This is a genomic window from Pandoraea iniqua, assembly GCF_902459685.1.
GTDB lineage: Bacteria > Pseudomonadota > Gammaproteobacteria > Burkholderiales > Burkholderiaceae > Pandoraea > Pandoraea iniqua.
The window spans coordinates 574,261-631,309 of the sequence record NZ_CABPSF010000003.1; the positions used below are offsets into that span (position 1 = coordinate 574,261).

The following is a 57,049-nucleotide window of genomic DNA, read 5'->3' on the forward strand; positions in this document are numbered from 1 at the left end:
ATCGCACACGGTGATCTTTTAAGACGACGCGCTTGACGTCATCCGCGCGCTGCGTATAAAGTCACCGCATGACGAATTTCAGCGCCCTTCTCTCGTACGCAGTAAGCGTTGCCGCCACGCGGCAGCCGGGCGCGTTCGTCAAAGCTAAAAAACAGTCGCTCAACTGACCGGAGCGTGCTGTTCCGTCAGTTGAGCGACGGAATAGCCACGTGGACCCGGCAGTCCCGCCCGCGCCTCTGCGCACCTCGCCCGCCTGCCCTGTAGTTCCCCACGCGTCTCGCGATTCACGTCGTCCTGCTGAACGGTTTGCCGTACAGGTCATCACACGTTTGTCGTTTTGGAACTGACTGGAGACACTCATGCAGGACACGCCGTCACACACATCGCACGCCGCTACCGGGTCGGCTTCAAATCCGGCTTCACATTCAGCCTCGCCATCCAAGGCACAACTCGCGTCACGCGGCCAAGCGCCGGCGTTTCGCGGGATCTGGGTGCCGCTCGTCACGCCTTTTCTGCCCGGTAGCACGAACACCTCGGACGCCCCGGTCGACCACGCCGCGCTGCGCCGATTGGTCGCCCACTATCGCCGCTCGGGGATTGCCGGTCTGGTGATCTGCGGCACGACCGGCGAAGCGGCTGCGCTTGACGACGCCGAGCAACTCACCGTGTTCGACACCGTGCTGGCCGAGGCGGGCGATTTGCCGGTGATCGCCGGATTGGCGGGCAATCACATGGGGCACACGCTGGCACGGCTCGATGCGTTCAATGCGCTGCCGCTCGCGGGTGTGCTGACGCCTGCGCCGTATTACATCCGGCCGTCACAGGCGGGGCTCATCGACTGGTTCCATACGCTGGCTGACCGCTCGCGTGCGCCGCTCGTGCTCTACGACATTCCGTATCGCACCGGCTCCACGCTGACGCTCGACACCCTGCTGACGCTGGCCGGCCATAGCAACATTCGCGGGATCAAGGACTGCGGCGGCAATGCCACCACGACGCAGGCCCTGATCGCAGACGGACGTTTGTCGGTACTCGCGGGCGAAGATCATCAACTGCTCTCGACCCTGACGATGGGAGGACATGGCGCGATCATCGCGTCGTCGCATTGCCGTCCGTCGCATTTCGTCGCGCTATATCGTGCCGTGCAGGCGCAGCAACTCGACGTGGCACGGGTGCTGTTTCACGCCTTGATGCCGGTGGTGCGGCTGCTCTTTGCCGAGGCGAATCCCGGTCCGGTGAAGGCGTGGCTGGCGCGCGAGGGCTTGCTGGCCGACGTACTGCGTGCGCCGATGACCAGCGCGTCGCCCGCGCTGGCACAGCAGTTGGTGGATGCCATCGCGGCCGTCGATGCGCAGTTTGGGGCAAACGCCGCGAATGCAGCATGACGGCGGGAGCGTGACGGCGGATTGGACGGCTTGATGACGGCGGCTGGCAGGCTTACGAGCCGACCGCCTGCCCGGCCATCGACTTCACCGGCGTGCTCGTGCCCCACTGCACCACGAGCATGCCGGCGACGATCAACGCAACGCCAGCGATGCGGGCGAGATTGGCGGGTTTCTGCGCCAACCCCATCAGTCCGAAGTGATCGATGACGAGCGACGCGACCACCTGCCCCGCCACCACACAGACGATGAAATTTGCCGCGCCGAGGCGCGGTGTCAGGATCAGTGCTGCCGTGATGTAAGCCACCCCGGCAATGCCGCCGATCCACAGCCACCACGGGCCGCCGGCCGCCTTGCCGAGATCCGGCGCGCCGGCGCGCATGCCGATCAAAACCGGCAGGATGACGATCAGGCTGACCAGCAAAGATGCCACTGTGGCCCACAGCGGATGACCCAGCGCGCGGCCGAGCGCTGCATTGCTGCCTGCCTGAAACGGCACGACGGCACCTGCCAGCATGGCCACAACCAGCGGCAACAACACCGCAGGCGAGAACGAAGTAGCGAAGGATGCGTTCATGAAGTGACCTCCTTTGGCGTAAATCATGACTTGCCTTGAGGGTGCATCATCCATTCCAATAATGGAAATTCGAAATTCGTACGCTAACTATTCGTCACATGGATAGCCAATGGATGATTTGCGCAGAATCGACCTCAACCTGCTGTTGACGCTGCATGCGTTGCTCGCGGAGCGCCACGTGTCGCGCGCTGCGGTTCGGCTGCATCGCAGCCAGCCTGCGGTCAGCCATGCGCTCGGGCAGTTGCGCGTGATCTTCGACGATCCGCTGCTGGTTCGGCGTGACGGCGCCCTTGCCCTGACTGCCCGCGCGCAGGAATTGCAACGGCCGCTCGACGATGCGCTCGCCCAGTTGCAGGGGTTGCTGCATGCGCCTGCGTTCGACGCCCGGCGCGCACGCCGCACGTTCCGCCTTGCGTTGTCGGATTACGGGGCCCGGGTGGCTCTCCCGGCATTGACGCGATGCCTGCGGGCGCAGGCACCGGGGGTGGATCTGGCGATTTCGCAGACAAGCCGCGAGGCGATGGTGACGCAGTTGCTCGATGGCGAAATCGATCTGGCGCTCGGGGTTTTTCACGATCTGCCGGACGAGTTGCAGGCGCAGACGCTGTTCGACGAATCGTTCGTCTGCGTGGCCGATCGGACCACCCTGCCGGCGCGTGGCGCACTCACGCTTGACGCGTGGCTGGCGCGGCCGCATGTGCTCGTGGCGATGCGTCCGGACACTGCCAACGAAATCGATCTGGCGCTCGCCGATCAGGGGCAGACGCGCCGCGTCGCCGTCGCGATGCCGCATTGGAGCGTTGCCACCGAGTTGATCGCCGGTACCGATCTCGTGCTCACCGTCGCCGAGCGCGCGGTCGCGCATCTGCGCCACGACCGGCAGTTGCGGCGCTTCCCGCCGCCGTTTCCGATTCCGGCCTTCGCGTTTCAGGCCGTCTGGCACACGCGGCGTGATGTCGACCCCGCGCATCGCTGGCTGCGTGATCAGATCGCCGTTGTTTGTGCCGACGACGCCTGATCGACCTATCCGTGCCGTCAGGCTTGTGCTGTCAGCGCGGTCACGAGGTCGAGAAACGCCCGTGTTTTGGCAGGCGGATGATGTCGCGACGGATGGTAGGCGTACAGCGGAAACCGCTCGTCCGGCCAGTCAGGAAACAGGTCGACCAGTTCGCCGCTCTCAAGCCAAACGTCGGTACCGAACCCCATGACCTGTGCAATGCCATAACCGGCAAGACACGCGCTCAGCAACGTACCGGCGTCGTTGACGACGAGTCGGCCGTGCGTGGGGACCGTCAGCCGTTTGCGCTTGCGATGAAATTCCCACGGAAATGGCCGACCGGTTTGCGGGTCACGAAATTCGATACACGTGTGCGCCTCGCCCGAGAGATCTTCCGGCTTGAGCGGACGGCCGCAACGCTTCAGATAGCTCGGTGCGGCCACCGTTCGAATCGGCGTATCGAGCAGCTTGCGCGCCACGAGCGTCGAATCGGGCGGCACACCGAAACGCACGGCCAGATCGAAGCCGTCGGCGATCAGATCGCCGAGACTGTCGCGCGTGATCAGTTCAAGGCGAAGCGCTTCGTGCTGCGCGAGGAACGCTTCAAGGCTCGGCCCAAGGATCAGCCGCGAGAAGAACGGGTCGATGTTCACGCGCAGTCGCCCGCGCACGGCAGTGGCCCCGCCCGACGCGGTCGCTGCCGCATCCTCCAGCCCTGCCAGCAACGGCGTGACCTGCGCGTAGAAGCGCCGCCCTTCATCCGTCAACGACACCACCCGCGTCGTTCGATCGAACAACCGGATGCCCAGCCGCGCTTCGAGTCGGGCTACCGCGCGACTGACGCCGGGCTGGGACATATCGAGGCGTTCGCCGGCGGCAGCAAAGCTCCCCGCCTCCACGATCGCTACGAACACGCTCATGCCGTTGAGCATTCGCTCGTCGAATCCTGTCATGGGGTCGCGCCTCCGCCTGCCGTGTTTTATGCCACTTTGGCATGAATTAAATGACACTCATGTTATCGCGAAATGTGACGCAGATACCGACAATGGCGTCCAACGCGGTGTGGACCGCAGTGTTCAGAGGATTTGAGATGTACGCCATTACAGGAATTACCGGACAAGTCGGCGGCGCGCTCGCCGAAACGTTGCTGGCCCAAGGCGAGGCGGTGCGTGCCGTGGTGCGCAATGCCGCCAAGGGTGCGGCGTGGCAGGCGCGCGGTTGCGATGTGGCACTGGCCGACATGACGGACGCCGACGCGCTCACCCGTGCCTTCACCGGTGCCGAGGCGGTGTTCGTGCTGCTCCCGCCGACCTTCGATCCGTCACCCGACTTTGCCGAGTCACGTGCTGTCATCAAGGCGGTATCGGAGGCGCTGCAAGCGGCGCGCCCGGCCCGTGTCGTCTGCCTTTCGACCGTGGGTGCGCAAGCCACTCAAACCAGCCTGCTCTCCCAGTTGTCGGCATTGGAGCAACACCTCGGTGCGCTGCCGTTGCCGATCACGTTCCTGCGTGCGGCATGGTTCATGGAGAACGCCGCGTGGGATGTCGCACGCGCCCGCACTGACGGCGTGCTGGAGAGCTATCTCACGCCGCTGGATCGCGCGATCCCGATGGTGGCGACCGCCGACGTCGGCAGCACGGCCGCTCACCTGCTGCGCGAGTCGTGGGAGGGCAAAAGCGTGATCGAGCTGACAGGCCCGGCACTGGTATCGCCGGCGCTACTGGCCGACGCGCTGGGTCGTGCACTTGGGCGATCGATCGAAGCCAGTGAAGTGCCGCGTGCCGAATGGGAAGCCCGTTTCAAGGCGCAAGGCATGCACAACCCGATTCCGCGCATGCAAATGCTCGACGGCTTCAACGCGGGCTGGCTCAGCTTCGAAGGCACGCCGCGTCAAGGCACCACAACCCTTGCCGATGTGGTGAATTCGCTGGTGACTTGCCACTGAGTTGCCATTTCGCTGACACTGAGGGCACTGCAACGCCGCGCGGGACCACGGTTCAAACAATGGTGGCCCGCGCGGTGTGCGCTCAGGGAGCTGACGATATGGCAAACGGCAAGCACCGCAAAAAGCACAGTTGGGCCACGCCGGACGAGCGGCTGGCGCGTCTGACCAGCGAACGGGCGCGCAAGATGGCGCGCTCACCTCACGCTTATGTCCGTGGCAGCACGATCCGGTTTTATGAATGGCTGAGCAACGCGGACGTCAATTTGCCGCAGGGACCCGCCATCTGGATCTGCGGTGACTGCCACACCGGCAATCTCGGGCCGCTGGCCAACGCGCGCGGTCATGTCGAAGTCCATATTCGCGATCTCGATCAGACCGTCATCGGCAACCCGGTTCACGATCTCGTGCGGCTGGCGTTATCGCTGGCGAGCGCCGCACGCGGCTCGTCGCTCTCCGGCCTCACTGTCATCCATATGCTCGAAGCGCTCACGCACGGCTACGAGTCGGCGTTCGAACGCGGCGATGCTCCGGATGAGGAGAGCGCGAACGGGCGCAAGCGCAACGGGAAGCGCGGCAGCAAAGCGAGTAGCAAGTCTGCCAAGGGAAAGAAGAACGGCGCCGACGACGACTACGAACGCCCGAAAGTGGTCGATTTGATCTTGCGGCAGGCGACCAAGCGCTCGTGGAAACATCTGGCGCTGGAGCGCATCGAGGATATCCGTCCGACGATTCCGCTCGGCCGGCGCTTCTGGCCACTGAGCAAGACTGAGAAGAACGAGATCGACGGGCTCTTTCAGCGGGAAACCATTGCGCGTCTCGCGACCGATTTGCGCGGGCGCCCAGACGATGGCCATGTCGAAGTGCTCGACGCTGCGTATTGGGTCAAGGGGTGTAGTTCGCTGGGACGGCTGCGCTATGCGGTGCTGCTGGATGTGGACGGCGGTGTCGTGCAAGGCGACGACCTCTGCCTGATGGATCTGAAGGAAGGTGTGAAAGCCGCCGCACCGCGCTACCCCGGTGTTCGTATGCCGCGCGACAACGCCGAGCGGGTCGTCAAAGGGGCGCAGCATCTTTCACCATTTCTCGGTGACCGGATGCGCGCAGCACGCATGATGGATCGCTCGATCATCATTCGCGAGTTGCTGCCGCAGGATCTCAAGCTCAGCATTGAAACGCTCACCGTCAACGACGCTGCCGAGATTGCGTACTACCTCGCGCACGTGGTCGGACAAGCGCACGCGCGGCAAATGGACGATGCCACCTGCCGCTCGTGGCTCACTGAACTGCAACGCAACCGCTCGAAGTCTATCGACGCGCCCGTATGGCTTTGGAACAGCGTCGTGCAACTGATGAGCGAGCACGAGGCGGCCTATCTCGAACACTGCAAGCGGGTAATTTCAGGCGAGACCTGAAACGTCACCGCTCGCAGCGATACGGATCAGAACATCGGGTTGCCGCTGACTGTCTTGGCGGGCACTTGCTGCGACACGTCCCAGTGTTCGACGATCTTGCCCTTATCGAGCCGGAAGATGTCGACGATGGCAATCGGCGCGTCGCCCGGATGCGGCACCTTGCGCACGTGAAGAATCACGTAATCCCCATCGGCGAAGGCGCGCACGATATCGCTGTGCGAATCCGGCTGGTTCTTGCGCAGGAAGTCGAGGAACTTGCCAAAGCCTTCCACGCCGTCGGCCGCGTTCGGATTGTGCTGGATGTACTGCGTGCCCAGATACTGGCGCGCTGCCGCGAAGTCCTTGCGATTCAGGCCGGCCTCGTAGAACGCGAGGACGGCCTGTTTGTTGGCGGCCATCTGGGCAGCGGACACCGTGGGTACGGGCGTAGCCGACGGGTTGAGACCTTCTGCACCGGCCGCCGACAACGCGGCACCGGGCACGGGCGGCATGCCCTCTGCGGCGTGGGTGACAGGCGTCAGAACGACGGCGGCAGTGGCGAGCAACGAAGCGACAATGGTTTTCATGATGTCGTGTGTGGCGTAGGACGTCAGGGGTGTCGTGATGTCAGGGGTAAAAGAAGCGAACGGAATCGGGTTTGGCTGACACGGCTTGGCGCAGCCGCGTCAGCTCAACAGCTCGTAGGGGCCGCCACGCGCGAGTGCGCGCTGATAGGCCTCACGTGAGTGAATGCGTTTGAGAAAGTCGTCGATAGCGAGCCAACGGCCCTTGGCATCGCCGCGCGCGGCTGCGGCTTCCAGCGGAAAACTCATCTGGACATCGGCGGCACTGAAGCTGTCGCCGACAAACCACCCCGTCTTCGCCAGTTCGTCGTTCACATAGCCGAAGTGCAGTGCCAATTGCGGATCGACAAAGCTCGACTGCAACGTGCCGCTGATCTTGCGGGCGATGGGACGGACGAAAAACGGCATGGGCGCGCTTGCGATGCGCAACGCCACGAGCTTGAGCAGCAAGGGCGGCATGGCGGAGCCTTCGGCGTAGTGCAGCCAGTAGGTCCAGCGCAGGCGTTCGGGGGTATCGCGCGGTGGGGCCAATCGCCCTTCTCCGTAACGATCGACCAGATACTCGATGATGGCGCCCGACTCGGCCAGCGTCAGATCGCCGTCGGTCAGGACCGGCGACTTCCCGAGCGGGTGAACCTGCCGAAGCTCCGGTGGCGCAAGCATTGTGTTGGGGTCGCGGGCGTAGTGGCGCAGTTCGTAAGGCAGGCCAAGCTCTTCGAGCAACCAGAGCACGCGTTGCGAGCGGGAGTTGTTCAGGTGATGGACAGTGATCATACGTTCGGACTCCGGCGGTTGATCCGAACGCCATTGTCGCCGTATTGGCGGATTTAGGGGTAATCTTGCCCATCTGATCGGTTGCCGGGCGAGTCAGCCGTGCGGAACACGGCAAAATGCTCTAAACGCTTTAACCGCTCTATTAGCAATATTCGCCCCGTTCACCCGCTTCCAAGTCACTACCAAACCGTCATCCCACCCTGCTCATGGACAGAATCGATGCGATGAAGGTCTTCGTCGCCACGCTCGACGAAGGCAGCCTTGCCGGTGCCGCCCGCCGCCTCGGGCGCTCGGCCGCCGCTGTGAGCCGCGCCATCGCGTATCTTGAAGCCCATACCGGCACGGCCCTGTTACATCGCACCACGCGCACCATCCGGCTGAGCGCCGCCGGTGAGCGCTACGCCGCCGCTTGCCGCCGCATTCTGCTCGATCTGGACGAAGCCGACGTGCTCGCTGCCGGTGAACGTTCCGCCCCGCGCGGCTTGCTGACCGTTGCGTCGCCCTTGGCCGCCGGCGAGACGCTGATGCGGGAGATCGTCGATGCCTTCATCGAGCGGTACCCGGCCGTAACGGTGCGGCTTGCGTTGAGCGACGTTCCGGTCAGCTTGATTGATGAGGGAATCGACGTGGCACTGCGGGTTGCGCATTTGCCCGACTCATCGCTCGTCGCGACTCAGGTTGGCGAAGTCCGACGGGTGATTGCGGCGTCGCCGGACTATCTTGCGTCGCACGCGCCTATTGAGACCCCCGCCGATCTGTCGAAACATCAGATCGTGTCGATGACTTACTTCGGCATCGACTCGTGGCGTTTTCCGGCGAGCGGGCGGGCGTCGGTGCCGCAGGTGGTGCAGTTCACGCCGAGACTGATCGTCAATTCGATTCGTGCGGCGATTGCGTCGGCGGTGGCCGGCCACGGTGTGGCGCGGATGCTGACTTATCACATGGTCGACGAGATCGAACGCGGCACGTTGCAGATCGTGTTGCGCGAGTATGAACATCCGCCGATGCCCGTGCACGTCATCACGCCGCAGGGGCGCCTAGCCGTCCCTAAAGTGCGCGCTTTTGTCGACTTTGCCGTGCCGCGCCTGCGCAAGCATTTCGTGCGCGTGCACAAGGTCGCGGAGAAAGCGTAACGGCGATTCGTACGCCGCGCGGAAGAATGACTTCCGGGGCGCGGCCATTCTCCGTCGGGCGCGCGGCACCTACACTGACTCCATCGCTTTTGCGCGTGGTCCGGCATGGGATATGAGCCACGCGCGCCCCGGAGTTCACATGCAAAACGCAACGCTTGGCGGCACGTCAGCCGCCCCCTTCAATGCGTGGCGTGCCACGCTGTCTGCCGCTAGCGCCAGTCTGATCGGCATCGGTTTCGCCCGCTTCGCATACACCGCCCTGCTTCCTGCGATTATTGGCGCGCACTGGTTTGCTGCGTCGACGGCCGCGTACCTTGGCGCGGCCAATCTCGGCGGCTATCTCGCGGGGGCGCTCGGTGCACGGGCGCTTGCGCGCTACGCGTCGACCGTCACGATCCTGCGCGCGATGATGCTGCTGACCGCTGTCGCGTTTCTCGCGTGTGCGTGGCCGCTGTCGTTTCTGTGGTTCTTCTCATGGCGCTTCGCTTCGGGGTTCTCAGGCGGCGTGCTGATGGTGCTTGCCGCACCGACGGTCTTGGGCCATGTGCCGCCGTCGCGGCGCGGCATCGTGAGCGGCGCGATCTTTGCGGGCATTGGGCTGGGGATTGCGGCGTCGGGCACGCTGGTGCCGCTGCTGCTGCGCCAAGGTCTTTCGCAGACGTGGATCGGGTTGGGTATCGTCTCGCTCGCACTTTCGGTCGTGGGATGGCGCGGATGGCCGTCGGGAACGCCTGCTGTTGCGGTCGCTGCCAATGCGCATGCGCACCGTCGGCCTGCTAGTTCATTGACACTGCGCGCGCTGTATCTGGAATACGCGCTGAATGCCGTAGTGTTGGTGCCGCACATGATTTTTCTTGTGGATTACGTGGCACGGGGTCTTGGCAAGGGGCTGGATGCCGGGGCGCATTTCTGGGTGCTGTACGGGCTGGGCGCAATCCTTGGACCGATTTTTGCGGGGCATCTGGCTGACAGGATTGGGTTCGGGCGAGCGCTGCGGGTCGCGTATGTTTCGCAGATTGTTGCGGTGCTGTTGCCGGTGTTGGGGCTTGGGTTGCCGGGGTTGATTGTGTCGAGTCTGGTGATGGGCGCATTCACACCGGGCATCGTGCCGCTGGTGCTTGGCCGCGTGAATGAGTTGCTGGTGCACCACCCTTCCGCGCAAAAGGGCGCGTGGAGTACAGCTACAACGAGCTTCGCAACGTTGCAGGCCGCGGCCGCTTACGGGATGTCGTTTCTGTTTGCTGCAACGCAGGGCAACTACGCGGTGTTGTTCGTCGTGGGGAGTGCGGCGATGACGGTGGCGCTGGTGGTTAATTTAGCGGCTGCGCGGCGGGATGGGGGTGGTGAGTGACGTTGATTACAACTGAGTGCGAATGGTCGAATCAACAGCCGTTCCGATTCAATGTGGATGTCATCCGGGTGTAGCGGCATGTTCCCCTCTGGTCGAGTACTGGTGTCGTCGGATCGTCGACGAGCCGCATCGCTTTGTTACCGGAATGCCTGCCGGATTCCCAGCGCGATCATGAGCCCTCCACACGTGAGGTCAATCCATGCCTTCGCGCGGCGATACGCCGTCGCAATCGCCGCGTGCGATAACACGAGCGCGACGGCGCCGTACCAGCACGTCGCTGAAACACCGACCGTCACCAGCATTGCGAAGAACGTCTGCGTGGAAACGTGGGCGGGCACCGCCGAAGAGAACACCGCCGCATAAAATGCGATGGACTTCGGGTTCGCGATATTTGTCGCGACACCTTGCAGGAACGCACCGCGAAACCGAGGCATCTTCGGTGGGTGACGTGCTTCCGAGGGGGTTCCCCGCGCCGACACAACGAGCCGCAGCCCGAACCAGATCAGATAGGCCGCGCCAACAAGCCTGACGCCGACAGCGAGCCACGGGAACATCGCGAACACAACGCCGATGCCAAGGATGGCGCATGTCGCCCAGAACAGATTCACCGTCACGATTCCGGCGACAAGCGCGAGCGCATCAGCGCGTTTGCCGGTTACCGCCTTGTGCGTGATTGCGACAAAGTTCGGCCCGGGGATGACGGCGCTAGCCGCATAGACAGAAAAGACTGTCGCAATAACAGACCAATCAACCATTTGTCGCCTCAGTGGTTTGTGGTTGTACAAAACGCGGTGCTGCTTCCTCAGCCCGTATTCTGCGTCAATTCACAACTGGCCGCTCTTCGCCGATCTTTTAGCGCAAGCCCCTCATCACCCCCCACTCGGATCGATCACTCAAGCTCGCTCACGGCAAGGTCGAAACCTTCGTCGAGCCATCCGGTAACACCACCGATCATCACCTTCACTGGCCGTCCCAACTGCGCCAGCCGAATGGCGCCTCGCGTTGCGCCATTGCAGTGCGGTCCGGCGCAGTAGGTGACGAAGAGTGTGTCGTGCGAATAATCGGCGAGCTTCGACTCGATGATCTTGCCGTGCATTAAGTTCACGGCGCCAGGAACGTGGCCACGAGCAAACAGCGCCGGACTTCGAACGTCGAGCAACACGAAGCCGGGTGATCCGCTGGCCAGTGCACTGGCAACATCGGAGCAATCGGTTTCAAATTGCAGTGACGCGCGAAAGTGGGCAAGTGCCGCGGTGCTCTCGGCGGCGGGGATGGCAGTAACGGCGTTATTTTCGCTGAGGGTAGACATAAGTTTGCTCGAAGGAAAGTGCGGTACGCGTGATGCCCGGGTAGCGCGATTCGGGAACCCTCATTTTGCTGTTGCACCGTCAAGCCGATAAGTGTCGCAAATGACAATATCCGGTAACATTACGCCATGGAAAATCGTCTCGTCGTTGCGTTGGCTTATGACCGGCTCTGTACTTTCGAATTTGGCTGCGTCACCGAATTGTTCGCACTGGAGCGCCCCGAACTCGGCGTCGACTGGTACCGCTTCAGCGTTTGCGCTATCGAGCCCGGACCGCTGCGTGCGGCCGGCGGCATCACCATTACTGCGCCCTACGCGCTCAAGCGACTCGACAGTGCTAACACGATCGTGGTGCCCGGTTGGCGCGACCCGGACGAAGTGCCGCCTGAGGCGCTGCTGAAGAAGATTCGCGCAGCCCATCGGCGTGGCGCACGTCTTTGCTCGATCTGTTCGGGGGTATTTGTATTGGCGGCGGCTGGGGTGCTCGACGGCAAGACGGTGACGACCCACTGGCGCTACGCCGAGAAACTACAGCAGCGCTACCCGAAGGTGCGCGTGCAGTCAGAGGCGCTGTATGTCGACGAAGGTCAGATCATTACGTCGGCGGGATCAGCGGCGGGTCTCGACATGCTCCTCCATCTGGTACGACGGGATTACGGAAGCGCAGTAGCCAATCGTGTTGCCCAGCGGCTTGTGGTACCCCCGCACCGCGAGGGCGGTCAGGCACAGTTTGTGCCGCGACCAATGCCGCGCGACGAAAGCGGTCGTCTGGCGAAGTTGATCGACTGGGCACGCCAACACCCAGCCTTACCGCACACCCTGCGCTCGCTTGCCGAACGTGCGGCGATGAGTCCACGAACCTTGCAGCGGCATTTTCAGGACGCTACCGGCATGGCGCCCTACGAATGGCTGACGCACGAGCGCGTGGCAGTGGCGCGAGAGTTACTCGAAGCGCAACCGTCCATGCCGATGCTGCGCGTCGCCGAGTTGGCAGGCTTTGGGTCGGAAGAATCGATGCGCAGACACTTCAGACGTATCGCCCATACGAGTCCGGCCGCCTATCGGGAGAAGTTTGGTCATGACGCGCGGACGCGGAAGGTTTGACGGGTAAAGGCGTACGTTGTCCGGCGTGCGATTCGGAAAGGTGGCCACCGTTCGTTAAGGGTCGCTTTAGACCCATTGCAGCCATTGGTCATAAAGCGGAAAGCCGATGATGCCCCGTGATGTTAGACGCCACTCGGTTCCCAGTTTTGTTGGTATGGGTCTATCCCGAGTAACCGTAGCCTTTTCTGCATGCCGATGATGCATTGATATTGGCCAGCCTTACCGCTCTTCAACATCACGAATTCTTCAGCGGAAATCTCGTCCTCGCGCCACGCAATCTGGTTTGCACCGGCGTCATAGCGCACAAAGTAGCGAGCTTCTCGTTCGACCACCTCAAGTCCTTCGTGCTGTATGTTTCCGAAGACGCGAGTTTCCATGATGTTTATGGGTGAGTGACTATTCATGGCTGATCTCCGCCGGTCGCAATGGCCCGCTTGCGACCTGTTGCGGACTTTCAATAAGGCCTTCGGTTGCCCCTTCTTCAACCCCAGGTTATGGCGCTGTTGAGAGCGGACTCAAGATCCACAAGTGGCATTCGTGTAGCAGGACTCATCGTCGCAAGTTGCTTGGCACAGTCGATATCGACACTCAGTTGTTCTGGTCGATGATTTCCCGGCAACTTCCTGACGGCCAGATAAACCGTGTTCTCGCTAAGCCAAACGCTCTTGTCCATTGACCAAGATTTGTCTTCAAACGAAAGTATGTACAGATGTCGCTCTGCATCCCAAATGCTCGGGCTGTACACCCAAAGCGAATGCTTAGCCTCCCAGACCTCAGCCTGTACTTGAAAGCGTCGGCTTGGTGAATTAGAGATTATTTCCACGTATTTTGCCTGTTAGTTAGATCCGCTCTTGGCCGATTTCCGCCGGTCGCGACGGACCTAACAAGAACCCGATGACCGATCCTCTGAGACGCGCTTCGTCTCATCCAAGCTCCTGACTTCGAGACAGGACTTTAGATAACCGTGCTCTCATAGGTTCTGCCGCGTGAATATCTCAGGCTCGTCGAGATGGAAGCGTGGTTTTGGGGTTTCGCCGGACCTTGACAATCGGCGCACTGAGATACGTGGTTTGCCGGACTCCTCCACGTCCACGCAAAGAAGATCGGCTCCAATCAGGGTTCCTGTCGCATAGCCTTGAATCTGCCCCTGTTCGACACCGATTCTTACGGTTTCCAGAATACTTTTTCCCGAGCGCCCTTTGACAAGATGAATCTCACCGTTGGCGCCGGCCACCCATGTTCGGGTCACGCTGAACGGTTCGGGCACAAGCGCGTCCATCTGCCGCATAGCATAGAGCCAAAGCTTGCGCTGGACATCACCGAGATCCTTCTCTCCGCCCTCATAGGGGAAGGGAGAGACGACGACGTCCTTAAACAAGTCAATATCGCCGAACGCTCTTTTTTCGGCCTCGACCACATACTTGAGACGCGTCATGCGACTCGGCCAAACTAGTCCCTCGGCCTCCTGTATTACGTGAGCACCGCGCGTGCTATCGCCGCTCAGATAGGCTTCATGTGACATCTTCAACAGTTCATGAAAAACGCCGATAAGTCGAGGCTTCCCGAGCTTTTTCTCCGCAAAGTGGGCTCCTGCTCGAAGACTTGTGAACTCTTCTTCCAGTCGCTGAGCCTGACTGCGCGGCGGAGTATCCCAATCGTATTCAGGGAATTGATCCGGCGCGCAGAGAATGATGACCGACCAGCTATCGTGGTATTGCCCCAACGACTCGAATGTGCGAATTTTCATGGGTGCAAGTTTGAAATGCATACGGAACTGCACTCTAACATCGACGTCCGCTTATGGCCGATCGCCGTCGCTCATACCAATCAACCTCCGCCCTAATCCGCCGTCGATAAGCGCCGAAGCTCGCGCTCCATCCAGTCAACGAAGCTCAATAGGTTGGCGTTGAAAGTTGTCGCCGAAGCTTGCGGTGCTCTTGCCTGCGTCAGAAAAAAACCAAGCTTGTCAGCCATTTCCGGGTACCCCGCAGAGAACCGACTGGCGTGCGCTTCGAGCGTGAGGGGCCAAGACGAATCCGAGGCAGCCCTAAGAATATTGGTAGAACGAATCAGCTTCCTTGCAGCCTCTTTCATGAGGCGATGTGCCGTGGCGGGATCACTGGCGCTGGCGATGCGGTGAGCGTAATCGTTCAGCACGTGAACGTAGTCGCCACTAACGCCTTCCGCAATAGCTCGCGAGGGGGTAAAAGCCTCGAATCGCTGGGAAAGGTCATTTCCATGAACGCATCGGCACTCATGCTTCAACCAATATCCCCAACTGTATAAATTGGCCGGATTCAACACGTCCGCGCGTACCCCAATGTCGAAGTCGATTTTTGCGACCTCACGGTGGCGCGCTTCAAGATCCCGGCGCAGTGCCTCGATACGCTCGCGCTCCTGCGCTGATGGTTGGCGCGAAAGCACAAGGGTCAGGTCCAGATCCGACTGCCCCGGTACTGCGCAGCCACGTGCGACGCTGCCGTAGAGATATAAACCATCCAGCAGGTCATCCAGTGCTGATGGCATAGATTCACAAGCATCCGCGACAAGGGCTTCGAACGCCGGTTGAATCGGACTATCGCCAAGCACTCCGATTGTCAGTACGGGATGAGCGTCTTTCACGTTTTCCATTTGTATCGATCAACACCTTAGGTACAGAAAACCTACTCGCGCCGAAACCGGAGAATCCCCCTTCCAATGGGATTTCCTTCTACCATCGGGTTCGGCATCCACGCCGTCCAAACTTCGAGCGTATCGCCAGTGAGCTTGTACAAGCGTTCCTGCTCGGTGCCGTTCCACGCCTCATTCCAAGATGCGTCAATCTTCGTGATGAACCTGTCCGCTTCCAGCCGATATCGCCCGGTATAGGCCATCGCGGTAAGGAAGAGCCCAGCCAGTTTCTCATTGGACGTGCCCGGCTCCCGCGAGTTTGCCGTGATCAGCACCATCATTCGCCCATCGGTACCGAACATTAAGTACCCATTCGGATCGGCGCCCCACGGTTGAGCGCGCGCTTTTGAATCTTGTAGTTCAGTTTCAAATGAAACCAACTGCCAAGAGCCGTGAAGCTTGGTGTCGAACGCAGACATATTCCCTCCCATAGTCACTCGCTCAATTTACTCACCCGTCGAACGTTGGGCAAGTTGCCACGCGAATCGGTAATCTATAGGCCTTCAACGAGCGATAAAGCCCCCGCAGTCTGCTTCCAAAGAAGCGAATCACACCATGACAGAGCCTCGTCTGACATTCCTCGACCAGAATGATTGGGAGCATTGGCTGGCGCAAAACGGCGACACCTCGTCGGGAATATGGCTGCGCTTCGCCAAAAAGGGCGCCGGCCGCCCTACCGTGACTTACGAACAGGCGCTCGAAAGCGCCCTTTGTCATGGCTGGATCGACGGTCAAAAGCAGTCGGAAAGTGATGAATATTGGCTGCAACGCTTCACTCGACGCACGCCAAAAAGCATCTGGTCGAAGATCAACACAGCCCGGGCCGAAACGCTGATTGCCGCAGGCAAAATGCTTCCTGCCGGCATGCGCGAAATCGAGAAGGCCAAAGCGGATGGCCGCTGGGAGGCTGCCTATACGTCGGCCCGAAACTCAGTGGTGCCGGACGACTTGCAAGCCGCACTGGATGCCAACCCCAAGGCCAGCGCGTGCTTTGCGACGCTGAGCGGCCAAAATCGCTACGCCATTCTGTTCCGGATACAGAGCGTCAAAAAACCCGCAACACGCGCACGCAAGATCGAAGAGTTCATCGGGATGCTGAGTCGCGGCGAAACCATTCATCCGTAAGTCAGAATCTCAGTCACCGCGTTTATTTACCGCGTTCATTCGCCGCGTTTATTCTTCTAAACAACGCTCACCGCCACGCCGCACTCAACATCACGCCTCCCGACACCACCAACATCGTGTCCAGCAACCGTTGAAACACCTGCGGCGGCAACCCCAGCACGAACCGCTTGCCCAGCAGCGTCCCAGCCATCAGCGCCATGCCGACGATCAGTCCGTTGGCCCACGCCTGTGGCGGCAGCGCGCCAAGGTCGGAGAACATCAGCACCTTCGCCACGTAAATCAACATCGAACTGGCGGCCTCCGAGCCTAGAAACCCTCCCCCCGACAAGCCATACGCCGCAAACGCCGGCACACTCAATGGCCCCGTAGAAAGCACGATACCGGTGAGAAAGCCAATGACCGCGCCCACCACGGCCAACTGCCAGACGCCCAGCCTGAACTGCCGCCGACGCAGCCAATGCCGCACGGGCACCATCGCAATGAAGAACGTGCCGAGCGCGATATCGACAGCCGTGGCCGGCAAACTCCAGAGGGTGCGCGCCCCCAATGCCGCCGCCGGTGCCCCCGGCAGGGAATAGGCCAGCACAGCGCGCCAGTCGATCTCCCGCCACCAAGCCAGCACCTTCGAAACATTGCCGATAATCGCCGCCACGGCCATGATCGGCACGGCCTGCTTCGGGCCGTACGTGTACACCAGCACCGGCAGCAACATCATCGACGAACCCGTGCCCACTACCCCGCTCACCGCCCCCGCTAAGGTGCCGACCAGCGCCACCATCACCATGCCCCACGCGTGTCCTGCCACGAGTCCTTCGAACATGCCCGCTGCCATCCGTGTGTTGTTGTCCGCAATCCGGTAACGATAAAGCATGATGATTCGTCACACTATCGACAAAATTACAGCATTTCCGTGATAAAAAGTCACAGTTCGGCCCGATGGCTGCCCATTCTGTGAGCTCACGATGTCTCGCCGCCAATTGCCCCCGTTGAATGCTCTGCGCGTTTTCGAAACCGCCGCCCGCGCGCCCAGTCTGAGTGCGGCCGCGCAGGAGCTGTCGATCACGCACGGCGCCGTGAGTCGTCAGATTGCCCTGCTCGAAGACTGGCTCGGTCAGCAGTTATTTGTTCGGCAAGGCCAGCGCAACGTCGCCACCGATCACGCCCGTGCTTTCGCCGCTGAAATCAGCGCAGCGTTCGACCGTATCGGCGACGCCGCGCTGCGCTTCGGCAAGGCACCGCAGACCCGTACCGTTCGTGTGAATGCGCAGACGACGCTCGCAATGCATTGGCTGATGGCGCGGCTGCCCGCCTTTCATGCCGCACACCCCGACGTGCAAATCGTCGTGACGACGTCGAGCAGTGCCGATCCGGCGTTCCGGGGCGGTTTCGACGTGGCCATCCGGCGTGATCCACCACCGGGGGCTGAGTGGCAGCCTTACGAGAAAACACCGTTGTTCACCGAGCGCGCAAGTGTCGTCGCGTCGCCGTCGCTATTGCAGACGCAGCCGCTTCGACGGCTGAAGGATCTCGCGAAGCACGCATTCGTCGCCACGCAGACGCGGGTCGGGGCTTGGGAGGATTGGTTGAATGCGGCGGGTGTGCCGGAGGTGCGTCCGGTGCGCTTTCATCGCTTCGATCACTACCACGTGAGCTTGCAGGCAGTTTTCGACGGACTGGGTATCGGCATCGGTTGCACCCCGACACTCGACCGGGAACTGGCCAGCGGCCGGCTCGTCATGCCGTTTCCGGAGATTCAGGCGGGAGGCGCAACCTACGTCACGCTCGTGCCGCGCGATGCCGATAAGTCACGGCCGTTGCACGACTTTCTCGCGTGGGTTCATGAGGCCGCCGCAGGACAATCAACGGCGTGAGCCATCCGCGCTCGCAACCTTACGTTCCATCCCCTTCACGCCATTTGCCGGGCGATACCCCGAAGGCGCGCCGGAAATATCGGGTGAAGTGAGACAAGTCGTTAAACCCCTGCGCGAGCGCGACCTCCGTTGCGGAAGCCCCGTTACGCAGCGCCGGTAACGCGCGCGCGACACGCAGTTGATTGCGCCAAGCATGCGGTGCCAACCCCGTTTCCCGCGAAAACAGACGCGCCGCGTGAAACGGTGAAAGCTCCACCGCCTCAGCGAGTGTGGTCAACGTCAGCGGTTCCGTCAGGTCAGCCGACAGCCGTGCCTTCATGGTCTCGACACGCACGGCGTCACGATGAACCGGCAGGGTCGGGATGCGCAACTGCGCATGACGCGACAACATCATCGACACCGCATCGACCAGCGCATGTTCGGCGGCCAGCGGATCGGCCTGCGCCTCCAGCAGACGATGCGCCGCCAGCAAGCGCTGCATGGCCTGCGCATCACGCACGACGTTCTCCCCGAACCACGGCAGCGCCTCGTCAGGCGAAGCCAGCCCGGCCACCGGACTCGCCAGTTGCTGCTGCACGCCCTTCACGAAGCCAACCGGCAGATAGAACACTCGATAACGCCAGCCGAAGTCAGTCTCCCGCGCGCCGGTATGCACTTCGCCCGGGTGAATGATCGCCACCGAGCCGGCATCGGCCACGTGCTCGCCGCCCAGATAGTCGTAGCGCTCCGCGCCCGCCACAATGCACGCGAACGTGTACGCATCGTGCCAATGCGGCGCGAAGGTGTGGTCGTTGTACTCGGCCGTCACCATATCGCCATCGGGCACGAGCGACGAGCGCCAGTACACCGGGGCATTGCGAAATGGCTTGGTGGGCCGGGAGGGCGGAACGGAACGGAAATCCATCCCGCTACTTTACACCGGAGCGCGTCGACCTCGCCGGTATGACCCCGTCGCCATCGGCGGCTCAGAACGGGCAAATAACACCGCCGGATTGCCTGCCCCAACAGGCCGCCCGGTCAGACGTCAGCCCACATCCGCAGCAGGTTGTGATAACTGCCCGTCAGTTGCACGAGCGAATCGCCATCAGCGCCCTGCTGGGTGAGCCGCTGGATCGCGATGTCCATGTCGAACAACACGCTGCGTTGCGCGTCCTCCCGGATCAGGCTCTCGATCCAGAAGAACGACGCGAGCCGCACCCCTCGTGTCACCGGATTGACCTTGTGCACACTCGTCCCCGGATACAGCACCATGTGGCCCGCCGGCAGCTTGACGGCGCGCTCGCCGAAGCTGTCTCGCACCACCAACTCGCCACCATCGTAGCTATCCGGTTCCGCCAAAAACAGCGTCGCCGACAGATCGGTGCGCACGCGCTCGCGCACGCCCTTGATGCCGCGCACGGCGTTGTCGACGTGATACCCGAACGCCTCGCCGCCTTCGTACCGATTAAACAGCGGCGGATAGATGCGGCGTGGCAACGCCGCCGACATGAACACCGCGTCCTGACTCAGGCGGCGCAGTATCTCCTCGCCGATACGCCGCGCCCACGGGTCGTCTTCGGCCAGTTGGCGGTTTTCCTTCGCCTGCGCCGACTGCATGCCGGCCGTGGCCTTGCCGTCCACCCACGACTGCGCCTGCAATTGCTCGCACAACTGGCGCGCTTCGTCACGGCTGAAAACGCCGGGAATCTCGATCATCATGTTGCTGCTCTCCTGCAATCCCACGCGATGGCCCCCGCCGCCAGGCAAGCGCCATCGCACTCACTACGTGGTCAAAACACGCTCAAAACGCAATATCCGCGCTCACCGTCACGGTGCGCCCTGCCCCGGGTACGCCGTAAAGCTGGAAGCCGTCGAGCGACGCCCCGATGCGCGAGAAGTAGAACTTGTTGAACACGTTGTCGAGATTCACGTTGACGTGCACGTGACGGTTCACGCGATAGCGCGCCGCCAAGTTGTGCACCCAATAGCTCGGCGCCTTCTCGCCATCCTTCACGTAGATGGCATACACGCCCGATGGGCCCTGCGCGTAGCTGCTGTTGTTGTTCTGACCGCCCACGTAAGCGTTGTCGGTGTAACGGCGACGGCCCACGTACTGCACGCCATAGCTCAGCGACAGATCCGGCGTGACTTTGTATGAAGTCCACAGCGAACCGCTCCAGTCGGGCACGTTGGCCGCTTCCGCGCCCTCGTTAGCGCCCTTGGTGATGCGGCTCCACATGCGCGTCACGCCCGCAAATACGGACCACTTGTCCGTGATGTTGCCCTGCATGCCGAGTTCGATCCCGTCGACACGCTTAGCCGGCAATGCGCGCACCGGCGACGTGTCGTCGCTCGTGTATTCCCACGAATTGCTCAACTCCGTGCGGAACAGCGCCGCCGTCACGCCCAGCGCACCACCCGCCAGATCCCACTTCGTCCCCAACTCATAGGTCTGCGACGTGGCCGGCGTGTAGTTGTTGGTCGTGGCCGTCCCGTAAATCAGGTTGTTCGTGCTCGCGCCGATGGCCGTGGGCTGGGTGGCGCGGCTGTACGACACGTAGATGCTGCCCGGCTCCACCGGCTTGTAAACCAACCCGGCACGCCCGCTCCATGCGCCGTCAGTGCTCGACGTGGTAGCGCCACCGCTCGCCGCCGTGGTTTCGGCCCGCCAACGGTCGTAGCGCAGCGAGGTCAGCACCTGCCAATGTTTCGATAACGTGATGGTGTCGCTCGCAAACAGGGCGGCGTCGTTCACGACCGAGCGCGATTGGTTGGTGCCTTCCATCGACCACGTGCCGGCAAATGCGTTGGACGGGTTCGCCAGATTGAAGAACATGTCGCCCGCGGGCACGTAGGCCGCGCGCGGCAGCCCGCCGTAAGTCTCGCGATAGAACTCGAAGCCAGTCACGACGTCATGTTTGAACGGCCCCGTGTACGCCGTGAAACGCAGATCGGTCTGATTGTCGAGAATTTGATACCGCGTGGAATTGCCGAAGTTGCTGCCGCGCAAAATGCCGTAGCCCGGCGACGTCAGCCCGTAGTTGGTATAGGCGTTGACCCCGCCGATGTTCGACAACGGGCCTGCGCCGCTATACCCGAGCGTGGCGCAGCGCGTGCCCGTGCAGGTCTTGCTGCCATCGGCATTGGCCGCGAAGAATCGGGCGGGCGAAAGCACCGAGAAGTTGTCGGTCTGCTGCCAGCGCAACTGACTGCGCACGCGCGTGGTGTCGTTGAAGTCGTGCTCGACGCGTCCCGACAGCGACGTACTTTCCGTTTGCTGCGTGTAGATGCCGGCGGCACCGTACCAGTTGCTGGTTTTCACCCCCGGCATGACCTGCCCGCCCGTGCCGCGCTGAATCGGCAAGCCGGTGTCGGGCACGTTGTTGTCTTTCTGATGGAATACGTCGAGGAACACGCGGGTGCTCGTGCCCAGCCCCAGACCCAGCGACGCGGCGAGGCCGTAGCGGTCGTTGTTCACCTCATCGCGCCCGGCCACGCCGTTGTGATGCGACATCAGGTTCAGGCGCAACGCCGTCGAGTCGCCCAACTGCTGGTTCAGATCCGCCGTCATGCGGCGGTAGCTGTCGCTGCCCAACCCGAACGACGAGCGGTAGAAACTACCCAGTTCGGCCTCTTTCGTCACGAGATTCACCGAGCCGCCCAGCGCCGCCACACCCGACTCCACCGAGCCGGTGCCTTTGTAGACTTCCACCCGGTCGATGTCGAAGGTGTCGTTGCGACTCGATAGCCCTGCGTCGCGCACGCCGTCGATGGTGATGCTCTGCTCTCCCGAAAAACCGCGAATCGAGAACAGATCGCCCCAGCCCAGATTGCCCTCGCCCGACATGAAGGTGATGCCGGGCACGTTCTTGAGAATGTCTTGCAGCGACTGCGCGTTCTGCTCGTCGAGCACGGCCTTCGGCACGACGGTGATGCTTTGTGGAATATCGCGCAGCGGTGCGGTGTACTTCGACGACGAGACGGATTCGGCCTTGTAAGGGGCATCGACGGTCGCAGTGACCGACGTAGCGGGCAACATGACGCCGCCGACGGCCGCCGGCAGAGTGGCAGCAGGCGCAGCAGGTGCCGACGTGCTGGCGTTGCTACCGGCCTGCGGCGTCTGCGACGCTGGCGATGTTTGTGCGGCAGCATGGAGCGACGCGACAGCGAGTGCCGCTGCCAGTGTTAGTCGCGTGTTCAGACGGGAATTCGACGGGTTCAGGTACTTCATCTGGTGTTGTGCGTTATGAGATGAACAGGCAAAAAGCGTCCCCGCCCGCGAGGGGCGCGTATCGGGAATCGTGAATCGCGCCTCAAGCGGGTTTCTGACCTCTTGGGTCAACGTTGGACAGACAGGAAAGACCGACGCGGCCGGCGTGGCGCTATGGCTGGGCAGGCTTGAGCCGGACACACCGGTGCGAGAGACCGGTGGGCCGCGTCGGGGTCACGGACGCGCGTCTAGACCGGAGTCACGACGTCGTCCACGATCAGTTGCGGCAAACCGCGCGAGCAGCGCTCCACGCGCGCCTGCACGTCGAACACTTGTGCGATGGCCTCGGCAGTGACGACATCGCCGACGTCCCCGGCCGCGACCACACGCCCCTCGCGCAGCAACACGGCGGCATGCGCGTGGCGCATCGCAATCGACAAGTCATGCATGACCACGACGGTCACCATGCGGCGTGCCGCTGTCTCCCGCGCGATCAATCGCATGACCTGAAACTGGTGATGCAGATCGAGCGCCGAGAGCGGTTCATCCAGCAGCAAGATGCGCGGCGCGCGAATGAGCGCTTGCGCCAACCCGACCAATTGCCGCTGACCGCCGGAGAGTTCGTCGAGAAAGCGCATCGCGAGCGCTTCCACACCGAGTTGGGTGAGCAATGTCATGACGACGGCCGGGGTGGGCGCCATCGCACTCGTGGATTCGCGCGACGCATGACGCGCGCCATGCCCCGCCGCGAGTACCGATTCGAGCACCCGCAGGTGCACACCAGCGGGCAATGCCTGCGGCAGATAAACCACATCGCGCGCCGGGGCGCGGCCGGTACATCGATGCAATACCTCATTGCCGAAAGTCACCTCGCCACGACCGGAGACAAGCCCCGCCAGCGTGCGCAACAGCGTCGACTTGCCTGAACCGTTGGGGCCTAGCAATGCCGTGACCGACCCTGCTGCCAGCGCAGGCAGCGACACGCCGTGCAGGATGTGACGGCGGCCAATCGACACGTCGATATCGCGCGCCGACAACGCAAGAGACTGCGCGCTCGCGTTCATAACGACCTCCCGCTGGCGCGCACCACAATCACGAGGAAGAACGGAATACCCACCAGCGCCGTGACGATGCCGACCGGGATAATCACGCCCGGCAACAGCGTTTTCGACGCAATCGACGCGAGCGACATCACCAGTGCGCCGACGATCACGCAACCCGGCAGGTAGAAGCGATGATCTTCACCGAACAGCCCCCGCGCGATATGCGGCGCCACGAGGCCGACGAAGCCGATGGTGCCGACGAACGAGACCGTCAATGCCGAGAGCAGCGACACGCGCATGAGCGTCATGAGCCGCAGACGCCCCACACGAATGCCGAAACTCGCTGCGCGCTCTTCGCCCAGTCGCAACGCCGTCATGGCCCACGATTGACGCCACGCGAACACGGCCATGATCGCGAGCACGGCGGCAAGCACCCGCACCTGCGTCCAGTCGCTGCGCGTGAGGCTGCCCAGCGTCCAGAACACGAGGCCCTGCAACGCGTCTTCAGTCGCCACGAACTGCATGAGCGACACCAGCGCATGGAACACGAACACGAGCGCAATGCCCATGAGCACTACGCCGGACGTCGGCAGTCCGCGCCAGCGCGCGACACCGTCGAGAATCAACGCCGACGCCAGCGCAAACAGAAACGCGTTGACCGGCACGACCCAGCTATCCGGCACGCCGGGCACATGCAGATTCAGCACGATGGCCAGCGCCGCACCGAACGCGGCTGCCGCCGACACGCCCAGCGTGTACGGGCTCGCGAGCGGGTTGTCGAGAATGGTCTGCATCTCGCCCCCCGCCAGCCCCAGCGAACCGCCGACGAGTACGGCCATCAGCGCGTAGGGCAAACGGATTTGCCAGACGATCACCTGCGCATCGGGGCTCGCCGTCGCAGGTGCGACAAGCGTGCGCCAAAGATCGCGCCAGCCCAGCGCCGACGGCCCGTGCGTGAAGTCCATCGCCAGCGCCAACACGATCAATCCCGCCAGTGCAACCAGCCACAGCGCGCGGCGCAGATTGAGCTGGCGATAGCCGCTTGCGATACGGGCTTGCAGCGCGTCTTCCGCGGCCAGCTTCGCCGAGGTTGCGGGCACAGGCGCCACGTTCATCTCATTCGCCACGTTGGACATCTCTCCGGCCAGACTCACGGCTTGTCTCCGTCGACCCAGTACGTGCCGTGATACGGCACCGCCAGAAAGCGCTGATGAATCTCGGTGAATGTGGCGTTGGCGTCGATCTGCGGGAAACGTCCCGGGTAGAACCAGTTGAGCATCGCCTCTACGGCCACGATGTTGTAGGGCGAATCGTAGAAGTTGTGCCAGAGGCCATGCGTGCGGCCTTCACGCACCGCCTTGATCGATGCGATGCCCGGCGTCTTCACGAACGCGTCGAGCGATGCCCGGGCGTCGGCCGCCGTCGTCTCGGCCCCGACGTGAATGCGCAGCTGGCTCGCATTGCCGCGCGTGCCCGTCCCGATGTAGACGTCAGGCTGGGCCGCCAGTACGTGTTCCAAGTTGAGGTCGCCGATCACGCCCGGCAGGAGATCGCCGGCAATGTTCTTGCCGCCGGCGGCATCGACGAATTCGCCGATATTGCCGCGGCCGACCGTATGACAGCAGCCGGGCCATACACCCGCGAGCATCTGCACGAATACCTTCGGGCGCGCGCTGTCCGGAATGGTCGCCACCGCGTCACGCACGGCTTTCAGATGCGATTGGTACAGCGAGATGTACGCCTCGGCCTGCGCTTCGCGCTGCATCGCCTTGCCCATCAGGCGCAGGCTCGGGACGGTGTCTTCGAGCGGCTGCTGACGGAAATCCACGAAGATGACCGGCACCCCGGCGGCGGCGAACTCTTTCACCAGCGCGTTGTGACGCCCGGGGCCATGGCCGCCGATGCTGAAGATCGCCAGATCGGGTTTGAGGGCCAGCGCCTTTTCCGCACTGACGGTCGCCTCGGACGACTGGCCGATCTTCGGGATCGTGTCGATCTGCGGGAACACTTTCTCGTACTGCTGCCACGTCTGCGGGTCGAGCGACTGCAACTCCCCCTGCCAGCCGACAATGCGCGCCAACGGCTGCTTGCCTTCGAGCAGCGCCACGGCATAGAGCAAACGTCCTTCGCCCAGCAGAATGCGGTTGACGTGGTCGGGCAGCGTGACCTGACGCCCCGCCATGTCGGTCACGGTCTCGCCAGCCTGCGCGGGGGACGCAATGACCATCGCAGCAAATGCCGTGACAAGTGACGTGGCAAGCGCAATCGTCGCAGCGCGCAACGAACGCATGAACTCAAGGGAAAACTTCGGCATAACGGTGACACCCGGCGTTGAATTAATAACAATTCTCATTTCCATTAAAATGTAGCGCCGGGGTGTGTTGGCTTCGTGTTGACGGGATGTCGTTATGTATTGGTTTGTATTGAGATGTATCGATGTGTGGGCGGTGCGCGCAAGGACGGCGCGCGCCGGTAGACTGCCATTCTTTGCCGTATCGCCGTGATGCCCTCCGCCCTTCCGCCCAGCGCGACGTCGCGCCCTGCCGCCCGCGCCACCCACTCCCGTTTGCTGGTCGTTGACGACGATCCGCAGATTCGCGATCTGCTTTCCGATTACCTGCGTGACGCGGGCCTCGACGTGCTCACCGCGGCCGATGGTCAACAAATGTGGGCACAGCTGTCGCAGACGAGTGTCGACGTGGTCGTGCTCGATCTGATGCTGCCCGGTGAAGACGGCCTGTCGCTGTGCCGCCAATTGCACGCGCGCGGCGATGTCTCGGTGATCATGCTCACGTCGCGCGGCACCCTGCTCGACCGCATCGTCGGCCTCGAAGTCGGTGCCGACGACTACCTGCCCAAACCCTTCGACCCGCGCGAATTGCTCGCGCGCGTAAAAGCCATCCTGCGGCGAGGGCCGCGCTTGCCTGCGGGCGGCACGGGACACGTGCCGGCGTTGCCGCAAGCCTCGGCGAGCCGCGCAAGCCCCGAGCAGACACCCGTTGGCGCGCCCGCCACGCCCACACCATCGCGCGCGCAAGCCGCGTTCTTCGATTTCGACGGCTGGCGCCTCGATACGCTCGCGCGCCAGCTCATCTCGCCCGAGGGCCGCGTGATTACGTTAGGCGGTTCGGATTACCGCACGTTGCAGGCACTCGTGATGCATCCGCATCGCCCGCTCTCGCGCGACTTTCTGCTCGATTGCGCCTTCGGACGGCACGGCGCTGCCAACGACCGCGCCATCGATGTCTGCATCAGCCGCCTGCGCGCGCATCTCGATACCCGCGCGCGGCCTTCGCCGCTGATTCGCACGGTGCGTAACGAGGGCTACATGCTCGCGGCAGACGTGGTGAGTGCCAGTGTCTGACTTGCCGCACAAGACGTCTGCCGTGCGCGACACGCCTGCCTCTGGCCGCGCAGGCCGCTATGTCCGCTGGCTCGGCTGGCCACGCACACTCTCGGGCCGGCTCGCGCTGATTCTGGTGGTCGGCATGCTCGCCACGCAGTTGGTGACGGGCACGGTCTGGTTCGACGCCCGCTATGGCCGCGTGGCCGAAGTGCCGGTACGGACCGGCGGCGCGCGCATCGCCGATGCGGTCAAACTGTTCGACGTGGTGCCGGTGACCGAGCGTGCCGCGCTGATGGCGCGTCTGCGCGCAGCGGGTATCGATGTGCGCCCCATCGATGCGCCTGCGCCTGCACACGCCATGGAGCACTTTTCGGATGACTTATTCGACGGTGTGCTACGAGCGCAACTCGGCCCCGATCACCCGTTCGTTGCCCGCCCCGTCGTGCTCTACGACGACGCCAGCGAACCACTCACACTCGCCACCCTGCTGCGCGCGCACGCCCCCACCGCGCATCTCGCAGCCGACGTGAAACTTCGCGACGGCCAGTGGTTGTCGGTTGCCGTCGTGGCCGGACAAGCCGGGCTCGATCTGCGCCCCGGTGCCGCGTTTGCCGATTACTTCGTGCGCATTTATCTGATGCGCATTCTTGCGGTGGTGCTCATCGCCGTGGTCGCGGTGCGGATTGCTCTGCGGCCGCTCGCGCGCTTGTCGGCCGCCGCCGACCGGCTTGGCCGGGATATTCACAGTCCGCCGCTCGACGAGACCGGCCCCGCCGAAGTGCAACGCGCGGCGCAAACATTCAATGCGATGCAACGCAGCCTGATCGATGCCATGCAGGCACGTACGGCGTTTCTGGCATCGGTGTCACACGATCTGCGCTCGCCGCTCACGCGACTGCGGCTGCGCGCGGAAACGCTTGCCGAACCGAAGCAGCGCGAACGCTTTCGTCACGATCTGATGGAGATGGAAGCGATGATTGCCGCGTCGCTCGATCACGTGCGTGGCGTGCCGAGTGGCGAAGCGTTACGCGACGTCGATATCGACGCACTCCTTCGCGCCGTCGCCGAAGATGCCCGCGAGACGGGTGGCGATGTGCGCGTGCGCGAGCAAAGCACGGCCGGTGGCGCGGGACTAGTGCGCGGGTATCCGCGCACGCTGCGACGTTGCTTACAGAATCTGGTCGATAACGCCGTGCGATATGCCGGCGGCTGCCGGCTCTCGGCCAATCTGTCACCGCAAGGCACGCATCTGGAAATCGTTGTCGATGACCGGGGACCCGGCATTCCGGAGGCAGCGCTGGCCGCAGCGGTTGAGCCGTTTGTCCGGACCGGGGCGGCGCGTCGTGACATACCGGCCGCCGACGCCGCAACGCTCACACCCGACATGCAGGAAATTTCGGAAGGCGTCGACGGCGTGGGCCTCGGGCTGGCCATCGCCCGCACCATTGCGCAAGCCCACGACGGCACGCTCATGCTCTCCAACCGTCCCGGCGGCGGACTGCGCGCCGTGTTGAGTCTGCCGATCGACGGACCTGATGCAGGCTGATCCGCCGGCAACGGTACGCGCGTTCAGAACTGAATGGTTGCCGTGATGGTGTCTTTGTAGGTATCCGGCGCGGGGGTCGACGGCTGCGCAAGAATTCGGCCGTAAATGGGAATCGATGCCACTGCCCCCGTGCCGGTGCCAAGGTAAGCCGACGTGCCCCCAGTGCCATCGCCCCACGCCGTCGCATAGGTGTTGTCCGTGTAAAGCTGGTACGGAATCGTGGCACCCAGCGTCTGGCCTTTCAGGGTGCGTGCTCCCACTTGTCCGCTAACGCCGCCGTTCAACAAAATCCGATACGCGTCGTTGTTGGTGCACTGAACGGCGAGTGAGCCTTGCGCGGTCAGCGTGTTGCGCAGTGTGGAAGATGGCCCGAATGTGAGGCCCGTCGCGTTGATCGTGCAGTTGTTCACGACGGTGACGTTGACGGTAAATGGGTTTGTCGTGCCAGTGGTAAAGCCTGTCGTGCCACACGCTGGGGCGACCAGCAGGTAGAACTGGTAGGACAACTTGACGTCGCTTGCGGGATAGGTCGTTGAGTAGACCGTATTGCTATTTCCGGTCGTCGGCACGGTGGTCTGATTCGCCCCGATTCGGGCGTAAATGTTGATATTGGTACTGCCGGTATAGCCGATGATCGAGTTGCTGAAGGTGGTCGATAAGGCGGTGGATGGCGTGTTTCCCCACGGCGTGGCATAGCCGCTGTCGGTATACATGTCGTACGCAATGGTGCCGGTCGTGCCACTCGCCGACAGCGAACGAGGCGATGTCGCCGAGAAGTCCACACAGATCTTCACGTTCGGTACCAGATTGAGGAGTGGCCACGTGCACGTGACTTGAACCGTGCCAGTCGTCGACACGGCAGCACCCGTGATCGGGCTGAACGGCGTGAAGGCAACGCTCGGCGCGCCCAACGAGCACGTCTGCGCCTGCGCGGATGGCGACGCGAACCATGCCGTCATGATCAGGATCGTGAGCAGGAGAAAGCGCTTCATCGGACTCGCCTCGGCAGTGTGGGGGGCGCAACGATGGCCTCGGGGGTGCAGACCAGTGGTCCGATGCGGGCCATGGCGCCTTGTGCGACCGGATCGTAAGTGAACGTCACATCGCAGGCGCCGTTATCCTGCGACACCACGAGCGTGTTCTCTGGCAGCAAGCCGTCGATGAACGTCTGACCGTCGTAGCCGACGATCATTTCCGCGCCGGTCTCCCGGTGCGTGACGCGCGCGCCCAAAGCCAACGGCGAACCATCCGGGCGCACCAACGTGATGAGTGCGGCACGGTAGCGATGTACCGGGAACGACACCAGCAGGCCGGCGCCCGTCTCGGGGACCACCGAGCGTGCCGTCGGCATGATGCGCATGTCGGCCGGCAGGTCGGTCGTATCGACGCTGAGGCGGTTGGTCTGATAGCCGTTGAGATCGGGAATGACGAGACTGCCGCCACTGTTGGTTCGCCCGACCGGCAATTGTTCGCGCAAGACGGGAACGTCGGCATCCGCATCCGTCTTGACCAGCGCAAAGCTGTCGTAGATGCGTCGCGCCGGGTAGACGCCGCCGTCCATCGCGACGACAGCGCCGGTCAGCCCGACACCGACGCGCGTGTGCCCGTCGTAGGTCTGTGCCAGCGCCGAGGCCTGCCCGTAGCGGCCCAGATACTGCGCCTGAGCCTGCCCGATGCGCACGCTGTCGTTGACACCCCCGAGCACATTCCATCCCCACCCGCCGCCGTAATCGGGCGTATGCGTCGCGCCGGCGATCGCCTGCGTCGCCCCCTGCTGGCGAGCCACTGACACGGAGCCCACGGTATTCGGGCCCAAGGTAAAGCTGAACATCGCAAACACGCCGTAGCTGCGGCGATTGGCCATATCCTGATACGCGCCGACATTGAGCGAGCCCGTCGAGCGCACGGGCCACGAGACGTTCGCTGAAATCACTCGGGACGTCGGGAAATCGGGGCCGCGCATACCGATGTAGCTCAACGAGAGTGTTCGGTTCTCCCAGAACGGCGACGACACCGTGACGCGATCCATCGCGGTCGGCACGGCGGAGCCGCCCAGTGTGGCGAGGTCTCGGAAATCGCCGGCGGTGCGCTGGAACAGCGAGTCGAACGAGAAATTACGCGACAGATACTGGTAACCGATACCGAACTGGCCACCGTTGCGCCGCCCCGTCGATCCCGACAGCGATCCGCTCAGCACACCGTAGCCGGACAGGGAAACCAAAGCGCCCACCCCCCCATTCGCGAGCCCGGACGAGCCTTCCGCGTGATATTCCGTCGTCAGGAGATCCGACACGCCGTAGCGATACGCGGCCGACGCGGCTACGCGATGTTCATAGCCCCATGAGCGAAAGCCGTAGTCCGTACGCGGGGCACCCACTTCGAACGAGTAGCTCGACAGGCCCGCTGAGAGCATGCGGGTATCGATGTACAACGGCACATTGACGACGCTCTCGCGCCCGAGTGCGTCGCGCGTGACGACGCTTGCCTGAAGATTGCCGATCAGCCCCGGCGCTTCGCGAATCACGAAGGGCCCCGCAGGCACGTTGCCGCCAAAGCGCCGGATGCCGTCGAGATAAACGTCGACGGACGACGGCACTGCGGCCGATCCGCCAAGGGACGGCACCGGGAACGTGACGAGATCGGGCCGCAAGGCGAAGTTCTTGCGCCATTGCACGCCCGCCAGACGCACCGAGCGCGACCATGCGAGCGAGCCGGAGATCGTGTCGCCGAGTTGCAGGGTCGTCATCTCGATGGGATTGTCGTGACGCCAGTACGTGTCATAGCGCAGATAAGTCTGACTTTGCGGCCAAGTGTCGAACACCCCCGTCTGACTGAATACGCCGCCCGGATGGAAGTACCGCAACTCCGTCCAACTGGACGCGCGTGTCAGGCGGTCGCGCTCGACCAGCGCATCGTAGTTCAGCACGAAGCCTTTCGATGTCATCGCATTCGCGGCGCGCGGCGTCACACGGCCGATCTGGAACGGCACACGCAGCGTATCGGGCACGGCGATGTCGATGCTCTGCCGCGATGCGTCGTAGCGATACTGCACACCGCCAATCGTATCGAGCGGCACCTGCGTGTCGCCAGAGATGCGCAACTGGCTGACGTCGATGCCGAGCGACTGCAAGTCGTCGGCCGCCGCGCTCAGACGCCCGTCGCGCATGATGAAGTGGGCGATGGCGCCGGTGGCAGCGCCGTTGACCGACACGTCGAGATAGTAGTCGCCGGGCGCGCCTTCGGCCGCCGAGGCCGGCGCCAGAGGGGCCAGCGCACCGGCGAACAGGCTCGCGACCCACAGTGCGGCCTGCCGCTTGCGGCGCAAAAGGCTCGCGCGGCTGCCGCTTTTCGCAAGTCGGCCTGACGTGACAGCCTTTGCGGGTGATGCTGGTGCATGGGCCGGGTCTGGGGCCGGGGCCGGGGCCTGTTCTGGAGCCGTAGTGAGGGCGTTCGCGTCAAGACGCGCTCGCTCACGGACCGCCATCGATCTGGACAGCGAAGCGCGTGGGAACCGTATTGATCGCGGCGTCGATCGCGAGCGGCGGTGCCGGCGCTTTGTCGACCGGCCACGTGACGTTGAACACGCGCCGCTGCCCCGCAAGCGCATAACCGAGCAGGCCATCGGTCACAGGATGCGATTTTCCGGCGGCATCGACGAGCCGGGTCGCACCGATCTGCGCGCGCGTGCCGCCGCGGTTTTCGGCTTCCAACTGCCACTTGCCGTCGACCCGTTTGAGCGTGAAGCGCAGGTCGGGCTTGGGGAGCGCCGTCGCCGGGACCACGAACACGGGGATCGAATAGCGCATGCGGATCGAGATGCCACTTTGCGCCGGCTGTCCGGGCTCAGGGAGTTCGTCGACGAGCAGACGGTAGTTTTGTTCGGCTTGGGGGGGCGCATTCGTCACACGTACCAGCCGGATGATCTGCGAGCTGCCGCCGTCGATGCGCAGAATCGGCGGGCTGGCGGCGATGGCGTCGGTGGGTGCGAGCTTGTCTTCCCCGTCTTCCTGCGTCCATGCGTAGATTCGGACCTGACCGTACACAGGCGTCTCGCCCGGGTTGCTCAGCGTCATGCCGATGGCATTCTGCTTGGCCGAAAACTCGACATTGACTGGGGAAATTTGCAGCGTGGCAGAGGCCGCGGACAGCGAGACGAGCGCGGCGGCACACCCGCCGGCGAGCATCGCGCCCCAGCGCAGGCGGAAACCTGTCATCGACCGTCCTCCGCTAGAAGTAGACGGTCGCAGTGATCACCGAGGTGTACGTATCCGGCTGAGGGATCGCGCCTGCCGACACCGGCAACTGGCCATAAACGGTAAATGCTTGCGCAATACCGTTACCGGTACCTGCCTGTGTATTGGTGCCCTGTGTCGTGCCCCAGACCGTCGCATGCCCCGAGTCTTGATAGAGACCGTACGCGATGGTGGAAGTGTTGCCGCTGGCCGCCCCCGTCAGCACACGTGCGGTGACCGTCGACCCAGTGCCGGAGCCTGCGCTCAAGCCGACGTTGTAAGGGGTGGTGTTCGTGCAGGTCACCGAGACCGTCGACGTCGTGGTCTGTGCGGTGTTCAGGTTGGATAGCGTCCCGAAGCTCATCGGTGTGGCGGCAACGGTGCAGCCCGCCGTGATGACCAGCGTGACGGTAAACGTGGTGGTACCGGTGCCGTTGTTGTAGACAGCCGCTTGCGCAGGCAGCGGCGGGACAAGCAAGAGACTTGCCACAAGGAGGGTAATGCGCGCAGCTGGTTTATTCATCGTCGGTTTCTCGCAAAACGTCGGAAGGACCTAGCGGGCACTAGGCAATGCAGCTGCCGTTGCCGCACACCATTTGTCACACATTGCATATTGCTTATTGCAATACTTCACTCATAGTGTACATCGCACTACTGAATTTGTGTCACTGGTTCATTTGACGTATTTAAATCACCACGAATGACGCGAGTGGAATCTTCTTCAGGCGAATCTGAATTGAACAATCAAGTGTTGGGAACGCTGGCTCTAAATTTCTTATTCCCACATTAAATTCGCAGACACTTAATAGTCCAAATGGCCTTATGCGCGGAGGAAAATTTCAAGTTCCGCTTCTGGGTACTTTGTCGGCTGCGAGACGTCCTGGTCGAATCATCACTCCCGTCTGCTCACCCGCGCCCTGACCATCGATCTATACGAAATATTCATAAATTACAACGCAACATTCATTTCACTTATGCTGCGCCGCGCCATAAACTCCGGGTATTCCCTCACCCCCAAGTGGAAGTCGCAGCATCATGAATTCGAGGCAAGTCGCCCAAACCCCCGCCAATACGCCGTCTCCGGCAATGCATCGGGTCACTGAGCCCCATCGAGTCGCCGCCCCCTCACTCGCCACGCTCGCCGTCGTCACGTTGCTGACCGGTATCGGTGCGGGCGTCGCGGGCACCCTGCTCGCCGCCCTGCTCCACGTCATTCAACACTTCGCGTTCGGTTACGCGACCGACACCGTGTTCGGCGCGCAGAGCTTTTTGAGCGGCGTGAGCGAGGCGTCGCCCGAGCGTCGCTTTGCCGTGCTGACACTTTGCGGCGTCGTCGCCGGTCTCGGCTGGTTTGCGGTGTATCGCTTCAGCGCCAAACTCGTCTCGATCAAGGAAGCTGTGTCGCGCGGGCGTGCCATGCCCGTGGGCAGCACGCTGGCGCATGCCGTGCTGCAAATCGTGACGGTCGCGCTGGGCTCACCGCTCGGGCGGGAAGTCGCGCCGCGTGAGCTCGGTTCGCTCATCGGCGATCAGTTGGCGCGTCGCGCAGGCCTCACGCCCGAACAATGCCGCCTCATGGTCGCTTGCGGCGCAGGCGCAGGTCTGGCTGCCGTGTACAACGTGCCGCTGGGCGGCGCGATCTTCGTGCTCGAAGTGCTGCTCGGCACCTTTGCATGGCGCGCGGTATTGCCCGCGTTCGCTACGTCGGCTATCGCCGCCGCCGTCGCATGGATCGGCATGGGCGCCGAGCAGCAATACACGATTCCCGTCTTCGACGTAAGCGCGCCGTTGATTGGCTGGGCGCTGGTTTGCGGCCCGCTCGTCGGCATCGCCGCATGGGCCTACGCCCGCCTGACCGAAAACGCACGCGCAACGGCGCCGCGCGACTGGCGTCTGCCAGTATTCGCGCTGGCAAACTTCATGGTGCTGGGATTGGTGATTGCGTGGTATCCGCAGTTGCCGGGTAACGGCAAAGGGCCGGCCGGTCTGGCGTTCAATGGCGAACTCACGATTGCGCTCGCGTTCGCTTTGCTCGCACTGCGCGTGTTCTTTACGTGGAGCAGCCTGCGCGCTGGCGCGGCCGGTGGCTTGCTTACGCCCGGGCTGGCCAATGGCGCACTGCTCGCCGTGGTGTTGTGCGGTGTGTGGAACGGCGCGCTGCCCGAGGTGATGGCCGTACCGTTAGGTGCGGCGGCCCTGATCGGTGCCACCGCGTTTCTCGCCGTCTCGATGCGCATGCCGATCACGGCCGTCGTGCTCGCCCTCGAATTCACGCACGTGAATCAGGACTTTCTCGCGCCGATGTTACTGGCCGTGGCCGGGGCCGCTTGCACGGCCCGCTGGATCGATCAGCGCGTGGCCACCACGAAGAGCCGCGGGAACGGCAGCAGCACCGTGCCGTCGGCAAGCGCGGGATAAGCCTTCGCAATCTCGTCGGTGTAGCGCGCGAGAAACGCTTCGCGCGATACCTCGTCGAGTTTCGCGAGGAACGGACGCAGCGCACTGCCCTTGAACCACTCCACGACCGCCGGTGCCCCGCCCGCGAGCGGGTGGTAGTAAGTGGTGCGCCATACGTCCACCCGCGAGCACATCGCCTTGAGCAACGGGTAATAGAACGCCGCCCCATTGCGGGCCGTACGCTCCACGCCCTTCAACGTTGCTGCCCACGGACCATCGGCGGCCACTTCGCGCATCAGCCGGTGCGCCGGCTCATCGAGGTTGTCGGGGGTCTGCACGGCCAGCGAACCGCCCGTGGCGAGACGCTCGATCAGGTGCGGATACAGCGTCTCGTGATCGGGCAGCCATTGCAGCACGGCATTGGCGAGAATCACGTCGAACGGGCCATCCTGCCAGCCCGCGATATCCACCACGTCGAAACGGAATTGCGGCAAGCGTTTGCGCGCGGCGTCGACCATGTCTTGTGAACTGTCGAGCCCCAGCACGTCGGCCGTCGGATAGCGCTCGGCCAGCACTTCGGTCGAATTGCCCGGGCCGCAGCCGATGTCGGCCACCTTGCCGGCTTGCGCATTCGGAATCGCGGCGACGAGGTCGCGCACGGGGCGCGTGCGCTCGTCTTCGAACTTCACATACTGCGAGGCTTGCCACGCCGGATTCACGGGTTTGGCGGATTCCGGCGCGTTGCTGGACGACGAGACTTGCGTCATGACTCACTCCATCAGAGACACAGAGAACAGGTCGTCACGATATCAGTTTGCCGCCTGCAATGCCTCCACAAACACACGCAGGTGAGATGCCTCGGCGTCGGTGATCGCCCAGTACGTCATGCCGTCACGACGCCAGCGCGCGATGGTGTAGCCGTCGGCACCGGTCAGGCTCGGCGCAGTGGCGGTCTTGTCCCGCGCCGGGAAAACGTAGAGGTCGATCGGATGCTTGTCGGTGTGATACACGAGCACGGCCACCGTGCGCCCGCCCACGTAGTCGAGCCGTCCGCCCGCCAGCGGGAACCCCTTCGCCGCAAGATCGGCCACGGGCGGTGCGTAATCGAGGCGGCCGTTAAACCACGGTTTGACGGTGTGCTGGTCGGTCGAGATCACATCGATCGGATGCTGCGAAAGCAGCGCGCGCACATGGCTCGCGACAATCTCCTGCGGTTGCAGGCCCGAGGCGGTCTGCACGCTTGCCGGTTCCGGCGGCGCCGGTGGACGCGCGACGAGCAACGCCATCGCCACGGCCATACCACCGAGAATCGCCCCGCCGGCACCACCAAAGAACCATGGTGCGAGTCGAAAGCCCCACCCTGCATCGGAGCTGTCTTGCGTGCGCTTAGGCTTCGCAGGTGTCTGCGACGACGGTGGTGAAGGCGATGAGGGTGCTGGCTGGGCCTTCGGCGATTGAGGCGGCGACACACGTGCGTCGGCGCGTTGTTCAGCATGCGCCAGATCCGATTGAATTCGCGCACGCAGCGATGACGGCGCGGCATGCCGCAGCGAACCGTCGCGCAGCACGTTGCCAAGTGTGGTCTGTGTGGATTGCGTGCCCGTCGGCTCGGCCGGGCCCGTAGGATCGTTCGGATGGGTAGGATCGTCAGGCTTGTTCATCGCGTCCTCCGCGTGGATTGCCGCCCAAGGGCAGACGTGTGACTTGTGCCGTCGAGGGGGACGCCGCGGCGCGTCCGGCGTCTTGCTTTGCGCGCACGGCAGCGGCGAGCATGTGCCTGCCACGCGCGAGCCGCGACATCACAGTGCCGGCCGGCACGCCGAGGATGGTTTCGATCTCCCGGTAGCTCAGATCCTCCATCTCGCGCAGCACGAGTACCTCACGAAACACGACCGGCAGCGCCGCCAGTGCGTCGCGCACCATCGCACAATCGTCTCGCCGCACCGCCATCAACTCCGGGTCGGTGCCGCTGGCATCGTCCCATCCCGGCAACCGGGTATCGCCATGCAGGCCGTGCAGCGTCTCGTCGAACGGCGTGCCGTCCGCCGCATCGGAGCGGCGCCGCCACTCGGTGAGCCAAGTGTTACGCACGATCGCCAGCAACCACGCGCGGGCGTTCTCCCCCCGAAAGCCGTCGAAGAACCGCAACGCGCGCAGATACGCCTCCTGCACGATGTCGTCCGCGTCGCTCGCACTGCCTGATAGCCAACGGGCAAGGTTGTATGCCGCATCGAGATGCGGCAACGCCAGCGCTTCGAAGCGGCCCGCGAGACTGGCGTCGTGCCTGTCCGGCGGATTCAGCGCGTCTGACGGGTCTGGCAGATCGGTGTTCGGGGCATCGCTCACCGGGGTCTCCCGAAGTCGGGCACGTGCGTCATGATCCCTATGACCGGCGTGTCCGGGTTAGCCGCTTTGGCAAAGGACGCATCGGGTAGATGGCATCCATGGCGTCCATTGAAACACATCTGCGCTTCACCGATCGCGCAGCGCGCCGAGCGCTCATTTCACGATGATCACGCCGGTCATATGCGGATGGATCGCGCAGTAGTACGCGTACGTTCCCGGCTTGTCGAACGTGCGCACGAACGTGTCGCCGGTGTCGAGCGCAGCCGACGCGAATTCGCGCGGATTGGCCTGACTGGTGACCGTGTGCGGCTCGTTGTCGCGATTGACCCAAGTGATCTTGGTGCCCACGGGGACGGTCAGCGTGGCAGGCGCAAACGTGAAGTTGTCGATGCGCACCGTGTTGGGATCGGACACCGCCGTGGTGGCGCCCGCCGACATCGCGGGACTTGCCGGCAAGGCGACGGCGGCACAAACGGTGACGAAGCCCGCACAAAAGCGGCGCATAGCATGGGATGGCGAACGCATGATGGCTCTCCTTGTTCTGTGAGTGGACAGCGTCACGACGCCAAGGTCGTGTCGGCGAGCAACGGCGTGCCGTCGAGCGCGGTGAAGTCCACGCGCCGGATACCGAGGGTCTGGCGCAACTGCGAAGGGTCGACCTGCTTGGGACCCGGGCCGGGGCCATCGCCCGGGGCCGGCTGCGGGAACGCGGTCGACATGGCGGTCTGCAAGCGCACGTTGCCTTCCACCTTCTGCAACACCTGATGGATATGCCCGTTGAGCACGGTCACCGAGCCGAATGGCCGCAGCAGTGCCAGCGCGCGATCGCCGTCGTCGGTGCCCCAGCCCCACGCGGGATAGACCGTCCACAACGGCATATGGGTGAACACGACAAGTGGTGTGCTGTGCGAGCGGCCCTTGAGATCGTTAGCGAGCCACGCCAACTGGGTGTCGCCGAGATACCCCATGCCCCCCGCTTTCAGGTTGAGCACGTTCACGAGGGCGACGAAATGCACGCCGTTCTGATCGAAGCTGTACCAGCCGAGGCCCTTTGTATCGGGGGAGAAGCGCGAGAAGAACGCACGGCCGTCGTCGCCGATGACATCGTGCTCGCCGGGCACGTAATGCGTCTCTAGGCCTGCGCCGGTCACGATTTGCTGTGCGGTGTCGAACTCGGCGGGGCGAGAGAGATGGCTGACGTCGCCGGTATGCAGCATGAAGGCCGGTCGTTGCGGCGCGCTGCGAATGCGCTCGATCGCCGACTTGAGGGTCGACGCGGGGTCGGGGTTGGGAGCCTTGTTGAAGCCGATATGGCTGTCGCTGATCTGCACGAAGGACAGCGCGTTGCCCGCAGGGGCACCGGTCGCCGCGAGTGCCTGCGTCCCGAACGAGACGCCGCGTGGCACGCCGCCGTCGAGCGTCCACAGAATGCCCGCACCGGCCCACGCAAGGCAGGCCATGGCACGGCGACGGGACATGCCCGGCGACGCCGATGGCGCGGTCGGCTGCCCACGCCCGGCGGCCGCCAACTCGGCGCGGGAGACCTCCGTCGTGTCCGCCGTCCCGGCGCTTCCCGAATCACCGGCATTACCGTGACCACCGGAACTATCGGGACTACCGGAACTACCGGCCCCTTGATTTGCTTCGTCCGTCGTTCGACCGCTCATGACGCACCTCCCTCGCAATACTGGCCGGGGCGCGTCAGTCACGATGACTGACATTCGCAAGTGCCGGCACCTGTATTACGGGTTGACGCGTCGATTTATTCCCGAAAATCCTTCTTCGAAGAATCGAGCCCCGCCGTGCGGGCGTCCGGGGTACTCAGGACGCACGGGTGACGCCGGCGTTGCGGGCGACACCATAGCGCCACGCTTGCCATTCGGCACCAGCGTCTGCGGAAACGCCACCGTCAGACACGCCTCGCTCGGCCGCAGCGGCATGTGGTCCTGCTCGTCGGCCACCGCCTCGCGCAACAACGGCATCGGGTCGACGGAACGGCCATGGCGGCGAAGTTCAAAGTGCAGATGCGGCCCGGTCGCCATGCCCGTGCTGCCGACCGCCCCGATCACCTGCCCTGCACTCACCTTCATGCCCACGCGCAGATTGCGCGATGTCGACGACAAATGGCCGTAGATGGTCTCGCTGTTGTAACGATGATTGATGACGACATAGCGGCCATACCCCCGGCGCTCGAAGCCGATGAACTTGACCACGCCCTGCGCCGCCGCCTTCACCTGTGTGCCGGTCGGCGCAACCAGATCGACGCCCGTGTGACCGTGCCAGACGCCACGCACCGGATGCCGCCGGTAGCCGAAGGCCGACGAGACGCGCACGTACGACACCGGCATGGTGAATTCCCTGCCCGCCGAAGTGGCATGCGCATGCCCCTTGTGCAACGCCGTGGCCGCATGCACGGATGTCGCCGAAACCAATTGATGGCTCACCCCGCTCCCCTGCGGTCCGAAAAACATGGACATCGCCTTGTGGCACAGCGGCAGCTGCGCACGCACAGCAGCGACCGCGTGCGGCATCGGTGTGGTGTGCGCCGTCAGCCGCTGATGCCAAGGCATCGCGGGAATGTCGCCGACGTCGGCCAGCACAACACCCGGTAAAGCAAGCGTCGCGAACAGGCCAGCGCCCACGGTCAAACGGCCAAACAGTCCGAAATCCATAGCATGCGGTCTGAGAACAGTAGCAACGCAGTCTACGAGGGCTGTCGACGGAGAATGATGGGAAAAGACGCAAACGGCACGCAGGTTGCGTGCCGTTCAGTGGTATTTGGGACAATTCGCGCGCGATGGGTGACCTGACGCGAGTGCCGGGGGGGGGGGAAGACCGATCCGCGACAGACCAGTGACAGACCGACGGCAGATCGACGACAAGTCGGCCGAAGATTAGCCGCGCGTCGTGGTGCGCGTTCGTTTGACGGCGTACATCGCCTCATCGGCGCGGTCCATCAGGGCGGTCATTTCGGTGCCGTCGTCGGGCAGGATCGCGATGCCGACACTCACGCCCAACTCGAGCGCATTGCCTTCGAATTCGAACGGCGCACCGACCTGCTGCATCAGACGCTGACGGTGCGCTTCGGCATCTTCACGTGAATGCAGCCCCGGCAGGATCATGCCGAACTCGTCGCCACCGACACGGGCCACCGTATCGGACCGGCGCGCCGCCGCATGCATGCGCTCGGCGGCCGTGCGAATGGCCGCGTCGCCTGCGCGATGGCCATACCGGTCGTTGATCGGCTTGAGGCCGTCCATGTCGATATTGAAAATACCGAGCCGCTGCGACGAGCGCATGGCCAGATGAATTGCCTGACGCAAGCGATCGTAGAACAGCGCACGGTTGGGCAGGCCGGTGAGCGCGTCGTGCGTGGCTTGCAGATAGAGCTGACTCGTCTCGTAACGCGCCGCATGGAACATGGCGGCCGCGATGAGCTCGCTCATGAGTTCGAGCGTTCGCACGTCGGCATCGGGAAAGGCGCTCGGCGTGGGCGCGAATACCTTCAATACGCCCACGGTGGTGTCGAGGTGCCGCAGCGGCGTGACGATCATCGAACGCAAGCCGACACGGCGGCAGGCCTCGCGATCGACACGCGGGTCCGTCTCCGAATCGTCACAGCGCAAAATGCTGCCGGTCTTCACGCACTGACCGGAGAGCGAGCCATCGCGCGACAACCGCATGCCAAGCAGGTCCGAGGCCACGCCCGAGGCGGCGCGGTACACCATGTCGTCGCCTTCGGCTAACTCGACCACGGCACCGTTGGCCTGCGTCAAGTCCTGCACGCGCTCGGCAACAAACGACATCACACCACCAAGATCGAGGCCCAGCTTGGCGATCTCGGTCTGCGCACGCACGATCTCAAGCAGGGTGGCACTCTCGGGCATCACATTCGCGACGGTCTGGCTCACTACGCGTCCTGTTCATCAAAGTACGGAAACCACGAATGTACCATCGGGCCGCGTCGTTACCCAATCAAGAGAGATCGAGATATTACGAAGGTTTACGCCGTTCCGGAGGCAATCTGCGACGGCCCGCGACCGAGAATACGCCGCGCCGCGGGACCACTCACGTAACGGTGCAGCCACGCCCCGAGGCCGGTGCAAATGACCACCACGGGCACGTAGACGAGGAACGTCCAGCGCATGTCGCCACCCATCAGCGCGAGATACGCCGGCGTGACAGCGAGCACCACGAACATGTGGCTCAGATAGATTTCATAACTCCATCGCCCCATTACCGTGAGCCAGCCGAGCCCGCGCGGCATGGCGCGCGTTGAGCCGTGTGCGGCGGCAAGCCAGCACGCGGCGCTCGCGCAGAGCAGCAGCATGATGTGGTCGTGCAGCAGCGGCCCGAGCACGTCACCGTAGAACACGACCGCGAGCAAGCCCGCCACAGCCAGCGCGCCCACGACGCGCGCCAACACGCGTGGCAGCGTCACGCGCTGCATCAGCAATGCCGTCAACACACCCCATGCGATCGCCGCCATGCCCGGCAGGTACGCCTTCTCCTGCCAGATTTCGTTGCCTTGCAACGCCGCACGCGTCCACGGCAGCGACAGCGCGAGTACGACCAAGGCCATCACGCGCCACCGCCCGCGAACCACGAGACAAAACAGCGGGAAGGCCAGATAGAAACACTCTTCGATCGACAGCGACCACAGCACGTCCCATGCGCCGGGCAGCCAGTTGGTGCGCCCTTCGTACCAGTTCAGCGTCATGGTGAGCGCCGAGGCCAGCGCGCCGCCCAGCGTCTGACCGGGCTTGTTGATGACGAAGCCGGGGACCGCGAGCCAATGCATCACGGCAAGGACGGCCAACAGCAACAGGAGCAGCGGAAAAATACGCACCGCGCGCAACGCGTAGAAATTGCGCCAGCGAAAAGCGTCGAGCGAGCCGTAGCGCTCCAGCGAACGCCGCGTGATCACGAAGCCGGAAATCACGAAGAACACGAACACGGCTTCGTAGCCGTTGAAGCTCAGACCGTCGATGACACGCTTGGGCAATACGTCGCCCAAGAGACTCGGGCCGAGCGGCAGGCGAAATCGCAGCGCGAGGTGATGCACGACGACGAAGAGAATGGACAGGCCGCGCAACAGGTCGATGTCATCGTTGCGATGGCGCTGCGGCAAAGGTCGCGAGGACGGCGGAAGTGCCGTCTTGCTCGCTTCGTTGAACACCATGAAGTCTCCTGATTCGATGCGTCGGGGGCCACATCAGCGGGCATCGTACTATGACCGCTTGCGTGCTGACACCCGCCAGATCCATGAGGTTGCCATGACCTCGCCGGCGATCGTCGTAACATTCGCAACCTGCCGGAGTCCGATGGGTTCGATGGGTTCGCGGCGTCCGAAGGGGGCGATGCCACGATTCCCCGCCGGCGTTCGAACGAATTGATGCGAGACGAGTCGGACGCGAAGCAAGCTGCCTTGACGGGCAGCATTTTGATCCGAGCGCAGCGTCACGCGTAAGATAATGTTTTTGCCCGAAGCCCCCTGCTTCCGGGCTGCTTTTTGGTCGTCATGTTGAACTTCTGGATCACCATCACCAATTTCGGTAGTGCCGCAGTGACCGTGCCTGCGGCGGCGGCTCTCACCGTCTGGCTGCTCGCGGCGCGCGCGTGGCGTACCGCATTCATCTGGGTCGCGCTGTTCGGTACGGGCGCACTCGTCGTGGCCGCGTCGAAGGTCATGTTTCTCGGCTGGGGGCTCGGTGTGCGCGAGCTCGATTTCACCGGCGTGAGCGGCCACACGATGCTGGCGGCCACCGTTTATCCCGTGATCGCGTGGCTGCTGTTGCGCCGGCTCGCATGGCCTTGGCGCGTGCTCGGCATGGCGTTCGCGACGGCCGGGAGTGTCGCCGTCGGCGTGTCGCGGGTGGCGCTCTCTGCACACTCGGTTTCGGAAGCGGTGGCGGGCTGTGTCGTGGGCTTTATCGTCTGCGCTGCGTTTGCATGGCTGACTCGCCACGACGACGCGCCCAATCTCAAGACGTTGCCGATGGCCGCGAGCCTCTTCGTGCTCGTGATGTGGCTGCATGGCGAGCGCGTGCCGACACAGCGCTGGATTACGCACATCGCACTCAACCTCTCGGGGCGCGATCACCCGTTCCGCCGGGCCAGTTGGCACGCACGCAAACCGGTCGTGCCGCCGGTGACGCCGTCGTCCGCGCCATCGATTCCGGCATCCACCACGCCGGGGAAAACCTCGCCCCCTGTGGCGCCTGCGGCCGCACGCTAACGCACTCGCGGCCTTGCATTGCTCGTCGGAAAGGCGTTCGCCATGGCCGTGGACCGCGCGTGGCGGCAGGCATGGCGGGTGTGGCAGGTGTGGTGGGTGTGGCTACTGGCGCAGGACAGCGGCGAGCGCGTCGCCGAGTCCTGACCACCGGGGTGCGATCTTGGCGATGCGCCCGGAACTTACGTGCTCGAACGGTGCGCGTGTCCGCCGCGCTTGGGCGGTACGCGCCCATTGAGCGGCGACTGGCTCGACACCGCCGCCTCGGTCGCCTGTGCGGCTTCCGTCGACATGCGGCGCCACGCATCCATGGTGCCCTGCGTGGCCTCGTTGAACGCCTGGAACCACTTCTGTAGCGGCGCCTCAACTGCCTTAGCCGCTTCGCCGGCGGCGGTCCCTGCGCCGATCAGATCGGGCAGCGTCATCGCGCCGGCCATGCCATGCTGCAACTCCTCGCCCGCGGTACGGCAATGCTCGGCCCACAGCAACTGATTGTTGGCACACACCGCCAGCCATTCACGCCAGAACTCGTTTTGTTGCGCGAGCTGGCCGTTGAGCAGTTGCAGCTGCGCGGTCATCAACGTGTTGAAATCCTGTGCACCGCCGAGCGTCTTGGCGGCTTCGGCATGTGTCTTGAGCAACTCGGTATCGCGCTGTGCCTGCAATTGGTGCATGCGCTGTGCGGCTTCCAGCATGATGCCGTAAGCCCCCAACGTGTTTGCCGTGCCGAGTTTGACCAATGCCAATGCCGGGTTTGTTTCCTTGGACATCTTGACTCTCCTGAATAGAAACCACTGTGAACGTGAGCGCGGCGCGTGCGCGACTCACTCCATGTGCATACCGCCGTTGATTGCCAGATTGCTGCCAGTGATAAAACCCGCGTCGTCAGACACGAGAAACGCGACCAGCGCCGCCACTTCATCGGGACGCCCGAGCCGGCCCACCGGAATCTGCGGCAGGATGCGCGCGTCGAGCACGTCTTGCGGCACGGCCGTGACCATCTTCGTGGCGAGATAACCGGGCGAGACCGTGTTGACCGTCACGCCGGACTTCGCGACTTCGAGCGCCAGCGATTTGGTAAAACCGTGCATGCCCGCCTTGGCGGCGGCATAGTTCGCCTGACCGAAGGCGCCGCGGCTGCCGTTGACCGATGAAATATTGACGATGCGGCCCCAGCCGCGCGCGACCATGCCGCTGAAGAGCGGGCGCGTCATGTTGAATACGCTGTCCAGATCGGTGCGTAATACCGACTGCCAGTCTTCGGGCGACATCTTGCGCATCGTGCTGTCGCGCGTGATGCCTGCATTGTTGATGAGAATGTCGACCGGGCCGGTGTCGGATTCCACCGCTTTCACGCAGGCCTCGCACGACGCGTAATCGGCAACATCGACGCGATAGGCTTCGAAATTCCGCCCGATCTCCCGCATCCGGGAAACCCAGCCCTCGCAATCGTGATTATGGGGAGAACAGGTGACCGCCACACGATATCCGGCGTCTGCCAAACGCAGGCTGATCGCTTCACCCAATCCGCCCATGCCGCCTGTCACCAATGCAATTCGTGTTGTCATAGCTATCCGTCTCTGGTTAACGTCGTGGATCGTTAAACTTCGGATACATTCAGCATAGCCGGGAAAAGCCGGCCCGCTGGCGCGTTCGACGCCTCGGCGTGCCCCGTGCTTGACCTCGCGCAAACCCGCGAAAAATGACGATCAAGCGGTATTGCCGACTTCTCGGCGTGCCGGTCTTTGTGATTCGCCGGACCGCCGCATCTCGTGACGTCGCCAGTCGTTGCAACTGGCTCGAGTGCGACTCATCGTGTGTGACAACGTTCCTCGATTGCGACAATTTGTCTCCAATCGGGGGCCCGCTCAGGGCCTCGCGGCGGCTCGCCTTCATCGGATTTCCTGCGTACGATGAGTGGCCGCACTTTGGTGATCGTACGAGTGATCGTACTCCAAAATAATTCGCGCGTAGCCCTTTCACCGGCCCCGGTCAACATTCCCAATGGGCGCTCCCTATCGATAGTCACAGGGGGCATCGACGCCCGTTGCAGGCCGCTCGCAATCCATATATCATCGCCCGTAGATTTAATTTGGATCTTGCTGATTTGGCAGGTGATTTGCCCGTGTCAGCCACGGGCGGCGCCGGTCGGGCGGTCTGATGGCCTGCCTGAATTCACGCGAGATTCCCCCGGATTCCTCACCTTGTGACACCTTGTGAGTTACGTGCGCATGTTGCCTTCTCTGCCTGCCAACGCTTCTCGTCGCCGCCGGTTCGCCCTGGCGCTCACCACCACGGCCATCGCCGTCGCCGCGCTGGCCGCCTGCTCGCGCAAGGCGCCGCCCGAGCCACCGCCGCGCCCGGTGGTCGCGATGGCGGCGAAAACCGCCGAGCAGACGCCAATCGCCTCGCTCCCCGCCCAGATCGAAGCCCGTTACGCCACGCCGCTGTCGTTTCGCGTCGCAGGCAAGATTATTGACCGCTCGGTACGGCTCGGCGATGCGGTGAAGGCCGGTCAGGTCGTCGCGCGTCTCGACCCCGCGGATCTGTCGAAGAACGCCGCCAGTGCGCGCGCCCAGCTCGACGCCGCCCAGCATCAGCTCGACTTCGCGACGCAGACCGTCACCCGTGACCGGGCGCAGGCGAAAGAAAACCTGATCGCACCCGCGCAACTGGAACAGTCTGAAAACGCTTACGCGAGTGCGCTCGCGCAGCGCAATCAGGCGACCCAGCAGGCCGCGTTGGCCGGTGACCAATTGAGCTACGGCAACCTCAAGGCCGATCGCGATGGCGTGATTACCGCCGAGCAGGCCGATACTGGACAGAACGTCAGCGCCGGCCAACCGGTGTATCAACTCGCATGGACGGGCGATGTCGACGTGATTGCCGACGTGCCCGAAGTCGCGCTCGGTGCGTTCCGCATCGGCCAGATGGCGACCGTCTCGCTGCCGGCCATGCCGGGCAAGACGTGGCAGGCCCGCGTGCGTGAAGTCGCGCCGGCGGCCGACCCGCAAAGCCGCACGTATCGCGCCAAACTCTCGCTGCTCTCCCCCGGCCCCGATGTGAAGCTCGGCATGACGGCGAATGTCGCGTTTGCCCAGCCACTGCCGGGTAGCGCTCCGGCCCCGGCCGCCGCGGCAACGTCGGCGTCTGCACCGGCGGCTGCCTCGCCGTCCACGGCCAGTGGTGCCGCTGCGGCCGGTGGCACCGACGCCACCACGGCTGCTGCGCATGACACTTCCGCCAATGCCGCCAATACCGCCATCCCCGCGGGCCCGGCGATCACGCTGCCGTCCACGGCCCTCTTCCACGATGGCAATCAGCCCGCCGTCTGGGTGGTCAAGCAGGACGACACGCTGGTACTGCGTCGCGTGAAGGTCGCCCGCTACGGCGAACGCACCGTGACGGTGGCCGGTGGCATCCAGCCGGGCGAGCGCATCGTCTGGCAAGGGGTGCATACCGTGACCGCGGGCGAAAAGGTTCGCGTGGTGGCACCGCTGCACCCTGAGGACTTCGCGTCATGAGCGCGCAGGACGGGAAGCCGCCCGTGCCCCAGACACCAGACACCGCACCCGCCGAGCCGCACGACTACCGCCACGAAGAAGGGAGTTTCAACCTTTCGGCATGGGCGCTGCGTCACCGCGCGCTCGTGGTGTTTCTCATCGCGATGGCGACGATCTTCGGCATTCTTGCGTACTCGCGTCTCGCGCAGTCCGAAGACCCGCCATTCACCTTCCGTGTGATGGTGATCCGCACGTTCTGGCCGGGCGCGACCGCCAAGCAGGTGCAGGAACAGGTCACCGACCGCATCGCGCGCAAGTTGCAGGAGATGCCGTCCATCGACTTCCAGCGCAGCTATTCGCGCCCGGGCGAGTCGTTGCTGTTCTTCTCGATGAAGGATTCGGCACCCGCCAGTGAAGTGCCGGAGGAGTGGTATCAGGTTCGCAAGAAGGTCGGCGACATTGCCTACACGCTGCCGCCCGGCGTGCAAGGGCCGTTCTTCAACGACGAGTTCGGCGACGTCTACACGCACATCTTCACACTCGAAGGCGACGGCTTCGGCCCCGCCCAGTTGCGCGACTACGCCGACGCGCTGCGCACCGTGCTGCTGCGCGTGCCCGGTGTTGCCAAGGTCGATTACTTCGGTGATCAGGACCAGCGCATTTATGTCGAAATCAGCAACACTCAGCTCACGCGTCTCGGTATCTCGCCGAACCAGATTGCCGAAGCGGTCAACGGCCAGAACGCCGTGTCGCCTGCGGGCACCATCGAAGCCCCCAACGATCGCGTCGTCGTGCGCCCGAGCGGCCAGTTCCGCAACGTGCAGGAGCTAGCCGACACGCTGATCCGCGTGAACAACCGCACGTTCCGGCTTGGCGACATTGCCACGATCAAGCGCGGTTATGTCGACCCGCCGGTCACGGAAATGCGCTTCGCCGGCAAGCCCGTGCTCGGCATCGGCATCACCATGCAGAAGGGGCAGGACGTCGTCCACCTTGGCAAGGCGCTGGCCAGCACCATGACCGATCTGCGGGCGCAGCTGCCCGCCGGGCTCAAGCTCACCGAAGTGGCGAGCATGTCGCAATCGGTGTCGCACTCCGTCGACGACTTCCTCGAAGCCGTGGCCGAAGCCGTGGCCATCGTGCTGGTCGTCAGTCTGCTGTCGCTGGGATTCCGCACCGGCATGGTGGTGGTGATTTCGATTCCGGTCGTGCTCGCCGTCACGTCGCTGTTCATGTACATCTTCGACATCGGCCTGCACAAGGTGTCGCTCGGCACGCTGATTCTGGCGCTGGGTCTGCTGGTCGACGACGCCATCATTGCCGTCGAAATGATGGCCGTGAAGCTCTCGCAGGGCTGGAATCGCAAACGCGCCGCTGCGTTTGCCTACACCAGCACCGCGTTCCCGATGCTGACCGGCACGCTGGTGACGGTGGCGGGCTTCCTGCCGATCGCGCTGGCGAAGTCGAGCACCGGCGAGTACACGCGCTCGATCTTCGAGGTCTCGGCCATTGCCCTGCTGGCGTCGTGGCTCGCGGCCGTGGTGCTGATTCCGCTGCTCGGCTACAAGCTGCTGCCCGAGCGCAAGCGTGAGGCGCATCACGGCGACGATCACGAGCACGAGGTGTATGACACCAAGTTCTACAACCGCCTGCGCGGCTGGCTCACGTGGTGTATCGAGCGAAAAATCGTCGTGCTGGTGATTACCGTCGTGCTGTTCCTGATCGCGATGGCGGGCTTCTCGCTGATTCCGCAGCAGTTCTTCCCGAGTTCGGACCGGCCCGAGTTGATGGTCGACCTGCGCTTGCAGGAAGGCGCGTCGTATCAGGCCACGCTGCGCGAAACCGAGCGCCTCGAAAAGCTGCTCGAAGGCCGCAAGGAAATCGACCATACGGTCAGCTTTGTCGGCACCGGCGCACCGCGCTTCTACCTGCCGCTCGATCAGCAACTACCTACGCCTAACTTCGCGCAACTGGTGGTCACGGCCAAGTCGGTGGAAGACCGAGAGGCCTTGGCCCAATGGCTCGAACCGAAGTTGCGGGAAGCCATGCCGGGCGTGCGCACTCGCCTCTCGCGTCTGGAAAACGGGCCGCCGGTCGGCTTTCCGGTGCAGTTCCGCGTGAGCGGCGACGACATCGGCACCGTGCGCAAGATCTCCGAGCAGGTGGCCGACGTGATGCGCGCCAACGGCGATACCGTCGATGTGCAGTTCGACTGGGACGAGCCGTCGCAACGCTCGGTACGCTTCGAAGTCGATCAGCAGAAGGCGCGCGCGCTCGGCGTGAGTTCGTCGGACATCGCCAACTTCATCGCCATGACGCTCACCGGCTACGACATGAGCCAGTACCGCGAGCGCGACAAGCTGATCGCGATCACGCTGCGGGCACCGAAGAACGAACGCATGGACCCGGCCAAGCTCGCCACGATGGCGATGCCGACGCCGAACGGCCCAGTGCCGCTGGCGACGCTCGGCCACGTGGTCAACGATCTGGAATACGGCGTGATCTGGGAGCGCGACCGTCAACCGACGATCACCGTGCGCTCGGACGTGCGCGCCGGCAAGCAAGGGATCGATGTGACCGAAGCGGTCTACAAGAAGCTTGGCGATATTCGCAAGGCGCTGCCGGTGGGCTATCGCATCGAAATCGGCGGTTCGGTGGAAGAGTCGGGCAAGGGGCAGTCGTCGATCATGGCGCAAATGCCGATCATGATCATTGTCGTGCTCACGCTGCTGATGATTCAGCTTCAGAGCTTCGCGCGCACCATGCTGGTGGTGCTCACCGCACCGCTCGGCATGATCGGCGTGGTCGCTACGCTGCTGTTGTTCGGCAAGCCATTTGGATTTGTGGCCATGCTCGGCGTGATTGCCATGTTCGGCATCATCATGCGCAACTCGGTGATTCTGGTCGATCAGATCGAGCAGGACGTGGCCGCCGGCCATCCGCGCTTTGACGCCATCGTCAGCGCGACGGTACGACGCTTCCGGCCGATCACGCTGACTGCCGCGGCGGCGGTGCTCGCCCTCATCCCACTGTTGCGCAGCAACTTCTTCGGCCCGATGGCGACCGCACTGATGGGCGGCATTACCAGCGCCACCGTGTTGACCGTGTTTTTCCTGCCGGCGTTGTATGCCACGGCGTTCCGCGTGCGGCATGACGAGCGTGCCTCGCATGCCCCGACGGGTTCGAATGGCCCGGGCAATCCGCCCGCCAGTGCGCACGACAACGGCATTCCGCAAGGAGACCGCTCATGACCCCGCGATTCACTTTGCGATCCACATTGCACTCGGTATCGCGCCCTGCATTGCGCCGATATGCCCCCCTCGCCGCCCTGCTCCCGCTGTGGCTCGGTGCCTGCTCGTTCGCGCCAAGCGACAAGCCGCCCGTCATGCCCTCGCCTGCGCAGTACGGTACCAACACCTTGCCTGAGCGCACGGTAACGGCACAGGGCACGTCGCAGCAGTTCGACGTTGGGGCGGCGCCCGTCAAAGCGTGGTGGCAAGCCTATCGCTCGGACAAGCTCAACGCGCTGGTGGAAGAAGGCTTGCGCAACAGCCCGAATCTGTCGGCGGCCGATCATGCGTTGCAAGCCGCACGTGAACAGTTGAAGGCGCAGATCGGCTCATCGCTGTTCCCGTCGATCGACATCGGCGGCGAGGCGGCGCGCGAGCGCAATCTCGGCATCCCGACCTTCGGGCCGCCCACGGCGCTGTACAACATGTTCGTGGGTCAGATTCAGGCCCGCTACACGTTCGACTTCTTCGGCGCGTCGCGCTTTGCCAATGCGTCGCTGGCGGCACAAGTCGACCAGCAGGCATTCCAGCTCGAAGCGTCGCGGCAGGCTTTGGCGGCCAATATCGTCGCCGGGACCATCAGCGCGTCGGTGCTCGGTGCGCAGGTCAAGGCTACGGAGCGGCTGGTCGATCTGGCGCAGGCCGATGCCAACGAGATGGCACGCCGCGAAGTCCTCGGTGCCGTGTCGCGTTCGGACGCGTTGTCGTCCGCCCAGAACGCCGAGTCGCTCGCGGCGTCGCTGCCGGGTTTGCGTGCGCAGTGGCAGTCCACCCGTCACGCGCTGGCCGTGTTGCTGGGCCGCACGCCCGATCAGGCACCCGATGACTTGCCGTTGGGCGAACTGCGCGTACCGCAATCGGTGCCGGTCGCTGTGCCGTCGACATTGCTGCAAACGCGCCCCGACATTCAGGCGGCGGAAATGGCGTTGAAAGCGGCGTCGGCAGAAGTTGGCGTCGCGACGGCGCAGATGTTCCCGAGCCTGTCGCTGACGGCATCGATGGGCAAAGGCGGCTTCAACTGGCCGACGGTGATGTCGAACGCCGGGTCGCTGTGGAGCATTGCCGCGTCGATCTCGCAGCCGATTTTCCACGGCGGCGCCCTGCTCGCTCAGCGTCGCGCGGCACAGGCCACGTATGAGGCGGCCGTCGATCAATACAAGCAGACGGTGCTCACCGCGTTCAAGAACGTGGCCGACACGCTTGCCTCGCTCGACGCGGACAACACATCGCTGCTGCATGCGGATAACGCGAGCGCCGCGGCCGAGCAGGTGTACCGCGACACGGCCGCGCGCGTGAGGCTGGGCGCCCTGCCGACATCGGCGGCGCGGGGCCGGGAGCAGCAGTACTGGAACGCCTATATGACGACAGTGCGTGCAACCGGCGCGCGTTTGTCGGATACTGCGCTCCTGTTTTATGCGATGGGCGTGCCGCCCGAGCCAACGGCCGACGCTGCCAAAACCTCGACCTCACCGGCACCGGTGAACGGGGCGAAGGCTGGCGCGGTGGGAGAAGCCGAGGGACAGGCACGCACGTCGCAAGACGTTGCGAGACGATGACTGCCACACCCATAACGCGGGGCCGACGCCCCAAACACCTGCCCGATGGCCGCGCGGCGCTGCTTGCCGCTGCCATCGAGGCTTTCGCGCAGCTTGGCTACGACGGCGCGAACCTGCGCGGGATTGCCCGGGCGGCGAAGGTCGACGCCAGCCTCGTGCGCGTGCATTTCGGTTCGAAGGAACAGTTGTGGCGCGCGTGCGTCGACACGCTCGAAGCGGCGCTCACCGAGCCGGCCGAACAGATGCGCGCGCTGTCGCTCGACATTTCGCGTCCGGTTACCGACCGGCTGAAAGAAGCGATCGCCATCGTTGCCGCGCACGCGGTCAGTCACCCCGAACACAAGCAGTTCATTGCCCAGCACGCGGCGGAAACCGGCGAGCGCGGCGCGACACTGCACCGCCAGTTGGTGATGCCGGTCTACGACTGTATGGAGCCGCTGATCGTGCAGGGCATGGAAGCCGGGGTGGTGCGCGCCGAGCATCCGGCGATGTACTTCTGCCTGCTGGTGCACGCGCTGCACCCGCCACCCGGCTCGCCCGTGCTGATGCAACTGATCGCGCCACAAGTGGGCGGCGAGGCGTTCGGCCCGGCGCTGATCAATCAGGTGGAAATGCTGTTTTTCGCGACGCCGAATGCTGCCACGCCGTCTAAGGCGTGATCCGGTCAGCCGACGCCAACTAGCATCGGCTGACGGTTCTCACTGAATAGCGCTACCGCACCGCCGCCCCCGGCGGCAAGCCGTCCGCTGGCGCTTCGGCCGTCGTTGTCAGCACCACGCCACGGCGCTCTCGGCCAAAGCCGATCATCACGGCGATCACCACCGCCACCGTCCCCGCGACAATTGCCATCGCCAGACCGAAGTTGCCATCGTGCGCTTTCGCGATGGTGGTCTGCAAATTGGCGTTCACCGACGCAAACAGATTCCCCAACTGATACACCAGCCCCGGGAACGTCGCGCGGATCTCGTCAGGCGACAGTTCGTTCAAGTGCGCCGGGATCACACCCCACGCGCCCTGTACCGAAATCTGCATCAGGAATGCGCCGACGGCGAGCAACACCGCGCCGCTGGAAAACGCCCACAACGGCAGCACCGGCAGCGCAATGAGCGCCGCAATCACGATGGCGCGCCGCCGGCCGATCTTCTCCGAAATCGCCCCGAAAAAGAGCCCGCCGATAATCGCGCCGATGTTGTACGTGATGGCAATCCAGCTCACCGTGTGCGGCAAGAACTTGTGCTGCACTTGCAGGAAGGTCGGATACAGATCCTGCGTGCCGTGCGAGAAGAAGTTGAACGCCGTCATCAGCACGATGGCGTACAGCGCCAGTTTCCAGTCTCGCGCCAACACCTGAAGCAGGTTCGCGCGTGGCGTCGCTGCCTGTGTCGTGCCCTTCTGCCACGCAGGCGACTCGGGGACATGCCGCCGGATATAGAACACCAGCAGCGCCGGCAACACACCGACGAAGAACATGCCGCGCCACCCGATGCTCTCGTAGAACAAGCCATAGACGACGGACGCGAGCAGATAGCCGCTCGGATATCCCGCCTGCAACAACCCGGACACAATGCCGCGCGAATGCGTCGGCACACTCTCCATCGTCAGCGCCGCCCCCACACCCCACTCACCGCCCATCGCGATACCGAAGAGCGCGCGCAGTATCAGCAGCACCGTGAGACTCGGCGCGAAGCCCGAGGCTAACTCCAGCAACGCATACAGCAGGACGCTCGCCATCATCGCCGGGCGTCGGCCGAACCGGTCACCCAGCCGTCCGAAGATCAGCGCCCCGACCGGGCGCATCGCCAATGTCAGCAGCAGCGCAAACGCCACACTGCCAAGTTCGGTGTTGAACTCCTTCGCGATGTCCTTCAACACGAACACCATCAAAAAGAAATCGAACGCGTCGAGCGTCCACCCCAAATAGCTTGCCGTTACCACATGCTTCTGTTGACTCGTCCAGGCCATGGTGTCTCCTTCGTCGGCGGCAATGTGTGCGACGAAACCCACTCTACTCCTCAATTTGCGGACACGTAAAAGGACCCCGCCGTCGCTTCGGAACCCGCATGAATACGGGCTCCGGCCTTTATTGACGGGGGTTTCACCTGTTGTAACGTTTTGATGTGCAGCGCAGCAAATTGACGTGCTTTCAGCGCAACGCGCGCTGCACCACAGCGACGATCGCGACGCCCGCACAGACAAACGCGAGCAATGCAAACAGGTTGCTCGCCGCGAGCAGCAGCGCCTGCTGATCGATGAGTTGCGACAGCCGCGCGAGCGCCGCCGCGTCGGTGTCGGGCGGCATGGAAAACGGCGTGACATTGCCGACCAGTTGGGTGCGCGCCATTGCCTCGCCGTACTGCAACCAGAGACTCGCCACGCCGGTGCCGCCCGCCGTCACGATCTGCCGCACGATGTTCTTGAACTGATACGCGTGGGCGAAATCGTCGACCGTGAACTCGCGATACGTAAGCCCCGCGACCAACGCCAGAATGAACGGCGTGGTCATCTGTTGCAGCAACATCGCTTCGAGCACGAGCGATAACGACACGCCCGGCATCATCCGTTGCGACGCCAGCCACGCTGCCGCAGCAAACATCACATAGCCGAGCGCAATCCAGCGCCGCTGTCCGACCAGATGCTGGTTGCCATACGTGAACGCGGTCATGGCGACAAAGCCGATCAGCCCCGCCACGGTAATCGCCGTTCCTGTCGACTGAAACGTAAAGCCGAGCCCCGTCTGCAACGTGGTCGGCAGCACGTAGTTCCAGAGCCCGTTGAGGAAGTAGTACAGCGCGTAGAAGCCGAGACCGACCAGATAGCGCCGCCCGATCAGCCGTTTCGGATCGAGCCACGGGTCGGGATGGCGGTGCTGATGCAGGAACACGCAACCAATGAGCGCCAGACCGATGATGGGTGTGAGCGCCACCGACGGTGAGCTGCGAATCTCGTAGAACCGCAAGTCGCCGAGACCGTGCAACAGCACGAGCGCGCCCGCGCCGAGAAAGACCACCGTGACCCAGTCCATGCCGCCCACGTCGAGCTGCCATGGTGCGAGCGACGCTTCGAGCCGGCGCGGGTAAGTCATGGCCACGAGCAGCAGCGTCGCCAGCGCAAGCACCACCTGCACCACGAAGATGACCCGCCAACTGACATCCTGCATCAGCATCGACGTGACCCACGGCGCCAGCGCGGCGAGCCCGATTCCGCCGGTATTGAAGCCCATGAAAAGCGGCTTGCGCTCCTCACGCTCGGCGGCCAGTTGAATGATGATGCGCGACGCGGAGAACAGGCCGCCCGCGCCGAGCCCCTGCACAGCTTTCGCCAACGCGAGTTCGGTTGGGGTATTGCTCACCGCGCACAGGCCGGCGCCAATGGCCGCAATGATGAGCCCCAGCAGCGTGAAACCGCGATAGCTCAGGTCGCGTGCGATACGTCCGAGCACCAGATTGGCGACGGTGGCCGCCGCCGCGTAGGAGGTCAGACTCCAGAGAAAGTCTTCCGGCGACGCGTGTATGCCGCCCCGAATGTGCGTGCCGCCAATGCCCATCATCGACGAGGCGACGAAATCGACACCGGTCGAACACCCCAGCGCGAACGCAAACAAATACACCTGCGGCGCAGAAAGCTCGGGGTGCTTCGACAACAGCGGGCGGCCGGCACGGTCACTTGCCATCGCAGCTCCTGGGGCCTGTTCCGGAAGGGGGACGCAACGCCATCTTACCGGTATCGCACGGCTCGCAGACGCTGCAATACGGGTGCAATGCCAGTGCAATGCATTACACTGGCGGCCAAACTCCAACGCTACTTCCAAATGTCCGAAGCAATGACTCCTACCACTGTCATCCTCGGCGCCGGTCAAGCCGGCGGCGAAACCGCGCTCGCGCTGCGTGCGCTTGGCTACACCGGCCGCATCGTCCTCGCCGGCAGCGAGACTCACCTGCCCTACCGCCGCCCGCCGCTCTCGAAGGCATTTTTGGCCGGTCAGGCCGACGAGGCAAGCCTGCTCATTCGCCCGGCCGACGCTTGGGAGAAGGCAGAGATCGACGTGCGTCTCGGCGTCACGGCCACCGCCATCGACCGCTCGGCACGCACCGTGACGTTCGACGACGGCCAGACGCTTGGCTACGATCATCTGGTGCTGGCACTGGGCGGGCGCGTGCGCCGTCTGCCGATGCCGGGTGGCGACGCCGCCAACGTCTACTACCTGCGCGACATCGCCGACGCCCAGCGTCTGCGCGAAGCGCTCACCCCCGGCAAACGCGTGATCGTGGTCGGTGGTGGTTATATCGGTTTGGAAGTGGCGGCAAGCGCCGTCAAGGCCGGCACGACGGTCACGGTGCTCGAAGCCGCACCGCGACTGCTCGCACGCGTGGCCGAAGCCGATCTGGCCGACTTCTTCGCCACGCTGCACCGCGAGAACGGCGTGAACGTGCAAGTGGGCGTCGGTGTGTCTGCCCTCGAACAGGACGCGAGCGGTCAGGTCGTGGCCGTGGTCGCCGGTGAGCAGCGTCTGCCCGCCGACGTGGTCGTGGTCGGTATCGGCGTGCTGCCGAACGCCGAACTGGCGCAGGCTGCCGGCCTCGCCGTAGACAACGGCATCGTGGTCGACGAGTTCGCCCGTACGAACGATCCGGCCATTCTGGCCGTGGGCGACTGCGCCCACCACGAACACCCGGCGCTAGGCCGCCGTATTCGTCTGGAATCGGTGCCGAGCGCGAGCGAAATGGCAAAGGTGGCCGCCAGCGTCGTGCATGGCGACGCCCCGAAGGCCGTCGCCACCGCACCGTGGTTCTGGTCGGATCAGTTCAACGCGAAGTTGCAGATGGTCGGGATGACGGAAGGCCACGACGCCGTGGTCGAGCGCCGCCTGCCGGACGCTCAGGGCGCTGCCGTATTCATGCTGTTCTATCTGCGCGACGGCGCTGTCGTGGCCGCCGCCAGCATCAACCGCGCGCAGGAATTCCTCGCTGCCCGCGAGTTGGTCGGCCGCCGTGCGGTGATCGACCCGGCCCGTCTGGCCGATGCCGCCACGCCGCTCAAGACGCTCGTCGCCGAGTTGTCGACGGCCGGCAATTCAGCCGCCTGACCTGAATCGCTTCAGGTCTGCGCGACAGGGGCAATATGCGGCGCTTGCGCCGGCAATAGCAGGACCGGCCTGC

General features: G+C 63.8%; 52 protein-coding genes (1 of these 52 cut by a window edge). 18 read left to right on the forward strand and 34 right to left on the reverse strand.

Annotated elements, in window-relative coordinates:
* Nucleotides 1-359: 359 nt before the first annotated feature.
* Nucleotides 360-1,385 carry a 4-hydroxy-tetrahydrodipicolinate synthase gene (gene dapA / locus PIN31009_RS13550; RefSeq protein WP_150790596.1) on the forward strand — a complete coding sequence of 342 codons (1,026 nt, stop codon included), beginning with the start codon at nt 360-362 and terminating at the stop codon, nt 1,383-1,385.
* Between the two features lie 52 nt (nt 1,386-1,437).
* On the opposite strand, the gene PIN31009_RS13555 is transcribed toward dapA, so the two are convergent.
* Entirely contained in the window at nt 1,438-1,959 is a 522-nt protein-coding gene (locus PIN31009_RS13555) for a DMT family transporter (protein ID WP_150790597.1), read from the reverse strand.
* A 109-nt stretch (nt 1,960-2,068) separates the two neighbouring features.
* Between PIN31009_RS13555 and PIN31009_RS13560 the strand changes: the two genes are divergently transcribed.
* Entirely contained in the window at nt 2,069-2,977 is a 909-nt protein-coding gene (locus PIN31009_RS13560) for a LysR family transcriptional regulator (protein ID WP_150685194.1), read from the forward strand.
* Nucleotides 2,978-2,994: 17 nt separating this feature from the next.
* Here PIN31009_RS13560 and PIN31009_RS13565 read toward each other — a convergent pair whose 3' ends face one another.
* Entirely contained in the window at nt 2,995-3,909 is a 915-nt protein-coding gene (locus PIN31009_RS13565) for a LysR family transcriptional regulator (RefSeq protein WP_150790598.1), read from the reverse strand.
* Nucleotides 3,910-4,046: 137 nt separating this feature from the next.
* Here PIN31009_RS13565 and PIN31009_RS13570 point away from each other — a divergent pair, with 137 nt between their 5' ends.
* Nucleotides 4,047-4,901: an NAD(P)H-binding protein gene (locus tag PIN31009_RS13570; protein ID WP_150790599.1), complete on the forward strand. Its 855-nt coding sequence runs from the start codon at nt 4,047-4,049 to the stop codon at nt 4,899-4,901.
* Nucleotides 4,902-4,999: 98 nt separating this feature from the next.
* The gene (locus tag PIN31009_RS13575) at nt 5,000-6,313 is read left to right on the forward strand and encodes a DUF2252 family protein (protein ID WP_150790600.1); all 1,314 of its coding nucleotides are present in this window, start codon (nt 5,000-5,002) and stop codon (nt 6,311-6,313) included.
* A gap of 26 nt (nt 6,314-6,339) precedes the next feature.
* Here the strand turns inward: PIN31009_RS13575 and PIN31009_RS13580 are convergent, their stop codons facing one another.
* Together PIN31009_RS13580 and PIN31009_RS13585 are read right to left on the reverse strand one after the other, a co-directional pair.
* Complete coding sequence (locus PIN31009_RS13580) at nt 6,340-6,804, reverse strand: nuclear transport factor 2 family protein (protein WP_150685688.1); 465 nt, start codon at nt 6,802-6,804, stop codon at nt 6,340-6,342.
* A 174-nt stretch (nt 6,805-6,978) separates the two neighbouring features.
* Entirely contained in the window at nt 6,979-7,650 is a 672-nt protein-coding gene (locus PIN31009_RS13585) for a glutathione S-transferase (RefSeq protein ID WP_150790601.1), read from the reverse strand.
* Between the two features lie 206 nt (nt 7,651-7,856).
* Between PIN31009_RS13585 and PIN31009_RS13590 the strand changes: the two genes are divergently transcribed.
* Together PIN31009_RS13590 and PIN31009_RS13595 are read left to right on the forward strand one after the other, a co-directional pair.
* Nucleotides 7,857-8,783: a LysR family transcriptional regulator gene (locus tag PIN31009_RS13590; protein WP_150790602.1), complete on the forward strand. Its 927-nt coding sequence runs from the start codon at nt 7,857-7,859 to the stop codon at nt 8,781-8,783.
* A gap of 139 nt (nt 8,784-8,922) precedes the next feature.
* Nucleotides 8,923-10,134, forward strand: a complete 1,212-nt coding sequence (locus PIN31009_RS13595) for a YbfB/YjiJ family MFS transporter (protein WP_150790603.1) — start codon at nt 8,923-8,925, stop codon at nt 10,132-10,134.
* A gap of 137 nt (nt 10,135-10,271) precedes the next feature.
* Here PIN31009_RS13595 and PIN31009_RS13600 read toward each other — a convergent pair whose 3' ends face one another.
* On the reverse strand, nt 10,272-10,889 hold the full coding sequence (locus PIN31009_RS13600) for a LysE family translocator (RefSeq protein WP_150790890.1): 618 nt from the start codon (nt 10,887-10,889) through the stop codon (nt 10,272-10,274).
* 134 nt (nt 10,890-11,023) lie between these two features.
* Nucleotides 11,024-11,443, reverse strand: coding sequence for a rhodanese-like domain-containing protein (locus tag PIN31009_RS13605; RefSeq protein WP_150790604.1), 420 nt, complete (start codon nt 11,441-11,443; stop codon nt 11,024-11,026).
* A 126-nt stretch (nt 11,444-11,569) separates the two neighbouring features.
* Between PIN31009_RS13605 and ftrA the strand changes: the two genes are divergently transcribed.
* On the forward strand, nt 11,570-12,544 hold the full coding sequence (gene ftrA / locus PIN31009_RS13610) for a transcriptional regulator FtrA (protein WP_150790605.1): 975 nt from the start codon (nt 11,570-11,572) through the stop codon (nt 12,542-12,544).
* A 122-nt stretch (nt 12,545-12,666) separates the two neighbouring features.
* Here ftrA and PIN31009_RS13615 read toward each other — a convergent pair whose 3' ends face one another.
* The 4 genes from PIN31009_RS13615 to PIN31009_RS13630 form a co-directional block, all read right to left on the reverse strand.
* A complete protein-coding gene (locus tag PIN31009_RS13615) occupies nt 12,667-12,948 on the reverse strand; it encodes a hypothetical protein (protein WP_150790606.1) in 282 nt (93 codons plus the stop codon).
* Nucleotides 12,949-13,514: 566 nt separating this feature from the next.
* Entirely contained in the window at nt 13,515-14,312 is a 798-nt protein-coding gene (locus PIN31009_RS13620; protein WP_150790607.1) for a hypothetical protein, read from the reverse strand.
* Between the two features lie 71 nt (nt 14,313-14,383).
* On the reverse strand, nt 14,384-15,175 hold the full coding sequence (locus tag PIN31009_RS13625) for a nucleotidyltransferase domain-containing protein (RefSeq protein ID WP_150790608.1): 792 nt from the start codon (nt 15,173-15,175) through the stop codon (nt 14,384-14,386).
* Nucleotides 15,176-15,207: 32 nt separating this feature from the next.
* Nucleotides 15,208-15,633, reverse strand: coding sequence for a lipocalin-like domain-containing protein (locus PIN31009_RS13630; RefSeq protein ID WP_150790609.1), 426 nt, complete (start codon nt 15,631-15,633; stop codon nt 15,208-15,210).
* Between the two features lie 136 nt (nt 15,634-15,769).
* Here PIN31009_RS13630 and PIN31009_RS13635 point away from each other — a divergent pair, with 136 nt between their 5' ends.
* On the forward strand, nt 15,770-16,339 hold the full coding sequence (locus PIN31009_RS13635) for a YdeI/OmpD-associated family protein (protein WP_150790610.1): 570 nt from the start codon (nt 15,770-15,772) through the stop codon (nt 16,337-16,339).
* Between the two features lie 67 nt (nt 16,340-16,406).
* On the opposite strand, the gene PIN31009_RS13640 is transcribed toward PIN31009_RS13635, so the two are convergent.
* Nucleotides 16,407-17,123 (reverse strand): sulfite exporter TauE/SafE family protein, encoded by a 717-nt coding sequence (locus PIN31009_RS13640; RefSeq protein WP_150685686.1) that lies wholly within the window; start codon nt 17,121-17,123, stop codon nt 16,407-16,409.
* 178 nt (nt 17,124-17,301) lie between these two features.
* Between PIN31009_RS13640 and PIN31009_RS13645 the strand changes: the two genes are divergently transcribed.
* Entirely contained in the window at nt 17,302-18,210 is a 909-nt protein-coding gene (locus PIN31009_RS13645; protein WP_150790611.1) for a LysR substrate-binding domain-containing protein, read from the forward strand.
* A 19-nt stretch (nt 18,211-18,229) separates the two neighbouring features.
* On the opposite strand, the gene PIN31009_RS13650 is transcribed toward PIN31009_RS13645, so the two are convergent.
* The 6 genes from PIN31009_RS13650 to PIN31009_RS13675 all read right to left on the reverse strand — a co-directional run bounded on the left by PIN31009_RS13650 (nt 18,230) and on the right by PIN31009_RS13675 (nt 25,756).
* Nucleotides 18,230-19,114 (reverse strand): helix-turn-helix domain-containing protein, encoded by an 885-nt coding sequence (locus PIN31009_RS13650; RefSeq protein WP_150790612.1) that lies wholly within the window; start codon nt 19,112-19,114, stop codon nt 18,230-18,232.
* A 113-nt stretch (nt 19,115-19,227) separates the two neighbouring features.
* Nucleotides 19,228-19,908 (reverse strand): Fe2+-dependent dioxygenase, encoded by a 681-nt coding sequence (locus PIN31009_RS13655; RefSeq protein WP_058378444.1) that lies wholly within the window; start codon nt 19,906-19,908, stop codon nt 19,228-19,230.
* Nucleotides 19,909-19,990: 82 nt separating this feature from the next.
* A complete protein-coding gene (locus tag PIN31009_RS13660; RefSeq protein WP_150790613.1) occupies nt 19,991-22,420 on the reverse strand; it encodes a TonB-dependent receptor in 2,430 nt (809 codons plus the stop codon).
* 227 nt (nt 22,421-22,647) lie between these two features.
* Nucleotides 22,648-23,463, reverse strand: coding sequence for an ABC transporter ATP-binding protein (locus PIN31009_RS13665; RefSeq protein WP_150790614.1), 816 nt, complete (start codon nt 23,461-23,463; stop codon nt 22,648-22,650).
* On the reverse strand, nt 23,460-24,557 hold the full coding sequence (locus PIN31009_RS13670; RefSeq protein ID WP_246185696.1) for a FecCD family ABC transporter permease: 1,098 nt from the start codon (nt 24,555-24,557) through the stop codon (nt 23,460-23,462). The genes PIN31009_RS13665 and PIN31009_RS13670 overlap by 4 nt, the downstream gene beginning before the upstream one ends.
* Nucleotides 24,558-24,592: 35 nt before the next feature.
* A complete protein-coding gene (locus tag PIN31009_RS13675; RefSeq protein WP_246185662.1) occupies nt 24,593-25,756 on the reverse strand; it encodes an ABC transporter substrate-binding protein in 1,164 nt (387 codons plus the stop codon).
* Nucleotides 25,757-25,945: 189 nt separating this feature from the next.
* On the opposite strand from PIN31009_RS13675, the gene PIN31009_RS13680 reads away from it, so the two are divergent.
* Both PIN31009_RS13680 and PIN31009_RS13685 read left to right on the forward strand, forming a co-directional pair.
* Nucleotides 25,946-26,806 carry a response regulator gene (locus tag PIN31009_RS13680; RefSeq protein WP_150790615.1) on the forward strand — a complete coding sequence of 287 codons (861 nt, stop codon included), beginning with the start codon at nt 25,946-25,948 and terminating at the stop codon, nt 26,804-26,806.
* Nucleotides 26,799-28,334: an ATP-binding protein gene (locus tag PIN31009_RS13685; RefSeq protein WP_150790616.1), complete on the forward strand. Its 1,536-nt coding sequence runs from the start codon at nt 26,799-26,801 to the stop codon at nt 28,332-28,334. Before PIN31009_RS13680 ends, PIN31009_RS13685 begins: the two co-directional genes overlap by 8 nt.
* Before the next feature lie 23 nt (nt 28,335-28,357).
* Here the strand turns inward: PIN31009_RS13685 and PIN31009_RS13690 are convergent, their stop codons facing one another.
* The 4 genes from PIN31009_RS13690 to PIN31009_RS13705 form a co-directional block, all read right to left on the reverse strand.
* Complete coding sequence (locus PIN31009_RS13690) at nt 28,358-29,326, reverse strand: Csu type fimbrial protein (RefSeq protein ID WP_150790617.1); 969 nt, start codon at nt 29,324-29,326, stop codon at nt 28,358-28,360.
* Nucleotides 29,323-31,659, reverse strand: a complete 2,337-nt coding sequence (locus PIN31009_RS13695) for a fimbria/pilus outer membrane usher protein (RefSeq protein ID WP_174997155.1) — start codon at nt 31,657-31,659, stop codon at nt 29,323-29,325. Before PIN31009_RS13695 ends, PIN31009_RS13690 begins: the two co-directional genes overlap by 4 nt.
* 145 nt (nt 31,660-31,804) lie before the next feature.
* Nucleotides 31,805-32,548: a fimbrial biogenesis chaperone gene (locus PIN31009_RS13700; RefSeq protein ID WP_246185663.1), complete on the reverse strand. Its 744-nt coding sequence runs from the start codon at nt 32,546-32,548 to the stop codon at nt 31,805-31,807.
* 13 nt (nt 32,549-32,561) lie between these two features.
* Nucleotides 32,562-33,089 (reverse strand): Csu type fimbrial protein, encoded by a 528-nt coding sequence (locus tag PIN31009_RS13705; protein ID WP_150685170.1) that lies wholly within the window; start codon nt 33,087-33,089, stop codon nt 32,562-32,564.
* Nucleotides 33,090-33,652: 563 nt separating this feature from the next.
* Between PIN31009_RS13705 and PIN31009_RS13710 the strand changes: the two genes are divergently transcribed.
* Nucleotides 33,653-34,984 (forward strand): chloride channel protein, encoded by a 1,332-nt coding sequence (locus PIN31009_RS13710; RefSeq protein WP_150790893.1) that lies wholly within the window; start codon nt 33,653-33,655, stop codon nt 34,982-34,984.
* Here PIN31009_RS13710 and tam read toward each other — a convergent pair.
* From tam to PIN31009_RS13750, 8 genes are all read right to left on the reverse strand, one after another.
* Nucleotides 34,915-35,730, reverse strand: coding sequence for a trans-aconitate 2-methyltransferase (gene tam, locus PIN31009_RS13715; protein WP_150790619.1), 816 nt, complete (start codon nt 35,728-35,730; stop codon nt 34,915-34,917). The genes PIN31009_RS13710 and tam overlap by 70 nt on opposite strands.
* A gap of 42 nt (nt 35,731-35,772) precedes the next feature.
* Complete coding sequence (locus PIN31009_RS13720; protein WP_246185664.1) at nt 35,773-36,624, reverse strand: anti-sigma factor family protein; 852 nt, start codon at nt 36,622-36,624, stop codon at nt 35,773-35,775.
* Nucleotides 36,611-37,264: an RNA polymerase sigma factor gene (locus PIN31009_RS13725; protein WP_174997213.1), complete on the reverse strand. Its 654-nt coding sequence runs from the start codon at nt 37,262-37,264 to the stop codon at nt 36,611-36,613. Before PIN31009_RS13725 ends, PIN31009_RS13720 begins: the two co-directional genes overlap by 14 nt.
* A gap of 198 nt (nt 37,265-37,462) precedes the next feature.
* Entirely contained in the window at nt 37,463-37,834 is a 372-nt protein-coding gene (locus PIN31009_RS13730) for a cupredoxin domain-containing protein (protein WP_217426796.1), read from the reverse strand.
* Nucleotides 37,835-37,866: 32 nt separating this feature from the next.
* Nucleotides 37,867-38,787, reverse strand: a complete 921-nt coding sequence (locus PIN31009_RS13735; protein ID WP_150790620.1) for a metallophosphoesterase family protein — start codon at nt 38,785-38,787, stop codon at nt 37,867-37,869.
* A gap of 264 nt (nt 38,788-39,051) precedes the next feature.
* Nucleotides 39,052-39,981: a M23 family metallopeptidase gene (locus PIN31009_RS13740; protein WP_150790621.1), complete on the reverse strand. Its 930-nt coding sequence runs from the start codon at nt 39,979-39,981 to the stop codon at nt 39,052-39,054.
* Nucleotides 39,982-40,203: 222 nt separating this feature from the next.
* Nucleotides 40,204-41,196, reverse strand: a complete 993-nt coding sequence (locus tag PIN31009_RS13745; RefSeq protein ID WP_150685680.1) for a sensor domain-containing diguanylate cyclase — start codon at nt 41,194-41,196, stop codon at nt 40,204-40,206.
* 116 nt (nt 41,197-41,312) lie between these two features.
* On the reverse strand, nt 41,313-42,491 hold the full coding sequence (locus PIN31009_RS13750) for an acyltransferase family protein (protein WP_150790622.1): 1,179 nt from the start codon (nt 42,489-42,491) through the stop codon (nt 41,313-41,315).
* Nucleotides 42,492-42,830: 339 nt separating this feature from the next.
* Between PIN31009_RS13750 and PIN31009_RS13755 the strand changes: the two genes are divergently transcribed.
* Nucleotides 42,831-43,547, forward strand: coding sequence for a phosphatase PAP2 family protein (locus PIN31009_RS13755; RefSeq protein WP_150790623.1), 717 nt, complete (start codon nt 42,831-42,833; stop codon nt 43,545-43,547).
* A 179-nt stretch (nt 43,548-43,726) separates the two neighbouring features.
* Here PIN31009_RS13755 and PIN31009_RS13760 read toward each other — a convergent pair whose 3' ends face one another.
* Both PIN31009_RS13760 and phbB read right to left on the reverse strand, forming a co-directional pair.
* Nucleotides 43,727-44,314, reverse strand: coding sequence for a phasin family protein (locus PIN31009_RS13760; RefSeq protein WP_150685164.1), 588 nt, complete (start codon nt 44,312-44,314; stop codon nt 43,727-43,729).
* Between the two features lie 54 nt (nt 44,315-44,368).
* Nucleotides 44,369-45,112 carry an acetoacetyl-CoA reductase gene (phbB, locus tag PIN31009_RS13765; RefSeq protein ID WP_150790624.1) on the reverse strand — a complete coding sequence of 248 codons (744 nt, stop codon included), beginning with the start codon at nt 45,110-45,112 and terminating at the stop codon, nt 44,369-44,371.
* Between the two features lie 663 nt (nt 45,113-45,775).
* Here phbB and PIN31009_RS13770 point away from each other — a divergent pair.
* From PIN31009_RS13770 to PIN31009_RS13785, 4 genes are read left to right on the forward strand one after another with little or no spacing between them, the layout of a single operon-like run.
* Nucleotides 45,776-47,068: an efflux RND transporter periplasmic adaptor subunit gene (locus PIN31009_RS13770; protein WP_150790625.1), complete on the forward strand. Its 1,293-nt coding sequence runs from the start codon at nt 45,776-45,778 to the stop codon at nt 47,066-47,068.
* Nucleotides 47,065-50,298: an efflux RND transporter permease subunit gene (locus PIN31009_RS13775; protein WP_246185665.1), complete on the forward strand. Its 3,234-nt coding sequence runs from the start codon at nt 47,065-47,067 to the stop codon at nt 50,296-50,298. The genes PIN31009_RS13770 and PIN31009_RS13775 overlap by 4 nt, the downstream gene beginning before the upstream one ends.
* Entirely contained in the window at nt 50,295-51,893 is a 1,599-nt protein-coding gene (locus PIN31009_RS13780; protein WP_150790626.1) for an efflux transporter outer membrane subunit, read from the forward strand. Before PIN31009_RS13775 ends, PIN31009_RS13780 begins: the two co-directional genes overlap by 4 nt.
* The gene (locus tag PIN31009_RS13785; RefSeq protein WP_150790627.1) at nt 51,890-52,552 is read left to right on the forward strand and encodes a TetR/AcrR family transcriptional regulator; all 663 of its coding nucleotides are present in this window, start codon (nt 51,890-51,892) and stop codon (nt 52,550-52,552) included. The genes PIN31009_RS13780 and PIN31009_RS13785 overlap by 4 nt, the downstream gene beginning before the upstream one ends.
* Before the next feature lie 52 nt (nt 52,553-52,604).
* On the opposite strand, the gene PIN31009_RS13790 is transcribed toward PIN31009_RS13785, so the two are convergent.
* Nucleotides 52,605-53,855, reverse strand: coding sequence for an MFS transporter (locus PIN31009_RS13790; protein WP_058380244.1), 1,251 nt, complete (start codon nt 53,853-53,855; stop codon nt 52,605-52,607).
* A 181-nt stretch (nt 53,856-54,036) separates the two neighbouring features.
* A complete protein-coding gene (locus PIN31009_RS13795; RefSeq protein WP_150790628.1) occupies nt 54,037-55,563 on the reverse strand; it encodes an MFS transporter in 1,527 nt (508 codons plus the stop codon).
* 150 nt (nt 55,564-55,713) lie between these two features.
* Between PIN31009_RS13795 and PIN31009_RS13800 the strand changes: the two genes are divergently transcribed.
* A complete protein-coding gene (locus PIN31009_RS13800; RefSeq protein ID WP_246185666.1) occupies nt 55,714-56,976 on the forward strand; it encodes an NAD(P)/FAD-dependent oxidoreductase in 1,263 nt (420 codons plus the stop codon).
* Nucleotides 56,977-56,987: 11 nt separating this feature from the next.
* Here the strand turns inward: PIN31009_RS13800 and PIN31009_RS27930 are convergent, their stop codons facing one another.
* Nucleotides 56,988-57,049, reverse strand: the 3' portion of a protein-coding gene (locus PIN31009_RS27930) for a universal stress protein (protein WP_174997157.1). Its footprint extends 892 nt past the window's final position; the window shows 62 of its 954 coding nt (coding positions 893-954); its start codon lies beyond the right edge, outside the window; the stop codon is at nt 56,988-56,990.

Coding starts and splice junctions, on each gene's coding strand:
- dapA (WP_150790596.1), top strand. CDS start 360: ATGCAGGACACGCCGTCACACACATCGCACGCCGCTACCGGGTCGGCT.
- PIN31009_RS13555 (WP_150790597.1), bottom strand. CDS start 1,959: ATGAACGCATCCTTCGCTACTTCGTTCTCGCCTGCGGTGTTGTTGCCG.
- PIN31009_RS13560 (WP_150685194.1), top strand. CDS start 2,069: ATGGATGATTTGCGCAGAATCGACCTCAACCTGCTGTTGACGCTGCAT.
- PIN31009_RS13565 (WP_150790598.1), bottom strand. CDS start 3,909: ATGACAGGATTCGACGAGCGAATGCTCAACGGCATGAGCGTGTTCGTA.
- PIN31009_RS13570 (WP_150790599.1), top strand. CDS start 4,047: ATGTACGCCATTACAGGAATTACCGGACAAGTCGGCGGCGCGCTCGCC.
- PIN31009_RS13575 (WP_150790600.1), top strand. CDS start 5,000: ATGGCAAACGGCAAGCACCGCAAAAAGCACAGTTGGGCCACGCCGGAC.
- PIN31009_RS13580 (WP_150685688.1), bottom strand. CDS start 6,804: ATGCCGCCCGTGCCCGGTGCCGCGTTGTCGGCGGCCGGTGCAGAAGGT.
- PIN31009_RS13585 (WP_150790601.1), bottom strand. CDS start 7,650: ATGATCACTGTCCATCACCTGAACAACTCCCGCTCGCAACGCGTGCTC.
- PIN31009_RS13590 (WP_150790602.1), top strand. CDS start 7,857: ATGGACAGAATCGATGCGATGAAGGTCTTCGTCGCCACGCTCGACGAA.
- PIN31009_RS13595 (WP_150790603.1), top strand. CDS start 8,923: ATGCAAAACGCAACGCTTGGCGGCACGTCAGCCGCCCCCTTCAATGCG.
- PIN31009_RS13600 (WP_150790890.1), bottom strand. CDS start 10,889: ATGGTTGATTGGTCTGTTATTGCGACAGTCTTTTCTGTCTATGCGGCT.
- PIN31009_RS13605 (WP_150790604.1), bottom strand. CDS start 11,443: ATGTCTACCCTCAGCGAAAATAACGCCGTTACTGCCATCCCCGCCGCC.
- ftrA (WP_150790605.1), top strand. CDS start 11,570: ATGGAAAATCGTCTCGTCGTTGCGTTGGCTTATGACCGGCTCTGTACT.
- PIN31009_RS13615 (WP_150790606.1), bottom strand. CDS start 12,948: ATGAATAGTCACTCACCCATAAACATCATGGAAACTCGCGTCTTCGGA.
- PIN31009_RS13620 (WP_150790607.1), bottom strand. CDS start 14,312: ATGCATTTCAAACTTGCACCCATGAAAATTCGCACATTCGAGTCGTTG.
- PIN31009_RS13625 (WP_150790608.1), bottom strand. CDS start 15,175: ATGGAAAACGTGAAAGACGCTCATCCCGTACTGACAATCGGAGTGCTT.
- PIN31009_RS13630 (WP_150790609.1), bottom strand. CDS start 15,633: ATGTCTGCGTTCGACACCAAGCTTCACGGCTCTTGGCAGTTGGTTTCA.
- PIN31009_RS13635 (WP_150790610.1), top strand. CDS start 15,770: ATGACAGAGCCTCGTCTGACATTCCTCGACCAGAATGATTGGGAGCAT.
- PIN31009_RS13640 (WP_150685686.1), bottom strand. CDS start 17,123: ATGGTGATGGTGGCGCTGGTCGGCACCTTAGCGGGGGCGGTGAGCGGG.
- PIN31009_RS13645 (WP_150790611.1), top strand. CDS start 17,302: ATGTCTCGCCGCCAATTGCCCCCGTTGAATGCTCTGCGCGTTTTCGAA.
- PIN31009_RS13650 (WP_150790612.1), bottom strand. CDS start 19,114: ATGGATTTCCGTTCCGTTCCGCCCTCCCGGCCCACCAAGCCATTTCGC.
- PIN31009_RS13655 (WP_058378444.1), bottom strand. CDS start 19,908: ATGATGATCGAGATTCCCGGCGTTTTCAGCCGTGACGAAGCGCGCCAG.
- PIN31009_RS13660 (WP_150790613.1), bottom strand. CDS start 22,420: ATGAAGTACCTGAACCCGTCGAATTCCCGTCTGAACACGCGACTAACA.
- PIN31009_RS13665 (WP_150790614.1), bottom strand. CDS start 23,463: ATGAACGCGAGCGCGCAGTCTCTTGCGTTGTCGGCGCGCGATATCGAC.
- PIN31009_RS13670 (WP_246185696.1), bottom strand. CDS start 24,557: ATGAACGTGGCGCCTGTGCCCGCAACCTCGGCGAAGCTGGCCGCGGAA.
- PIN31009_RS13675 (WP_246185662.1), bottom strand. CDS start 25,756: ATGCCGAAGTTTTCCCTTGAGTTCATGCGTTCGTTGCGCGCTGCGACG.
- PIN31009_RS13680 (WP_150790615.1), top strand. CDS start 25,946: ATGCCCTCCGCCCTTCCGCCCAGCGCGACGTCGCGCCCTGCCGCCCGC.
- PIN31009_RS13690 (WP_150790617.1), bottom strand. CDS start 29,326: ATGAAGCGCTTTCTCCTGCTCACGATCCTGATCATGACGGCATGGTTC.
- PIN31009_RS13700 (WP_246185663.1), bottom strand. CDS start 32,548: ATGACAGGTTTCCGCCTGCGCTGGGGCGCGATGCTCGCCGGCGGGTGT.
- PIN31009_RS13705 (WP_150685170.1), bottom strand. CDS start 33,089: ATGAATAAACCAGCTGCGCGCATTACCCTCCTTGTGGCAAGTCTCTTG.
- PIN31009_RS13710 (WP_150790893.1), top strand. CDS start 33,653: ATGCATCGGGTCACTGAGCCCCATCGAGTCGCCGCCCCCTCACTCGCC.
- tam (WP_150790619.1), bottom strand. CDS start 35,730: ATGACGCAAGTCTCGTCGTCCAGCAACGCGCCGGAATCCGCCAAACCC.
- PIN31009_RS13720 (WP_246185664.1), bottom strand. CDS start 36,624: ATGAACAAGCCTGACGATCCTACCCATCCGAACGATCCTACGGGCCCG.
- PIN31009_RS13730 (WP_217426796.1), bottom strand. CDS start 37,834: ATGCGTTCGCCATCCCATGCTATGCGCCGCTTTTGTGCGGGCTTCGTC.
- PIN31009_RS13735 (WP_150790620.1), bottom strand. CDS start 38,787: ATGTCCCGTCGCCGTGCCATGGCCTGCCTTGCGTGGGCCGGTGCGGGC.
- PIN31009_RS13740 (WP_150790621.1), bottom strand. CDS start 39,981: ATGGATTTCGGACTGTTTGGCCGTTTGACCGTGGGCGCTGGCCTGTTC.
- PIN31009_RS13745 (WP_150685680.1), bottom strand. CDS start 41,196: ATGCCCGAGAGTGCCACCCTGCTTGAGATCGTGCGTGCGCAGACCGAG.
- PIN31009_RS13750 (WP_150790622.1), bottom strand. CDS start 42,491: ATGGTGTTCAACGAAGCGAGCAAGACGGCACTTCCGCCGTCCTCGCGA.
- PIN31009_RS13755 (WP_150790623.1), top strand. CDS start 42,831: ATGTTGAACTTCTGGATCACCATCACCAATTTCGGTAGTGCCGCAGTG.
- PIN31009_RS13760 (WP_150685164.1), bottom strand. CDS start 44,314: ATGTCCAAGGAAACAAACCCGGCATTGGCATTGGTCAAACTCGGCACG.
- phbB (WP_150790624.1), bottom strand. CDS start 45,112: ATGACAACACGAATTGCATTGGTGACAGGCGGCATGGGCGGATTGGGT.
- PIN31009_RS13770 (WP_150790625.1), top strand. CDS start 45,776: ATGTTGCCTTCTCTGCCTGCCAACGCTTCTCGTCGCCGCCGGTTCGCC.
- PIN31009_RS13775 (WP_246185665.1), top strand. CDS start 47,065: ATGAGCGCGCAGGACGGGAAGCCGCCCGTGCCCCAGACACCAGACACC.
- PIN31009_RS13780 (WP_150790626.1), top strand. CDS start 50,295: ATGACCCCGCGATTCACTTTGCGATCCACATTGCACTCGGTATCGCGC.
- PIN31009_RS13785 (WP_150790627.1), top strand. CDS start 51,890: ATGACTGCCACACCCATAACGCGGGGCCGACGCCCCAAACACCTGCCC.
- PIN31009_RS13790 (WP_058380244.1), bottom strand. CDS start 53,855: ATGGCCTGGACGAGTCAACAGAAGCATGTGGTAACGGCAAGCTATTTG.
- PIN31009_RS13795 (WP_150790628.1), bottom strand. CDS start 55,563: ATGGCAAGTGACCGTGCCGGCCGCCCGCTGTTGTCGAAGCACCCCGAG.
- PIN31009_RS13800 (WP_246185666.1), top strand. CDS start 55,714: ATGACTCCTACCACTGTCATCCTCGGCGCCGGTCAAGCCGGCGGCGAA.